Source organism: Paenibacillus sp. FSL R5-0636, from assembly GCF_037974255.1.
Classification (GTDB): domain Bacteria; phylum Bacillota; class Bacilli; order Paenibacillales; family Paenibacillaceae; genus Paenibacillus_AQ; species Paenibacillus_AQ odorifer.
In genome coordinates this window covers 3,344,945-3,402,615 of record NZ_CP150232.1, presented here as the reverse complement: position 1 = coordinate 3,402,615, position 57,671 = coordinate 3,344,945, and the positions used below count along the sequence as shown (strand labels likewise).

The 57,671-nt window shown below is 41.7% G+C and carries 45 protein-coding genes and 1 pseudogene (2 of these 46 running past the window's edge); 10 read left to right on the top strand and 36 right to left on the bottom strand.

What is annotated here, in order from left to right; genetic code table 11:
• Both MKX34_RS15465 and MKX34_RS15460 read right to left on the bottom strand, forming a co-directional pair.
• Nucleotides 1-521, bottom strand: partial view of an aldo/keto reductase gene (locus MKX34_RS15465; RefSeq protein WP_076296700.1) — the 5' portion only. 463 nt of this gene lie to the left of the window's left edge; the window shows 521 of its 984 coding nt (coding positions 1-521); it begins with the start codon at nt 519-521; the stop codon falls past the left edge of the window.
• A gap of 15 nt (nt 522-536) precedes the next feature.
• Entirely contained in the window at nt 537-1,127 is a 591-nt protein-coding gene (locus MKX34_RS15460; RefSeq protein ID WP_036677885.1) for an NAD(P)H-binding protein, read from the bottom strand.
• Between the two features lie 156 nt (nt 1,128-1,283).
• On the opposite strand from MKX34_RS15460, the gene MKX34_RS15455 reads away from it, so the two are divergent.
• Nucleotides 1,284-2,189: an AraC family transcriptional regulator gene (locus MKX34_RS15455; protein ID WP_076296701.1), complete on the top strand. Its 906-nt coding sequence runs from the start codon at nt 1,284-1,286 to the stop codon at nt 2,187-2,189.
• A 446-nt stretch (nt 2,190-2,635) separates the two neighbouring features.
• On the opposite strand, the gene MKX34_RS15450 is transcribed toward MKX34_RS15455, so the two are convergent.
• The gene (locus tag MKX34_RS15450; RefSeq protein WP_076296702.1) at nt 2,636-4,132 is read right to left on the bottom strand and encodes a glycoside hydrolase family 43 protein; all 1,497 of its coding nucleotides are present in this window, start codon (nt 4,130-4,132) and stop codon (nt 2,636-2,638) included.
• Between the two features lie 143 nt (nt 4,133-4,275).
• Between MKX34_RS15450 and MKX34_RS15445 the strand changes: the two genes are divergently transcribed.
• On the top strand, nt 4,276-5,139 hold the full coding sequence (locus MKX34_RS15445) for an AraC family transcriptional regulator (RefSeq protein WP_076296703.1): 864 nt from the start codon (nt 4,276-4,278) through the stop codon (nt 5,137-5,139).
• Nucleotides 5,140-5,856: 717 nt separating this feature from the next.
• Nucleotides 5,857-6,987, top strand: coding sequence for a glycosyltransferase family 61 protein (locus MKX34_RS15440; protein WP_081383908.1), 1,131 nt, complete (start codon nt 5,857-5,859; stop codon nt 6,985-6,987).
• Between the two features lie 76 nt (nt 6,988-7,063).
• On the opposite strand, the gene MKX34_RS15435 is transcribed toward MKX34_RS15440, so the two are convergent.
• Both MKX34_RS15435 and MKX34_RS15430 read right to left on the bottom strand, forming a co-directional pair.
• Nucleotides 7,064-7,630: a RibD family protein gene (locus MKX34_RS15435; RefSeq protein WP_076296705.1), complete on the bottom strand. Its 567-nt coding sequence runs from the start codon at nt 7,628-7,630 to the stop codon at nt 7,064-7,066.
• Nucleotides 7,631-7,677: 47 nt separating this feature from the next.
• Nucleotides 7,678-8,424, bottom strand: a complete 747-nt coding sequence (locus MKX34_RS15430; protein ID WP_076144157.1) for an SDR family oxidoreductase — start codon at nt 8,422-8,424, stop codon at nt 7,678-7,680.
• 168 nt (nt 8,425-8,592) lie between these two features.
• Here MKX34_RS15430 and MKX34_RS15425 point away from each other — a divergent pair, with 168 nt between their 5' ends.
• Nucleotides 8,593-9,138, top strand: a complete 546-nt coding sequence (locus tag MKX34_RS15425; protein ID WP_076105670.1) for a TetR/AcrR family transcriptional regulator — start codon at nt 8,593-8,595, stop codon at nt 9,136-9,138.
• A gap of 238 nt (nt 9,139-9,376) precedes the next feature.
• On the opposite strand, the gene MKX34_RS15420 is transcribed toward MKX34_RS15425, so the two are convergent.
• The 11 genes from MKX34_RS15420 to MKX34_RS15370 form a co-directional block, all read right to left on the bottom strand.
• Nucleotides 9,377-11,242 (bottom strand): ABC transporter ATP-binding protein, encoded by a 1,866-nt coding sequence (locus tag MKX34_RS15420; RefSeq protein ID WP_081383909.1) that lies wholly within the window; start codon nt 11,240-11,242, stop codon nt 9,377-9,379.
• Complete coding sequence (locus MKX34_RS15415; RefSeq protein ID WP_076105669.1) at nt 11,229-12,968, bottom strand: ABC transporter ATP-binding protein; 1,740 nt, start codon at nt 12,966-12,968, stop codon at nt 11,229-11,231. The genes MKX34_RS15420 and MKX34_RS15415 overlap by 14 nt, the downstream gene beginning before the upstream one ends.
• Before the next feature lie 18 nt (nt 12,969-12,986).
• Complete coding sequence (locus MKX34_RS15410) at nt 12,987-13,472, bottom strand: nitroreductase (protein WP_076296706.1); 486 nt, start codon at nt 13,470-13,472, stop codon at nt 12,987-12,989.
• Nucleotides 13,459-13,824, bottom strand: coding sequence for a hypothetical protein (locus tag MKX34_RS15405; protein ID WP_051490998.1), 366 nt, complete (start codon nt 13,822-13,824; stop codon nt 13,459-13,461). The genes MKX34_RS15410 and MKX34_RS15405 overlap by 14 nt, the downstream gene beginning before the upstream one ends.
• A gap of 203 nt (nt 13,825-14,027) precedes the next feature.
• Nucleotides 14,028-15,632, bottom strand: a complete 1,605-nt coding sequence (locus tag MKX34_RS15400) for a response regulator (protein WP_076222530.1) — start codon at nt 15,630-15,632, stop codon at nt 14,028-14,030.
• Complete coding sequence (locus tag MKX34_RS15395) at nt 15,622-17,388, bottom strand: sensor histidine kinase (protein ID WP_076296707.1); 1,767 nt, start codon at nt 17,386-17,388, stop codon at nt 15,622-15,624. The genes MKX34_RS15400 and MKX34_RS15395 overlap by 11 nt, the downstream gene beginning before the upstream one ends.
• 104 nt (nt 17,389-17,492) lie before the next feature.
• On the bottom strand, nt 17,493-18,332 hold the full coding sequence (locus tag MKX34_RS15390) for a carbohydrate ABC transporter permease (protein ID WP_076105666.1): 840 nt from the start codon (nt 18,330-18,332) through the stop codon (nt 17,493-17,495).
• Nucleotides 18,332-19,231: a sugar ABC transporter permease gene (locus tag MKX34_RS15385; protein ID WP_076272537.1), complete on the bottom strand. Its 900-nt coding sequence runs from the start codon at nt 19,229-19,231 to the stop codon at nt 18,332-18,334. The genes MKX34_RS15390 and MKX34_RS15385 overlap by 1 nt, the downstream gene beginning before the upstream one ends.
• Before the next feature lie 58 nt (nt 19,232-19,289).
• Nucleotides 19,290-20,645, bottom strand: coding sequence for an extracellular solute-binding protein (locus MKX34_RS15380; protein WP_076296708.1), 1,356 nt, complete (start codon nt 20,643-20,645; stop codon nt 19,290-19,292).
• 220 nt (nt 20,646-20,865) lie between these two features.
• Nucleotides 20,866-21,207, bottom strand: a complete 342-nt coding sequence (locus MKX34_RS15375; RefSeq protein WP_081383910.1) for a hypothetical protein — start codon at nt 21,205-21,207, stop codon at nt 20,866-20,868.
• Between the two features lie 41 nt (nt 21,208-21,248).
• On the bottom strand, nt 21,249-21,884 hold the full coding sequence (locus MKX34_RS15370) for an SUMF1/EgtB/PvdO family nonheme iron enzyme (RefSeq protein ID WP_179089297.1): 636 nt from the start codon (nt 21,882-21,884) through the stop codon (nt 21,249-21,251).
• A gap of 190 nt (nt 21,885-22,074) precedes the next feature.
• On the opposite strand from MKX34_RS15370, the gene MKX34_RS15365 reads away from it, so the two are divergent.
• Together MKX34_RS15365 and shc are read left to right on the top strand one after the other, a co-directional pair.
• Complete coding sequence (locus MKX34_RS15365; RefSeq protein WP_076272536.1) at nt 22,075-22,521, top strand: OsmC family protein; 447 nt, start codon at nt 22,075-22,077, stop codon at nt 22,519-22,521.
• A 121-nt stretch (nt 22,522-22,642) separates the two neighbouring features.
• Entirely contained in the window at nt 22,643-24,535 is a 1,893-nt protein-coding gene (shc, locus tag MKX34_RS15360; protein WP_076296710.1) for a squalene--hopene cyclase, read from the top strand.
• Between the two features lie 981 nt (nt 24,536-25,516).
• On the opposite strand, the gene spoVB is transcribed toward shc, so the two are convergent.
• Nucleotides 25,517-27,073: a stage V sporulation protein B gene (gene spoVB / locus MKX34_RS15355; RefSeq protein ID WP_076272534.1), complete on the bottom strand. Its 1,557-nt coding sequence runs from the start codon at nt 27,071-27,073 to the stop codon at nt 25,517-25,519.
• A 470-nt stretch (nt 27,074-27,543) separates the two neighbouring features.
• Here spoVB and MKX34_RS15350 point away from each other — a divergent pair, with 470 nt between their 5' ends.
• Complete coding sequence (locus MKX34_RS15350) at nt 27,544-31,023, top strand: glycoside hydrolase family 2 (RefSeq protein WP_076296711.1); 3,480 nt, start codon at nt 27,544-27,546, stop codon at nt 31,021-31,023.
• 89 nt (nt 31,024-31,112) lie between these two features.
• Here MKX34_RS15350 and MKX34_RS15345 read toward each other — a convergent pair whose 3' ends face one another.
• The 8 genes from MKX34_RS15345 to MKX34_RS15310 all read right to left on the bottom strand — a co-directional run bounded on the left by MKX34_RS15345 (nt 31,113) and on the right by MKX34_RS15310 (nt 42,302).
• Nucleotides 31,113-33,902 (bottom strand): glycoside hydrolase family 3 C-terminal domain-containing protein, encoded by a 2,790-nt coding sequence (locus tag MKX34_RS15345; protein WP_076296712.1) that lies wholly within the window; start codon nt 33,900-33,902, stop codon nt 31,113-31,115.
• 180 nt (nt 33,903-34,082) lie between these two features.
• Nucleotides 34,083-35,564 carry an Lsa family ABC-F type ribosomal protection protein gene (locus tag MKX34_RS15340; RefSeq protein ID WP_076296713.1) on the bottom strand — a complete coding sequence of 494 codons (1,482 nt, stop codon included), beginning with the start codon at nt 35,562-35,564 and terminating at the stop codon, nt 34,083-34,085.
• Between the two features lie 300 nt (nt 35,565-35,864).
• Nucleotides 35,865-36,773, bottom strand: coding sequence for an NAD(P)/FAD-dependent oxidoreductase (locus MKX34_RS15335; protein WP_076215312.1), 909 nt, complete (start codon nt 36,771-36,773; stop codon nt 35,865-35,867).
• Nucleotides 36,774-37,052: 279 nt separating this feature from the next.
• A complete protein-coding gene (locus MKX34_RS15330; protein ID WP_076099273.1) occupies nt 37,053-37,565 on the bottom strand; it encodes a DinB family protein in 513 nt (170 codons plus the stop codon).
• Nucleotides 37,566-37,977: 412 nt separating this feature from the next.
• Nucleotides 37,978-38,523, bottom strand: coding sequence for a CueP family metal-binding protein (locus tag MKX34_RS15325; RefSeq protein ID WP_036677924.1), 546 nt, complete (start codon nt 38,521-38,523; stop codon nt 37,978-37,980).
• A 212-nt stretch (nt 38,524-38,735) separates the two neighbouring features.
• The gene (locus MKX34_RS15320; RefSeq protein WP_038570928.1) at nt 38,736-39,602 is read right to left on the bottom strand and encodes an SDR family oxidoreductase; all 867 of its coding nucleotides are present in this window, start codon (nt 39,600-39,602) and stop codon (nt 38,736-38,738) included.
• A 196-nt stretch (nt 39,603-39,798) separates the two neighbouring features.
• Nucleotides 39,799-41,550, bottom strand: a complete 1,752-nt coding sequence (locus MKX34_RS15315) for a HAMP domain-containing sensor histidine kinase (RefSeq protein WP_036677927.1) — start codon at nt 41,548-41,550, stop codon at nt 39,799-39,801.
• Nucleotides 41,547-42,302, bottom strand: a complete 756-nt coding sequence (locus MKX34_RS15310) for a response regulator transcription factor (RefSeq protein ID WP_076272530.1) — start codon at nt 42,300-42,302, stop codon at nt 41,547-41,549. The genes MKX34_RS15315 and MKX34_RS15310 overlap by 4 nt, the downstream gene beginning before the upstream one ends.
• 191 nt (nt 42,303-42,493) lie before the next feature.
• On the opposite strand from MKX34_RS15310, the gene MKX34_RS15305 reads away from it, so the two are divergent.
• Nucleotides 42,494-43,525, top strand: coding sequence for a M23 family metallopeptidase (locus tag MKX34_RS15305; RefSeq protein ID WP_076272529.1), 1,032 nt, complete (start codon nt 42,494-42,496; stop codon nt 43,523-43,525).
• Nucleotides 43,526-43,638: 113 nt separating this feature from the next.
• Nucleotides 43,639-44,244 (top strand): annotated as a pseudogene (locus MKX34_RS15300) (deoxyribonuclease IV).
• 44 nt (nt 44,245-44,288) lie between these two features.
• Here MKX34_RS15300 and MKX34_RS15295 read toward each other — a convergent pair.
• The 10 genes from MKX34_RS15295 to MKX34_RS15250 all read right to left on the bottom strand — a co-directional run bounded on the left by MKX34_RS15295 (nt 44,289) and on the right by MKX34_RS15250 (nt 55,529).
• On the bottom strand, nt 44,289-44,612 hold the full coding sequence (locus MKX34_RS15295) for a hypothetical protein (protein ID WP_036677934.1): 324 nt from the start codon (nt 44,610-44,612) through the stop codon (nt 44,289-44,291).
• Between the two features lie 84 nt (nt 44,613-44,696).
• Nucleotides 44,697-45,917 (bottom strand): GNAT family N-acetyltransferase, encoded by a 1,221-nt coding sequence (locus MKX34_RS15290; RefSeq protein WP_036677937.1) that lies wholly within the window; start codon nt 45,915-45,917, stop codon nt 44,697-44,699.
• 94 nt (nt 45,918-46,011) lie between these two features.
• On the bottom strand, nt 46,012-47,379 hold the full coding sequence (gene nhaC, locus MKX34_RS15285) for a Na+/H+ antiporter NhaC (protein WP_036677940.1): 1,368 nt from the start codon (nt 47,377-47,379) through the stop codon (nt 46,012-46,014).
• 222 nt (nt 47,380-47,601) lie between these two features.
• The gene (locus MKX34_RS15280) at nt 47,602-48,228 is read right to left on the bottom strand and encodes an HAD family hydrolase (RefSeq protein ID WP_076296714.1); all 627 of its coding nucleotides are present in this window, start codon (nt 48,226-48,228) and stop codon (nt 47,602-47,604) included.
• Nucleotides 48,229-48,286: 58 nt separating this feature from the next.
• Nucleotides 48,287-49,768, bottom strand: coding sequence for a DUF4179 domain-containing protein (locus MKX34_RS15275; protein WP_036677943.1), 1,482 nt, complete (start codon nt 49,766-49,768; stop codon nt 48,287-48,289).
• Between the two features lie 17 nt (nt 49,769-49,785).
• A complete protein-coding gene (locus MKX34_RS15270; RefSeq protein WP_036678355.1) occupies nt 49,786-50,283 on the bottom strand; it encodes an RNA polymerase sigma factor in 498 nt (165 codons plus the stop codon).
• Between the two features lie 166 nt (nt 50,284-50,449).
• Nucleotides 50,450-52,834 carry a polyprenyl synthetase family protein gene (locus MKX34_RS15265; RefSeq protein WP_076296715.1) on the bottom strand — a complete coding sequence of 795 codons (2,385 nt, stop codon included), beginning with the start codon at nt 52,832-52,834 and terminating at the stop codon, nt 50,450-50,452.
• Between the two features lie 76 nt (nt 52,835-52,910).
• Entirely contained in the window at nt 52,911-53,681 is a 771-nt protein-coding gene (locus tag MKX34_RS15260) for a flavodoxin family protein (protein WP_076296716.1), read from the bottom strand.
• A gap of 166 nt (nt 53,682-53,847) precedes the next feature.
• Complete coding sequence (cysC, locus tag MKX34_RS15255) at nt 53,848-54,414, bottom strand: adenylyl-sulfate kinase (protein WP_036677951.1); 567 nt, start codon at nt 54,412-54,414, stop codon at nt 53,848-53,850.
• Nucleotides 54,415-54,449: 35 nt separating this feature from the next.
• Nucleotides 54,450-55,529 carry a saccharopine dehydrogenase NADP-binding domain-containing protein gene (locus tag MKX34_RS15250; RefSeq protein ID WP_076296717.1) on the bottom strand — a complete coding sequence of 360 codons (1,080 nt, stop codon included), beginning with the start codon at nt 55,527-55,529 and terminating at the stop codon, nt 54,450-54,452.
• Between the two features lie 128 nt (nt 55,530-55,657).
• Between MKX34_RS15250 and MKX34_RS15245 the strand changes: the two genes are divergently transcribed.
• Nucleotides 55,658-56,743: a helix-turn-helix transcriptional regulator gene (locus tag MKX34_RS15245; RefSeq protein WP_076296718.1), complete on the top strand. Its 1,086-nt coding sequence runs from the start codon at nt 55,658-55,660 to the stop codon at nt 56,741-56,743.
• Between the two features lie 78 nt (nt 56,744-56,821).
• Here MKX34_RS15245 and MKX34_RS15240 read toward each other — a convergent pair whose 3' ends face one another.
• Nucleotides 56,822-57,671, bottom strand: partial view of an MDR family MFS transporter gene (locus tag MKX34_RS15240; protein WP_076296719.1) — the 3' portion only. The gene runs 674 nt beyond the window's last position; 850 of the gene's 1,524 nt are visible here — the last part of the coding sequence; its start codon lies off the right edge, out of view; it ends in the stop codon at nt 56,822-56,824.

The following is a 57,671-nucleotide window of genomic DNA, read 5'->3' as shown; positions in this document are numbered from 1 at the left end:
TCAGCAACAAGCTGTGCCTGCAAGAACTGCCAAGCATACATAGAGGACGCTCCAATATATCTAACTTTACCTGCCTTTACTACGTCATGAAGGGCCTCCATGGTCTCTTCGATAGGGGTGTCATTATCCCAACGATGGATCTGGTATAGGTCCACATAATCTGTGCCCAGCCGTTTTAGACTGTTGTCTATTTCGGTCATAATCGCTTTGCGTGAAAGTCCTGCCCCATTTGGTCCCTGATGCATCCGGAAAAACACCTTTGTCGCAATGACTACCTCATCCCGGCGAGAGAATTCTTTTAAGGCACGTCCGACAATTTCTTCGCTAGTTCCGTCAGAGTATACATTAGCCGTATCAAAGAAGTTGATCCCAAGCTCCAGTGCTCTTTTAATAAAAGGTCTGCTCTGCTCCTCATTCAGCGACCACGGAGCCATTCCACGTTCAGGTACTCCGTAACTCATACAGCCAAGACAAATTCTAGATACGTCCAAACCAGTACGTCCAAGTTTTATATATTCCATTCGCTTGTGCCTCCTTTAGATTTTGGGTTTGTTTACTCCTAAACTGCGGCGAATTTCCATATCTGGTGACTCGGCCAATTTAACAACTAATGCAGCCACACTTTTTCGCGACACTTCTCTCCCTTTAAAAGGTTCACCTTTCTGAGTCGTCTCGTAGTCAATCTCGTCTTTATAGGTAAACCATCCAGGTCTCAAAATCGTATAGTTAAGATTTGAAGCTTCAATGATTTCTACTGATTTACGATATGGATCCAATATACTGCTGTACTTCTCTCCGGGAACTTCATCGTAAATGCCCATTGAGCTGATAAAAATCAAACGTTTAAGACCAGTGGTGTTCATTGCTTCAACAATAGTCTTAGACATTTTCTCCAAATTACCTGCCAGATTAGCATAAACAACATCTTGCCCGATCATCGCTTCTTTTAATTGATCACTATCCATAACGTCCCCTTCAACTACTCGAGCACGGCTGGATGTTATATAGCTTAATCTGTCCGAGTTGCGAAGATATAGAGTTAACTGAGCATCGGTTTCGTTCAAGAATAAATCAATCGCATGACAAGCAATTCCACCGTTAGCGCCTAAGATCAAAACATTGCTCAATTTCAAATCCCCTTTCTTAGTTCTAATTATGCGATGTATGAAGTTGACACCGTTATCTCAATTATCTTAAATGATTGCCTATTCCTCTCACTAGCACTAACACAAAAGATGCTTTTACTTTATAATTGAGTAAGAATAAAACATTAGGAGGAGCACATGTCTGAAGAATTACTAGAGCGGAAAGAAGAACTCGCCAGATTGATTGAACATCATTCGTGCCAGGATGGAGTATATGAGACCGCTATCCCCTCATTGTTTGTGATTCGTAACTCCAACGTGACCGAGCCAGTATACAGAGTATACAAACCTTCTTTATGTTTCATTGCGCAAGGAACAAAGGAGATCATACTGGCCAAGGACCGTTTTGAGTATGGTCCCGCAAATTATCTAATATCATCAATGAATTTACCGGTTATCGGTCAGATTATAAAAGCTTCTCCCAATGCACCCTATTTAAGCTTTAAGCTAGAATTTACGCAGAGTCAGATATTGAAGGTACTAAATGATTCCGAATTTAAACTCGCTCCGAAAGAAAATCCTAAGCGAGCTATGTATGTCGGGCAGATAGAGTTATCACTATTGGATGCGATCCTGAGATTGGTACGTTTGCTGGATGATGCCAAGGACATTCCGTTTTTGGCTCCGATTTATACTGATGAAATTCTATACCGGCTTCTGCAGGGACCATATGGAGTTACACTCGCACAGATTGCGATGGAAGGAAGCAGCACCTACCGCATTCGGGAGTCCATCGAACAGATTATCGAGAACTGTGATAAACCTTTGCGCATTGAAGAGCTTGCTGAAACAGCCAGTATGAGCATTTCTTCGTTCCACAGACACTTCAAAGAGGTAACTGCCATGAGTCCTATACAGTTTCAAAAGCATCTGCGCTTACAGGAAGCTCGCCGCCTTTTATTATCTGAATCAGCGGATGCAGCGGATGTCGCGTTTCGCGTTGGCTATGAAAGTGCATCACAATTCAGCCGCGAATATTCACGGATGTTCGGTTCACCACCTAGAGCAGACATCAAGCGTTTGAAGGAAGATATGCTCATTTGATAAAAGCGTGCTTCATTCACAATATGGAACTATCCGCTAAACACCAACATGTATAGGTAACCTTTGCGCTCACGCTGATTCTATCGGGTTTATCGCTAATGAGCTTATTACTATCGGACCCAGAGGACCTTAAACGCAGTAATATCTCACATTTGGGATGCTAAAGGACCGCATAGCTGCTATTGGCTCAAAAAACGCTCAATCTGAATCGCTTTCGAAGTAATAGCTGCAATGGGGTCCGAAACTAAGCTCAAAAAGGGATAAATACGCAAATAACGTCCTCTGAGTCCTTAAGCCCAAGAGGTTTATAAATACAAGCTGAGGCAAACAACCAACGACAACCAAAAAACACAAAGCAGCGATTCATCCATACTTGGAGAATCACTGCTTTGTGTTTTCCACAAGCTAACACTGCTTTTTCTGACGAACACGTAGCCGACCGCTTTTTATTTCTTTTGATAGCTAAACCAATCATAATAAGCAGTTGTTTGATTAGGAGAGTAGCTATACATACCGAAAAATACTCCAGTAAATCCTCCTGCGACTTCAGTAGAAATCAAGTGTGTCTCGGCTTCGCCAAGCTGATGCCATATTTGATCCACACCTCGATAGTAAAACATATATTTTTCAGGTGATGCCTGGATTCTCAAATCTACCCCTGTACCTTCTAAAGCCGAAGAATATGCCACATCACTAATGCTCCCTACCTGTCTGCGCAGCGCAATAACATTTTTACCTTCCATCTGCGTTAGTCCAATTGCGTAGTGATACTTCTGATCCATAAAAACTACAAGACCAGCTTCGTCACCATCAAGAGGGCTAAATTCCATTTTGGTGGTAATTTCACAATTCAAATGCCGCTGTCTACAACCAATAAAAGCAGGCGTTCCCTTCTCATTTAATCTCACATCTGATCCACGTAAAGCTAGCCACCCTCCCCGTTCCTGCAATGACCAATCCACCTTATTAGCATTACGAATGAAATTCCAGCTCATTCTTAGGTCAGATTGATTAAAATCGTCGGTTTCAGGCTCTTCTTCCCACGGCATTGGTGAAGGCAGGTCAGCTTCCATTTCTAATCCAACCACTCCGTTATCCCCAATCATTGGCCAACCCTCCTCCGTCCACTGAACCGGAGCCAAATATGTCTCTCTACCAAGATGATGACGGTAAGGATAACCTACTGGTCGAATCCCCAGAAATACCGCCCACCAGCTACCATCCTGTGCTTCAACTAAATCGGCATGTCCTGTAGCTTGAATGGGGTAATCTGAACTTCGATGAGTCAAAATCGGATTGTGAGGAGACGATTCATAAGGCCCATATGGCGATTTACTTCTTGCAATAGTCTCCATATGTCCATATTCTGTCCCACCTTCTGCACACATCAAATAATAGTAATCGTTTATTTTGTAAAGATGTGGACCCTCCGGGAATTTCCCTCCGCTGCCAGTCCAGATCAAGCGTGTATCGCTAAGCTTATGGCCCGTTTCAATATCAATCTCACATTGGTAGATCCCCATTCCTTGCTCGGAGCCTGTGCTTGTGAAATAAACCTTTCCATCATCAAAAAACAAGGAGGGATCAATACCTTCCTGCTCCACATAAAGTGGATCCGACCATTCGCCTGCCGGGTCATCCGCCCAAACGTAGAAATGACCTCCGCTATCCTGATTTGTCGTAACCATATAAAAACGACCGTTATAATAACGAAGAGTCGGCGCCCAAACACCTCCGGACACCACTGATTCATCAAATTGAAGCTGATTCTCACGAGTCAAACAATACCCAAGCTGCTTCCAATGCACCAAATCCTTGCTGTGCCAAATAGGTATTCCCGGAGAATAGGCAAATGAACTGTTTACCAGATAATAATCCTCGTCTACTCTGCAAATGCTTGGATCTGGATAAAACCCCGGGATAATCGGATTGGTATATTTCATGTAGTATTCTCCTTCTCTATCTTAATCACTGAAACCTATGTCAAGGATTATACTGCTTCAGCTGGATAGAAAGCCTTGATTATTCGGTCCTAAAATAGCATGATATAGACATTCATCTAGACAAGCTTTTGGAGGGTAACGAGTTGAGTGAATTTTATTTAAAATGGTTTACATCTGATCGTCAATTTCCATTTTTTATTCAATACGGCTATCACGACAAAGACACCGATTTACATAGACATGCGGACTTTTCAGAGCTCGTAATTGTATTGAGTGGCACAGCTACACATATTGTTAATACTGAGGAGTCTTTTATCAAAAAGGGAAATGTGTTTGTAATTAATGGTTCGACCCCGCATGCTTTTAAAGATCCTCAGGATTTTAAGATCTGCAATATTATGTTTCAGCCTGAAATGCTATCGACAGCTGGGCCAGATTTGCGGACATCCAACGGCTTTCAAGCATTATTTGTGTTGGAACCCCTGTATCGTCATAAACATTCCTACACAAGCAAACTCAGCTTGCCGATTCCTAACCTGGAGTATGTCTCTTTTCTCATAGCGGGCATGATTGAAGAATATCACAACAAGCTACAGGCTTATCAGACCATGCTGGGCTCCAAGTTTATGGAACTGGTTGTCTATTTGTCCAGACATTATGACCAACAGGAAAAAGGGATTCAAGGGAACCATCTGATGCATTTGGCGAATGCACTCTCATATATGGAAGATCGTTATCTTGAGCCCTTAACACTGGATCAGATCGCCAAACATTCGGACATTTCAGTCAGACACTTAAACAGGATCTTTCGCTCCTACTATCAGACAACCCCGATCGCTTATCTTCATCGTTTACGTCTGGAACGGGCTTGCGGACTATTAAAGCATTCTAAACTCAGTATTACCCAAATCTCACATGAATGCGGGTTTAGTGATAGCAATTATTTTACCCGCCAATTCACCAAAATCTATGGGATGTCACCCAAGGTCTATAGGAACAAGCTTTGAGGGTAAAAAAAGAACACCAGGCAGCGATTCTCCTATTGTTGGAAAATTACTGTCTGGTGTTTTTGGATTAACCAGCTTACCTGATCAGATTATGGGCAAGTGAATATAAACAAACTAATGGTCCGCATATCGCTTATAGCAAACCTTGGAATGTAACCGATCGGAATGCCCTCTCCGTATTCTCTTAGTTCTGTGTCTTAATCGAATCTGGGAGATAACTGCATTCTATACACTTATTCCGTACGGAAAAGGAACCTTCATACTTTAACTGCATTCTATACAACTAAAAACGATCAAATCCACCTATTGGGTAGAAAATCAAGGAAATAGATGTACGAAGTACACTTATATCCCCGAGCTGAGTGATTTGAAGGAATATAGTTGTACGAAATGCAGTTAAACGTTGGTACACATCGCATCCATCGGCTATCTATTCAGCGTTAGCGTGCTCGTCGCTTATTAGTTAATAAGTTAATTCATACCAACAATGGAACATGTGGCTCTTAAAGAAACGCAATTTCTTCATAGGTTAACGCATATATTTAGATTTTTGGATCTGATCTGTTTCTGAACGATGAGATATTTCTTTCAGCCCAGTCTCACGTAAGTCTTCTTGTTCATCCGCCTCTTTCCGAGTAAGCCTGTGTCCAAAGAATCTTCATTTCATAAAATAGCTTAATAAGGTTTCTGCGCTTCTACTTGGGAATATGAGGTGACATGATGTTATTTTCTGCACAAGGGGTACCACCCCAAGGATATTACCAAAGCATCTGGGACTTTACTTCCCACAACGAAAACAGTACAAAGGAAGCTGGGAATGTCGTTCCTTTTGACTTCGGACGGGCGGCTGAGTTCAGAGCGCCCAAAAGCATTGAAACGAGTATTGCTCCAGCACTAACACCTTATTGTTTAGAGCCCTTTGGCGGATACGTAGCCACCATTTCCAGAGGGAAGGTATGGGGAGAATCTGGTGCCCTTCTAACACCAGAAGGGAAATTGATCTTTGATCTTTCCCAAGAATATGATGCCGAACAATACAGGATGCTTGAAGCAGATGAGCACCCAGTGTTTCACCGGTGGAACGATCCGCAGCTTCAACATTTTGCCGGGACAGCGGCGGTGTTAACATTTTGCGGAGCCCATAACTATTTTCATTGGATGTATGATGTGCTCCCTAGGCTAGCGATGCTTCGATCGAGTGGAATTACTTACTCCTCTATTATCATGAATCCAAATCCGTATGGACCCTTTGTGGAACAAACGTGGGCCATGCTTGGGATATCCGAGTCATTGGTGATCCGGACGAATTCAGAAGCATATGTTCAGGCTGACCAGCTACTTGTCCCTTCCTTAATGATGAATTCACATTATCCTCCTTGGACCACGGATACACTGCGGAGATTTTTGTTACCGCATAGAGAAACAACACTAGTCACTCCAGAACGAATTTATATCTCACGAAAAAAAGCAAGCTCAAGAAGGTTGGTTAATGAAGATGATGTCATCCGCTGCCTAGAGAAATTTAATATCGTACCGATTTGTCTAGAAGACTGGACGGTTGCCCAACAAATCCAATTATTCGCCTCAGCGAAAGTAATCGTAGGTCCGCATGGTGCTGGACTCGCTAATCTGGCTTTTTGCCAGCCTGGAACACAGGTCATTGAAATTTTCCATGCCCAGCATGTTGTTCCAACCTATTGGATGATCAGCAACCATAATAATCTCGAATATTATATGGTGTACGGGCAAGGTGTAGCAAATCCTGCGATTCGTTTTCCAGGACTGGAAGACATCTATGTGAACGTAGATCGTCTGAAACAAACGATGCATCTGGCAGGCTTGGAATGAGAAGCTTGCTTACTACTTACTCGAATTCAAAAAGCGCAAAGCATATTTTGCTTTGCGCTTTTTAAGAAACATAGATTTAATCACGCCGTGTTACATACTTCAACCATAGCCCATCATCCGCAAGTTTTTCTACACTTTTTAAGCTGAAATTTGCTGGGGTCTGTTGTTTCATAGATGCATCCATTTCAAATATGGTCACAGAATTAGAGGCACCATCTACGATGGGAACTATAACCAAGCTCAACTCATCAATTAAATCTTCATTCAGGAAAGAGCCGTTTAAAACGCCCCCACCCTCCAGCATCAATTCATCGATTGAGAATAATTGTTTCAGCTTTCTCACGACTACAGAAAAATTCAATCGTTCTTTTCCACCGAATATATATGAGATTCCTAGATTTTTCAAATAAGCTAGATAAGCATCAGATACCTGTTCTGTAAGCACTTCAATGATATGATGCTCTGTTCTATTGTGACTTCCTTCTGAAATGTAGTTTTTGGTCCAGCCCAGTTTTCCCGAGGGATCTACAGCTACTGCATATGTTGAGGCATCATTTTGAGCGATAAAGTCTGTTCTAGGAATGCTTGAAGTGTTACTCTGCTCTAATTCTAATTTATTGCCTAACGTAAAATTTTCCTCCATGGTACTCCTGCCACATATCCAAGCTTTACATCCATACCGATCCCCTTTTAACCTACTTGAACTGTTGGGCGAATAATCATTTCATTGATAGCCAAATCTGAAGGTTGCTCAATGGCAAATGTGATGGCACGAGCGATGCTGTCTGCATCAATGGCTATTTTGTAAAATTCATTCAAGCCAGCTTTTGACTCTGCATCTGAGGTAGTATCTAACAATTCGCTGCTGACGGCTCCTGGAGAAACATTGGTAACACGAATATTGGTTCCACTCATCGCTTCTTCTTGACGAAGCCCTTCAGAAATTGCTCTAACCGCATGCTTGGTGCCACAATATACTGTACCCCCTGGGTAAATGTTATGGCCAGCAACCGATGATAAGTTAATAATATGACCAGATTTTTGCTCTCTCATTGATGGGAGAACAGCTGCAATCGCATATAAAACCCCTTTGATATTTACGTCAATCATTTGATCCCATTCATCCACCATTTTCTTAAAAAGAAAAGCTTGTGGCATGATTCCCGCATTATTAACTAATACATCAATTTTGCCAAACTCTTTAAGTGCATAAGCTGCCAGTTCTTCCATTTGTGCTTGGGAAGTCACATCTGTCACTTTGTAGATGGCTGTTCCACCACTTTGTTCAATTTCTCCTTGAAGCTTTTGAAGACGTTCCTCACGACGAGCGGCTAGAACAAGCTTAGCACCTTTAGAGGCTAGTTCTTTCGCGGCGGCTTCCCCAATCCCACTAGAAGCACCTGTAATAATTACGACTTTATCTTTGATATTTGACATGTAAAAAAACACCCTTTCGATATTGTATATTGATTTATTAATAGACTATAATCTATTATTATAAACAGTTACAGAATACATTCAATTGTACGATGAGTCTGTTTTGTTCAATACTAAACAGATCCTATAAATGTGTTTATTATTTTTAGAAAGTAAGGTGAGCCCCGAATGTCTAAAGTGGATAGAAGAATACTCAAATCTCAAGATGCGCTTAAAAAGGCCGTCATTGAACTGATGACTAAGAAAAATTTTGACGACATTACCATACAGGATCTCTCCGACACAGCAAATGTAAGCCGGGGAACGATCTACCTTCATTATCTGGATAAATATGATTTGTTAGATAAACTTATCGAAGAACATATAGAGGTCCTAAGAGCACTTTGTGAATCGGCGTCTGAATTGGATTTTATCGAGGCAACGTTGATCTGGACGGAATACTTCGATAAAAATTATTCTTTCTTCTCTATGATGTTAGCGAGTAAAGGTGCTCCTTATTTTCGAAATCGTTTCTTAAGCTTTCTTCTCGATGAGTTTCGGCATGAAGTAAATGTCACCGCAGGAATAAACCAAGGGTTAAATGAAGAGGTTATTATTAGTTTTGTTGCATCGGCTTATGCAGGGGTAGTGGAATGGTGGTTCAAGAATGAAAGACCTGTAGCACATCAAGTCTTGGCTGAACAACTCGGAACGTTATTAGAGAGGAATTTATAAAAAGAGCGGCGATTCTCCTATAATAGGTGAATCGTCGCTCTTTTTTATCGGGCATTAATTACGCAATAGATTACACATCTTTTTAAGGACTTCGGACCCTGGGATGCTATTCCTTCACCCCAATAGCTGCAGTGGGGTCCTTTAACATTCTGAAAATCAGAAAATCTCGCCTTTAAGGTCAGATGAGTCCGATAAAAGCATCTACTTACAAATGTTATCGGTTCAAGTAAAGATTCTTTTAAATCGCTCGTTTGAACTGGGTATTGTACAGCTCGTAATAAACACCTTGCAGCGCAAGAAGCTCTTTATGACTGCCTTGCTCGGCAATTCCGCCACCCTGAATAACGAGTATACGATCAGCATCCTGGATGGTACTAAGCCTATGGGCGATCACAAAGCTTGTTCGTCCCTTCATTAGCTTTTCCATCGCCTGGTGAATATGCATTTCCGTACGCGTATCCACACTGCTGGTTGCCTCATCTAGGATCAAAATAGCTGGATCAGCTAGAATGGCGCGGGCAATCGTTAAAAGCTGGCGCTGGCCGTGGCTCAAATTACTGCCTTCCGCATGGAGAATAGTCTCATATCCATGCGGCAGTCTATTGATAAAGGCATCTGCATTGGCCAATCTTGCCGCTTCCTCTACCTCTTGGTCTGTCGCATCAAGACGGCCAAAACGAATATTTTCCCGAATCGTACCCGAGAATACATGCGCGTCTTGCAATACCATTCCCAATTGACTACGAAGTGCGTTTTTATCCAGCTCTCCAATCTCGCGTCCATCAATGAATATGGAGCCGCCGCTCAAATCGTAGAATCTGATCAGCAAGTTGACAATGGTCGTTTTTCCAGCACCCGTTGGGCCAACAAGCGCAATTTTCTCTCCGGGTTTTGCTTCAAACGTAACCTCACTCAGAATTGGTGAATCCGGCTTGTAAGCAAATGAAACGTCTTTGAAAACAACATTCCCTTTTAACCTCGGCAGATCGTCACTTTGTTCATCACCGTCACCGTATTCGGATGGCATATCCATGACTTCAAACACTCGCTCCGCACCAGCAATTGCCGACTGAATTAGATTGTACTGGTTAGCAAGATCGGAGATCGGTCGTCCGAACTGTTTGGAATACGTAAGGAAGCTAACGATTACACCAACCGTAGCCATGTTATGAAAAGCCATCCAGCCACCCACCCCGGCAATGATTGCAAATCCAAGGTTATTAATCATGTTCATAACCGGTCCCACTAATCCGGAAACAATTTGTGCCTTAACGCCGACTTTATTCAGCTCTCCGCTGATTTTGCGGAACCGTTTCACTTCTGTCTCTTCCCTGCTGTATTGTTTGACCACTTTTTGTCCGCTGATGGTTTCTTCGATAAATCCACCCAACTCACCTAAATGGCGTTGCTGATTTTTAAAATAAGTTCGACTTAAACCTATGATTTTACGGCTGGACAATAACACAAGAGGGATCGTTATCAGTGAAACTACGGTCAACGGAACGTTCATCATTAACATGATCACTAGTGAACCGCTTAGTGTGATCAAACTGTTTAATAACTGGGTCACACTCTGATTAAGTGTACTGGATACGCTCTCTATGTCGTTGGTTGCCCGGCTCATTAGTTCTCCGTTAGCTTGCGTGTCAAAAAACTTAATCGGTAGCTGTTGATATTTGCTGAACAAATCACGACGCAGCTCGAATACGGTATTTTGTGAAACGGAGGTCATAACATAGGCTTGCACCCAAGCAACCACACTGCTTAGCCCATAAATACCTATTAGGAGTAGACAAAAGCTAATAAGACCCTGATAATCGTGAGGAATTACGGCAGTATCAATCGCTTTACCGATTAGATAAGGCCCAATCAACGAAAGGATTGCATTCAACACTGTAAATACATATACAATGATTAACCCGAACCGCTGGCGGTTCAAATAAGTCCAGATGCGTTTGAGTGTGCTCGCTTGATTCTTAGCACGTACGATTGGCACAGCTCCGCCGCGTCCGGGACCAGATCCCTGTCCAGATCCAGGTCCCGGTCCGAATCCGCCTGATCGATTAAAAGGAGTGGTGTTCATGCCGTTATTAAGCTTTGACATAAGGCACCTCCTCTCCCTTCATCTGTGATCTCCAAATATCTCTGTATATTTCACTGCTGTTCATCAGCCCCTCATGTGTACCTTGTACAGCAATTCGGCCGTTTTCTAATACCAGAATGCGATCAGCGTCAATTACAGAGGTGACACGCTGAGCTATCAAAATATTCGTGCTGCTGCGCAGCCGTGTTTTTAACATCTGCCGGATTCGTGACTCTGTCGCTGCATCGAGCGCACTAGTGCTGTCATCCATAATGAGGATTGTTGGCTGAATTAAAAGTGCCCGTGCAATCGAAAGCCGCTGCTTTTGCCCACCGGACAGGTTAATGCCACGCTGGCCGAGCTCTGTATCGTAACCCTGTGGAAGTTCTAAAATGAAATTGTGAGCTTCGGCGGCTATTGCTGCTTCTTCCACTTCCTCATCTGTGGCATCCGGTCTGCCATATCGGATATTATCGCGGATAGTACCGCTGAACAGAATAGCCTGCTGCATAACATATCCGATTCTGCTGCGCAAATCTTCCAGAGCAATCATACGAGTGTCGGAGCCATCAATTGTGATGGATCCAGAGGACACTTCGTAAAACCGGGGAATGAGGCTGACCAATGATGATTTACCAGTACCGGTGGCACCAAGAATGGCGACTGTTTCTCCTGGCTCCGCAGTGAAATTAATACCGTCTAACACTAGATTTTCATCCGTAGGATCATAAGCAAAGGATACATTGTCAAATACGATCCGACCGTTGTGTATGGCATCTTTTTTAGCGTTGGCAACTTCTGTAATCTCACTAATGGTGGAAAATACTTCATTCTCCCGATCGGCAGAAACCTTGGCTCGTGAGAAGAAGGTCAACATATTGCTTAACATCAGCATTGACATCAACAATTGGGTTATATAGTTAATAAAAGCGATCAGCTGACCAACTGGCAGCCCACCGTTCCAGCTTTGCACTCCCCCAAACCATAGTACAGCAACAATACTGGCATTGAGTACAAGCATCATTAGCGGCATATTTAATGACATTAACCGTACCGCTTTTATCGCAATTTCTGTATAATCCTTGTTAGCTGTATTAAAGCGTTTCTGTTCATGATTAGCGCGGACGAATGCTTTGACTACACGGATGCCGGATAAATTTTCCTGCAACACTGTGTTCACACCGTCTAATTTGACCTGCATTTTTTGAAACAAAGGAAAAGAAAGTCGGATTAACCCATACAATATTAAACTCAAGAGTGGCACGGCAACGGCTAGGATGAGGGTCAGCATAGGACTAATCCGGATGGCCATCACCAAGCTTCCGACTAATAGCAATGGAGATCGAATACTCCGCAAAATCATTTGCACGAAGGTTTGCAGCTGCACCACATCATTTGTTAATCGCGTAATCAGTGAGCCCGTCTTCAATTGATCCAGGTTCTTGTTAGAAAATTTCTGAATATGTTCAAACAAGCTAATCCGCAAATCATTACCGAAGTTTTGAGAAGCAATACTCGAAAAAATAGTGCAGCCCACCCCACCAATTAGACCGATAAACGCTACACCAAGCATAATCAGTCCGGTCGAGAAAATATGAGACAAATCTTTTGTCATAACACCCTTATCCACAATGCTCGCCATGAGCGTGGGCTGCAGTAAATCCATAGTCACTTCGACCAGCATCAGCAATGGTGCCAACACACACCACACCCAATATGGCCTCAAATAATGCTTAAGCTTCCACATTCCGCCACCTTCAATTGTTTAAGATAAATACGTGATTTTAGAACTAATCGGTGTTCTGGGTTTCGCATTCGGCACTTCCTCCGGATACCCCATTCCAAATATCCCAATAACATCGTAATTTTCTTGAACACTAAGAAGCTCACGATTATGAGGCAAAGCCCCCAGCGAAGCCCAATACGTACCTACACCTGCTTCATGTGCAGCTAATAGGAAATTTTGTACGAAACAAGCAGCAGCCATAACATTCTCATCGCGTTCAAACGCAGTTGCGGCAGGCTTAGACAGAACTGCAAAAACAACAGGTGCGTTGCCAAAATCCGTCTTATGTTTTAATTTCGCTCTAGTATTGGGTCCGATGAAAAGAAGCTCCCAAGGTTCGGTCATACGATGATTAGGAGCGTAACTTGCAGCCTCCAGCCATGAATGTAACTCCTCTTCACGAATTGGAGTCTGTTTGAATTGTTTTGTACTTCTGCGGGTTTTAATGAGCTCAGTTATTTTCATCTTTTTCTTTACTCTCCTCTTTTTTAACATTTGATGTTGTATCTTCTGGAGCGATCTCATGAATCTGAAAGATTTGTTTAAACTCTTCAATGATCGCTTCCGTTGCTTTTAATTCACCGCTAACCACTTGTTTAATCGATTCAAGCTCAGGCTGATTTAACTGCCGCTGTAATGTAGCCCGGTTAACCATAAGCTTATCTAAAAAAGCGATGGCTCTGCCACGGCGAAAAGTTTGAGCACTTTTAGGATGTTGATCCATTTGTTCTGTCATCCCATGTTTCATAAAGCCACGATCTCTGTGTTCTCCGTGCTCCCTATGACCGCCACGTTTGCCGATATGTCCTTCACGCATTTTATTTCCTCCTTTTGCAGTAGTGTATACATTTGTATACGCGTTCTTCATGTATACAAATGTATACGATAGAAACCATTTCTGTCAAGATCATTTTTCCATTTTGTAACATCATAATTGCTCATTTTATATCTGAAAAAACAATAAAAACCCGCATAAAGTGCGGGCTTAAAGAGAAAAATTATCAAATTCAACGGAGTGATTTATAGGGAAAAACTATTTTTCTTATACTCCTGAACGGATACTCCCATTACTTTTTTAAAACAGTTACTGAAGTAAAATGGATCTTTAATGCCTACCTTTTCAGCAATTTGATAAGCTTTCCAATCCGTTTCATTCAGAAGCTTCACCGCTTTTTCCATTCTGCACTTGAGAAGATAATCCGTAAAGCTAATCCCTATGTCCTGCTTAAAGATCCGGCTAAAGTAACTGGAATTCATGTGGAATTTATTCGATACATAGGATAAAGACATCTCCGGAATGTGCATCTCCTGTTGAATAAATTCTTTAACTTCATGGATAATATTATTGGTTTTTTTGCTACGTGCCCGGGTTACTTGAGAGGTTACCTTCTCTGTGAGTTCAAGTAATGTCTGTTGCATGTCTGGCAGGCTATCGAGCTCAAAAATCCTTTTATATGGCGAAATATCGAAAGAAAGATTATTATCTATTATAACTCCCATTTCAGCGAGTGAATTGATTAATGTGGAGACAAATTGGGCGGAAACCAACCTAGCTCGTTCCACAGAAAAAGCCTTGGACTTCTCCAAATCCTGAAACATTTTCTCGATGGATTGCATAGCCTTGTCTAAGACACCAGCTTTTACAAAAAACAAAATTTCCTCAATTTCATTCGTCTTAACTTCCCAGGATCGGCCCCCGAAATGAATTTCATCATTAAAAAAATAGATGGCGTTACTGCCCTTTAACTTACCATATCTAACTGCCTCCAGCGCCTCTTTATAGGATTCTTTGATCCTATTGAAATCCGTACAGGTACTACCTACGCCAATGCAAGCTTTGCATTCAAGCTTTTCATGGAGCGATTGGGCCAGCCACTCTCCAATCTTCGTAAGATTCTGATTATCTTTTCTATTAAGAAGGACAATGCGTTGACTGTTATCAAAAAAAACTTCGATTCCCTCATACTCTTCAAGCGCGTAATCAATAAACCTCTTACAACGCAAAGACTGCAGGATTCGTTGTTCCTCCCCTTCTTCTAAGGAGATTTGAAGTTCAATGAGCATGATTGAAAACAGGCTGTTCGCTGAGTCAGGAAAAAAGTAATGGAACCGGCTGTCCAGCTGATCGGGGTCCCAGAGGCCTGATAGCAAATCATTTAGAAATTTTTCTTTTAGTTGAACGGCGTTTTCTTTTAACTGTCGATTCAGTTCCTGATATTCGTTCCACCGCTCTGTCTCTTCCCGGATTTTCCCATGAAGATCTACCGCAACTCTTCGTACTTCCTCGGATTGAAGCGGCTTCAAGATAAAATTTTGTACTCCAATGTCCAGGCTTCTCTTTGCATATTCGAATTCGGGATGTGCAGTGATGATCACAATTTTGACTAGCGGATACCTTTCTTTTATCAACCGGCTTAATTCCAGTCCATCCATAAAAGGCATACTGATATCTGTAAATACTACATCCGGTTTCATCGTTTCGATCAGATCTAACGCTTCGCTTCCATTCGAGGCCTCACCTACGAATCTGTAACCAACCGCTTGCCAATCTATAATGATGGGAACAATTTTTCTCGCATTAATTTCATCATCCACAATAATGGCTCTGAGCAGTTCAAGCTCCATGACTATTCCCCTCCTCAAGCGGTAGTTCCAATTCAATCCGAGTTCCTTCTCCCGGTGCACTGACCAAACTACAATTCATATCCGCCCCATAGTACAGCTTCAGACGCATCAAAGTACCGCGCAACCCAAAACTGGACTCATTTTGCCCATAGGGCTCAGCTTGCATTTCCCGACGTTTGTCTTCATTCATGCCCACACCATCGTCTTCCACGATTAACTTCAGTCGATTCCCCTGAATTCGGGCAAGGATGCGAATCTTACCACACTCCCCTAAAGGGCGAATACCATGATAAAGCGCATTTTCTACAAGCGGCTGAAGCGTCAATTTGGGTATCCGAACATACTCAGCTTCTTCCGGCACCTCAATTTCACTGGTGAAAATTTCTGGATAGCGAATATTTTGTATACTCAAATAACTTTTAGTGATCTCTACTTCTTCTCTTAACGTTACTACATCACTGCCCTTACTAAGACTCTGACGATAGAAGGCTGCAAGCTCAGAAATAATCTGGTACGCCTCATTATTATTTCCTGACAAAGTTAAATAGCCAGCTGATTCTAACGTGTTATATAAAAAATGTGGTTTAATTTGCTGCTGCAAAATATCCAATTCGAGTTTCCGAATCAATTTCTGTTCTTCTTTCTCCCGCTTCAGCGCTTGCTCAATGGTCATAATCATATTGTTATACCTATCTTTCAACTGGTTCAGTTCATCAGTTCTCGCCTCGTACCGAACCAAACTGAACTCTCCAATCTCCACTTTTTTCATGGATCGCAGCATATGTAAAATAGGTGTTGTAATGAATCTAGAAATCCAGACGGAACCTAAAAATATAGAAATGAAATTAAACAGCATAATCATTAACAGCATTAGATTAAATTGACGATAGGGGCTTTCCCATTCCCCCAGAGGCTGAGCGCTAGTAAACTTCCAACCACGATCCATTGAAACCAGAGAAGAGATCAGATAATTATGATCTTTGATCTTTACGATTTTGCTACTGCCGAGCGGCACATCAAGCATAGAAGAGTTTGTATAAGTCGATAATTCAGGTTTTGTAAAATCAAGGAGTGTCTCATATCCAGTTTCGATCATTAAATCAGGTTTATTATCGTTGATCGAACGTTCATAGCTTTTTTTCAGCTCCTGAACCGTAATGTTCACGACTAATACTCCTATTTTCTTGGAAGTGTTCATGTCGTTTACGATACGAATCAGAGAAATATATTGTGGATCCTGCTGGGGTTCCTTCGTCTCAAAATTGAAGATACCTCCGGCATTTTTCCTCCAAATTGCTTTTCCGTCCAAGGCGACCGCCTCGGAATACCATTCCGCTGACTCGATCCCATCCGTTCTGATCGGTTTTGCAGACTGCAAATCAATCGCAAACTTACGTCCTGCATTATCGAATAGATAGACAGAAGAGATAGAGGGCTCTGCGAGCATAAAATCTGACAGAGCCACCTCTAGCTTGTAAGTTAAAATTCCGATGTCGTTACCCGCCAGATCACTGCCCAGAACTTCCTGAACTGTATTGTTCGACACGATCATCTTGGAATAATTATTCGTGCTGTCAAGAAGTGATTCGATTCCGGAATTCATGGCGTTTAAGGTTTGAAGCGATACCTCACCTACCTTTTCCTCGGTGAATTTCTCATTGATTCGTTGGTACATAATACCGCTTGCAATCATGGAAACCACTAATAAGGCCAAGTAGTAAAAAACGATTTGTGATCGGATACGTGCAAACCTCATCGGTAACCTCCTGGCCGACAATTAAGCGAATACGGACCTTTATTTATAGCTACTTCAATACGATACTAGTATAGCATTTTTCGAAGGATTCCTATCCCATTGCTTTAGCCCTTAACTGCCCCGGCAATAATGCTTTTTTGGACTTGGTTACTTAGGAACAAGTAGATAATGATCATGGGTAGTGTAGCCACAACCATTCCAGCGAACATAGGTCCGAATTCTGTGGCATAGGCACTTTTAAACGAATTGATGGCGACGGTAATTGTTGCTAAGTCAGGATCATTAATGAACGTATTAGCAAACATCAGTTCGTTCCAAGCGGATAAAAAAGTAAAGATGGAAGTGGTTACGATAGCCGGCTTTACAAGCGGAAGCATAATACGGAAAAAAACCTGATAAATATTGCAGCCGTCTACAACGCTGGCTTCTTCCAACTCCCCTGGCAGCGCTCTAAAAAAACCAATCATGATAAAGATTGTAGTAGGAAGTGCACTAACGGTATAAGGAATGATTAAAGCCCACGGTGTATTCAGCAAACTTGTCATTTTTAACATCTGAAAGACAGGTAGCAGCGTAGCATGTACGGGGATCATCAATCCCAGCATAAAGAAAGTAAGCACCACATTATTAAGCTTCCACTTCATTCTTGCGACAGCAAAAGAAACCATTGCCGATAACAGAGCAGAAATAATGACAGTTACCGTTGTATACATAAGGCTGTTCAAAAAGTTACGTGCGATATTCGCCTTAAAAAGTGCGTAGTCGTAATTCGCCCACCGCCACTCATTAGGCAAGCCCATCACATTTGAGCCTGTAATTTCTATGTTTGTTTTAAAGGATGAAAATACAAGCCACACGAGCGGATACAATTGAATAACGGCGAAGATTAGAAACGCAAGCTGCAAAACAACCTTTGGCCAGCGGCGGTTATGTGTTGTTGTCATTAGCTCTCCTCCTTATCATCGTAGGTTCTGATCAGTTTTTGTAGAATTAAGTAGAAAAAGAGACATTCCACAACCATAAACACGGCCATCGCGCTGCCGTACCCATACATATTGCGATTAAAAATCGATGAATACATCAATGTACTTGGAACACTAGTTTCCGGTGTAGGGTAGCCATTGGTCATAATGAAGACTAAATCGAAAAACTTTAATGATCCCAAAACAGCAAATATGACGCATACCTTCAGGATCGGTGAGATAAGTGGAATGGTAATAGAGAAGGCGGTTCTTATACTTGATGCTCCGTCAATTTTTGCAGCCTCGTACAAATCTTCAGGTATCCCTTTGATGGCAGCGTACATTAGAAGCATATGGTAGCCGATATATTGCCAAACGATTGGAATCATAACACTTATTAGTGCTGTTCCGCTTTCCGTTAACCAATCATGTGTCCAGGAGGACAAGCCTAGTTGATTGAGTATCGTATTCAGCAAGCCATATTCAGGCTGATAGATTTTCAGAAACATAACGCCGATGACAGAGGAGGATACCAAGACTGGAATGAAATACAAAGTACGATACAGCTTTTCACCCCACACCCCTCTGGCAAGAACCAGAGCGAGCACCAGAGCTATCGGAAGTTGCATGAAAACAGAAAGAACTGCCAGATACAACGTATTAAGTATCGAATGATTAAAATCCATGCCGTACGTATCTGTAAAAAATAAATCCTTATAAGAAGCTAAACCGATAAATTTAGCCGGTTGAATCCCATCCCAGTCCAGCAGACTGTAATACATGGACTGAAGGATCGGGAAAAAACCAACAAGAATGTATAAAATCAAAGCAGGAACAACAAATACGGCGATAGCCTTTTTGTTTCCGAATACTTGATGCATGCTTCACTCCACCTTTAAATCGATCAGGCGGCGAACAATTCTCGCCGCCTGACGCAGATTATTGTCCTTGATTGACCTTGCTCTGTAATTCTTTCGTGTAGTCTTCAGGTGTTGTTTTTCCGGCAACGAATTTCATCAGCGAGCCGAACATAGATTCAGTGTCATTACCATTCAGCATTTGATCCCACCAGTAGGAGAAACCTGTTGCTGAAGAAGACAATTCACCAATTTGCAGAGCCAGTGGATTCATTTGAGAAGTGTCACCTACATCAACTTTCCATGCTGAGGAGCCTGAACCAGCCAGAAATACTTCTTTAGACATGGTCTCAATAAAGAACTTGTATACTTCCCATATTCTTTCCTTGTTTTTCAGATCGGCATTGAGCACGAATGTTTCACCCGAACCTCCGAACCACTCGTCAGCATTTCCTTTCCCCCCTGGAATGGTTGGGAATTTAATCGGTACCACTTTACCTTTGACCAGAGAGTTATCATCTTCAATCTGTCCGTTGACCCAAGCACCCATGAACATCATAGCTGCTTTGCCTGATAGGAACATATTTGTCGCGTCATCATAAGAAGTTCCAACAAAATGTTTGCCGAAGGAGTCCGCATCAATCAATTGTTTGTATTTCGCAGCAGCTTCTGTGAATTCAGGTGTGTCGAATGATCCTGTTTTCGTTAAAGCGGCATTTACAGCATCCACGCCTGCCATCCGGATGGCTAGAATCGCGTTCCATTGCATGGCTGGCCATCTGTCTTTAGCTCCAAGTGCAATCGGCTGAATACCTTTTGCTTTTAGTGCTTCAATCGCAGCAACAAGCTCATCCCATGTTTCCGGAATTTTTGCTCCTGCTTGCTCAAATAGTTCTTTATTAACGTACATTTGAGCAGTAGCTATATTGATCGGCAGACCGTAAAGCTTGCTATCGAAGACGAAATTGTCTGTCGTACCTGGTACGATTTGGTCCAGCGTTCCATCTTTTGCGAGATCATCAATGGACAGAATCCGGTTCCCCGCTATAAATGGCTCAGAGAATCCGCCACCCCAGGTGTAAAAAATGTCGGGCAGTTCATTGGCTGCTGAAGCCGCTTTCACTTTTGTTTTATAAGATTCGCCCCCAACACCTACATGCTCGATTTCTACATTAGGGAATTTAGCCTTGGTTGCCTCAAGTGCTTTATAAAAACCAACAAACCCACCATCTTTAGAATTTGGATCCGCGAATTGAGACCACATGGTAATCTTGAGCTTCTCTTCCGCCGCAGTTGTTTTTCCCGTATTGCCTGCGTTTGCATTAGCCTCGGAATTCACGTTATTCCCGTTGTTCCCACCACAAGCAGTGATAAGCATGGACATAGCCATCAACACTGTTAGAGTTAGGTTCATCCTTGTTTTGTTGACTTTTTTCATTCTTTTTCGCCCCCCATTTTTATATTGCTTACAGGACTAATTATATAAATCAATTTATCAAGTGAACATGAAAGCGTTTTACTTTATGATGTATTCTCTTTACATTAGACATTTTTCTTTATTAACTACACATAAAGAAGACCTCTGATTTCTTCAGAAGTCTTCTTTTTTCATTCATATCAAAACCTAGGGCATGAACACCTCTATATAGCTGAGTGGCTTAGGTTCTATCCAAATTAAAGTTTTCTCTTTTATCAGAAGTTATCTCATGAATCTGAAACATATGTATGAACTCATCGATGATCGCTTCCGTAGCTTTTAGTTCACCACTAATGACTTGTTTTGTCGTTTCAATCTCTGACTCTTTTAGCTGCTGCTGCAACGCCGAACGATTAATCATTAGCTTGTCCAAAAATGCGATAGCCCTAGCACGACGAAAGGTCTGAGCGCTTTTGTGAGGATGCTCCGAACCCACCTTGACTCCATTTATATTCATTTCTCCATGCTCTCCGTATTCTCGATGCTCGTTATAACCATGCTTATCTATGTGTCCTTCGCGCATGTTATTTCCTCCTCTAACTCTGATTACAAATGTATGGCCCATTAATAAGACCGGGCAAGACGGAAGCCAAGATCTTCTACGCTAAATGTTGGATGACTACGACGGCGGCATGTGGCTCCACATCCTCTGTCCTCTTCTGCCCAGCTGCCTCCCCGAAAAATTCGATAGGAGCCATACACTTGTTCATCATATAAATCCCAGCACCATTCCCATACATTTCCTAACATATCATAAAGTCCCCAAGCATTGGGTTCCTTTTGTCCTATTTCGTGGAGTTCGCCACCTGAATTTTCATTATACCAAGCAATTTTATCCAGTTCTCCATATTGATAACCGGAAGTTCCTGCTTTACATGCATATTGCCACTCTGCTTCTGTTGAAAGTCGATATCCGTTTGTTTCCTTATCCCAAGTAATGAGTTTACCATCTTCACCTATAGTATAAGCTTCTATAAATCCAGCTTTCTGGGAAAGCAGATTGCAAAAAGAGATGGCTTCAAACCATGAAATATTCACAACCGGTTTTAGATCTCCATGAGATGAGTTATTAATTATAGCATTGTATAGATCCACAGTTACAGGATAAGGTGCAAGAAGAAACGGTTTGATTTCTGCTTTCCATCTACGCTTTATCCGATCGTCTCTTAATTCTATTTCTCCCCCTGGAATTGCAACCATAGGATAGTCCAAATAGCTCTCAATTTCGATTGACACTCTAGCTGCCTCCTATCTATTATTTTAATCATGTATTGACGGGTATACAGAATAGAACTATAATCTATACATTTCCTAGTTAATTACTCAGGATTACAAACAATAAGAAACATTAAATCATACTTGGTTTATCCAGAAGAAGGAGTGTAAACACATGCCAAATGTTCAAACTTTCAAAGCAACTGCTCATTTGCAAGACGGCGTTAGGGTCGTTACTAATGTAAGACAATTCGAGCTGGTCATCGACGAACCGACAAGTCTAGGGGGTACGGATACAGGAATGAATCCTGTTGAAGCTTTGCTCGCTTCTTTGGGTGCCTGCCAATCCATTGTAGCTCGGGTCTACGCCTCTAAATTTGAGGTGGAGCTTGAAGATTTCAGAGTAGATGTGGAAGGTGACTTGGATCTCGACGGATTCTTCAACCGCTCTGAAGTACGTCCTGGCTATTCCGATATTCGGTATACATTCTACATAAAGACTCCATCCCCTGCTGAGAAGGTCGAACAGTTCGTACAATTTCTGGAGAGTAAATGCCCTGTAGGTGACACCATTGCTGCTCCGGTTAATCTCAAGCTAAATCGTATTGTGATTGAAAATTAACCGTTTTATAATGCTAAGAGAGCTGCAAAGTTGCGTAAAAGCGACTTTGCAGCTCTTTTTCATGACCTGTTCTCCGACTTCATATAATGTTAAAAATGATGCCTTCGGAGGAACCCAAAAAATGACGGATATACTAAGAAAAGTAGATGAAGAAATCGAACGTTTGACAACGTTTTTGCTACAACAGCAGAAGGATGACGGCTCATGGCATTTTTGTTTTGAGAACGGGATTGTGATCGATGCTTATATGATCATTCTCTTTAGGGTGTTGAACCTACAGAATGAAACCCTCATTCGGCAGCTACATGACCGCATTCTTGACGCACAACAGCGAGAGGGTTGCTGGCAGTTATATAAGGACGAAAAAGCTGGGAACTTATCCACATCGGTCGAAGCTTATTATGCCCTGCTCTACTCTGGGTACAGTAAGATAACAGACGAGCCAATACAGCGTGCTAAGCGTTATATACTGTCTAAAGGTGGATTAGGCAAAGTCACAAGTATCTTAACTAGAGTCATTCTCGCCGCAACGGGTCAAAGCAAGTGGCCTTTAGCAATTTCTTCGATTCCACTGGAGGTGCTTTTGTTTCCGTCTTACTTCCCTATTAACTATTTCGAATTCTCTGGCTACTCTAGGGTACACCTCACTCCTATGCTCATTATGGCCGATCGGCGATTTTCGATCACTACAGCCCATGCTCCTGATCTGTCAGATCTTATGGAGACACGATTGGATGCAGATGAATCGCCTACCCGTGGATATCAGGAGCTGCAGGATGTTATTCAAATGGGTTTGAGCAGATTACTCGGGAGTCCACACTACATACATGAAGCTGCCAAAAACAAAGCAGAGCAATATATGCTCCAGCGAATCGAATCCGACGGTACCTTTTACAGCTATGCCAGCAGTACAATTCTTATGGTTTTTGCCCTGCTTGCTCTCGATTATGATCGGCAGCATCCAATAATTACAAAGGCCATTCAAGGTCTCACCGCGCTGCAATGCCAATCAGATCATAAAACTACAATTCAAAACTCTCCATCTACAATATGGGATACAGCGTTAATCTCCTATGCTTTACAAGAGGCTCAAATTCCGGTTGATCACAAAGGAATAAAACACGCTGCAGCTTATCTTCTGGATAAACAGCATCATCAAACTGCTGATTGGAGCATCCATAATCCGGATACAGTTCCCGGTGGATGGGGATTCTCTGAGTCCAATACAATCAATCCGGACGTAGATGATACAACGGCAGCCTTGCGAGCCATCCGAAGCTTATCAACAATTCACCCTTCATATCTGGAATCATGGAATCGTGGACTGAATTGGGTCCTATCGATGCAAAATAACGACGGCGGCTGGCCGGCATTCGAAAAAAACACCAATAAAGAAATGCTCACATGGCTCGCTATCGATGGTGCTAAATCTGCAGCCATTGATCCTTCGGAAGCAGATCTTACCGGACGAACTTTGGAGTTTCTCGGAAACTTCGCTGGTTTAAATACACAACACGAGTTCATTAAACGGGGTACGAAATGGCTGATTCAACATCAGGAGAAGGATGGTTCGTGGTATGGAAGATGGGGTGTTTGTTATATTTATGGCACTTGGGCATCATTAACAGGCCTGCAGGCTGTTGGGCTCCCTATAAATCATGAAACGTTGCAAAAAGGAGTGAAGTGGCTCCTAAGCATTCAGAACTCGGACGGCGGCTGGGGGGAGTCTTGTCACAGCGACCGGCTTCTACAATATGTTCCTTTAGGAGAAAGCACACCTTCTCAAACCGCCTGGGCACTTGATGCGATTATTGCCGTTCAGCCAGAGCCAACAGCTGCGGTGGAAAAAGGGATTCAAAGACTAATCACGTCTATTCATGAAGAGGATTGGAAAACTTCTTATCCCACTGGCGCTGGACTCCCCGGTAATTTCTATTCCAATTATCATAGTTACCGCTATATCTGGCCACTACTCACATTGAGTCATTACAGAAAAAAATACGGTCAAGGATAATACTCGGTAATACTCGGTAATAACTAGCGTTGTCCTGCTCCACTTCTTAACTGTCTCGAAAAAGCTTGGATCGCCAGAGCAGCAATCGTCCGTTACTGGAGAATCTCGTTGCTCTGATGTTATGAATCGAGAGATGAATGCTTTTGTCCGTTGCACCTACCTAAATCACCCAGTCTTGAACAAGCATAGAGCTTTTCGGACCCAGAAGACGCTATTTGCTTGTTTTTAGGCTTTTGAGTTAAGTTACGGACTCCAGTGAAACTATTCCTTAAAAAGAGAGTCATTTCGGGTGTTTTTCATAGTAATAACTGCGATAGTGTCCGTTAAAATTCCAATTGTAAGCTAAATCTGCTCTTAAGGTCAGCTGAGTCCGATAGCAAATACGTGTGCGCAAAATGTTACCTATCAAGCCAACTTGCCATTTGGATCAGCCCTATAGGAATTACTTAAATTACTTAAATTACTTAAATTACTTAAATTACTTATGAGCTAGCTCCATTTTTGCATTTGAGTCAATCGAGCATAGTTAGCATAAAGCTAATTAGAATCAGGCAGCGATCTCCGATAATCAAGGATCGCTGCCTGATATTTTGGGTCACTGGCGTTTTGCCTGAGCAATTATGACTGTAACGTCTGATATCCCCACTCCGTATATTTGTAGCGCAAGATTTTCACGCAATTTAATGAAATAACTGCATTTTATACACTTAATCCATATTGCTAGGGAATAACTTCGACTTTAACTGCATTCTATACAATTAAAATCAAGAGAAATCACCTAGAAGCCTTAATCTCATGTGAATAGATGTAAGAAATACAGCTATTTTCAATGCGCAACTGTTTTGAACGATTATAGCTGTACAAAATACAGTTAAACACATTGCTGCTTCCCATTTCCTTCATCCGCCTCCATACTGGCACACAGAGGTATGCATCATTGCTCGATTTACTTTTTGGAGCACGGTACCGAAAGATCACCATTCAAGAAACAGGCGTAATCGTTGGTGGTTTCGGTGCTCTTTCCCAAGCACGGGTTACCTGCAATGTTGCTGCATAGGTAATTAACGAAACGAGCAACGCTCCGAACAGTTCAATGATCTGCCCCAGGTGCAATCGTTCCAGAATTCCGTGAGCCGCCAACCCGCTAAGCACCATGACAATTCCTCCTGCTCCCACCTTGAATACAATACGAAAGTCAAAATAAAACCCGATCGTTCCTGCCACAGATAAAAAATTCAACAGTGTCAGCAGCAAGAGTCCCAGTCCGAATCCCATGGCCACCCCTTCGATTCCAATATTAGAACCAAGAACAAAGATCGCAATCACTTCGAAAATATTCGTAAGAATATGGTTCCACATAACGGTTGATGCTTTCCCCAAACCAAGCAAAATTGCTTGCAGTGGCGCTCCAAAATAATAAAGAAAAAATAAGGGTGCAATTAACCTTAGCAGCTCGCCCGCTTCTGGCGAATGGTAGATCATAGTCGTTAAGGGTACAGCCCATAAGTACAGGATGATTGTACATGGAAAACCTACTATAAGCGCGGATCGCATAGCCATATCCATCCGACTATGCATAAGCTTGCTATTGTTGCTCACACTTGCTTCGCTGATCGCCGGAATTAATGCAGTCGACAACGATTGTGTGAAGAAGCTGGGGAGAAACAACATGGGGAGAGCATAACCTGCCAGAAGTCCGAATTGCTTGGTTGCCATCTCAACACCTACACCAAACAGTACTAGACTTTTCGTAATCAGCAGTGGTAAAAAGGCATGATAGAGAGAATGAATAAAACCGCTGCCTGTCATCGGTAAGCCGATGCGCAGCAAATCTCTCAACGTACTGTCTCCTTTAAGTGAAATTCTTGACGTATGTGGTGGAGAGGTTTTGATCTTACCTCGATTTGCCCATTTGAAGACAGCGAACAAATAGAGCAAACCAAAACCTTCTCCAACAACGGAGGCAGCCATCGCGCCAGCAGCCGCATAGGCAATACCGTAGGGCAGCAAAACGTTGACAACACCGATAATGACAATGATTTGCGCCAGATTCTCAATAATATCGGAAAAGGCAAGTGGGTTCATGTTCTGTTTTCCACGAAAATAACCTTTCAGTACAGCAGACATCGCAATAATTGGAATGATCGGCGTAATAGCAACCATAGCATAATACGCCCGCTGATCGGCCAAAAAAATCGATGCGATCCATTTGGAGCCAAATAGAGCCACTAAAGTTAATATAATACTCAACGTACCCGTAATGCTTAAGGATACAGTGAGAATACGCTTTACTCGCGCTTCATCCTGCTTAACCTCAGCTTCCGATACAAGCTTTGAAATCGCAACAGGAAGCCCCAGCTCTGTCAGCGTAATAAATAAGGGAAGCAGTGGATGAGCAATCATAAGCAGTCCTACTCCCTCTGCTCCCAAAAAACGTGCCAGCAAGACTCCGTTCAAAAAACCAAGCCCTTTTGTGAAAAATGACGACACGGTTAATATGAACGTGCCACGAATAAAACTTTGTTTACGCATCCCCATTTATACACATCTCCACCTATGGTTTGTCCTGTCCTTCTTTCTAACTTATTCGAACAAACACAAGTACATGCAGACAAGTATTTGTAAAGTATTTAATCAGCAATAAGCCGCCACATCTTAGTTGGTATACCAGGCAATTTCCCTCACTTTCATTATCTTCTGTAGCAAAAACATTTTTCATAGAGCAGAGATACTCCTCTGTATCGCTCATTAGTACTGTTTTTGTATAAATTTCATCCTCCGCAATAAAAGATATATTAAGAAATAAATAGATAATTTACCAATGGCATGTTATCATTTTGAATGCGATTTCAATAGCTTTGTTATAACGGTTTTTTTACTCTTCTTCGTGAATGTCTTTTTGCAAAATCTTTGATATGATAAAAAAGAATAGAAAAGGCTTTACGGAAATCATTCACATCGATAATAACCACTTCTAAATTTTTCAAAGATAAAGGAGAACTTCATTCATGAGTCAGAAAACAAGATTAAATAATGACTGGTTATTCAGCAAACAGCCGCTTAAGTCTACTTTAGAATCAGTGATAGCAGCTGATTCGGAGTGGATCGACGTAACCTTACCCCATGACTGGCTAATTTTTGATACACATAATCTATATGAAAGCGGAGAAGGCTGGTACCGTAAAAGCATAGTTATAGATGAGCACGTGCCAAATAGCCGTGTGTCGCTTCGTTTTGAAGGCGTATACATGGACTCCACTCTCTATGTGAACGGCCATATCGCAGGCGTCTGGAAAAATGGATACTCCACTTTTGAATTAGATATCACGCCATACATTATTGAAGGTATCAACGAAATCTATGTTCAAGTGGTTCATGAGTCTCCTAACTCACGCTGGTATTCTGGTGCGGGCATCTATCGGAGTGTATGGCTGAAGACGTATCCAGGGACACATATTGTGCCTGATGGTATTTATATCTCTACTCGCAAAAAAGAGGATGCCTGGAATGTTGAGGTAGATACCGAAGTATTGTGCAATGATCTATTGCAAAGCGCAAAGCACTACATAATTCGTCACAGTATACTAGATGCTTCAGGAACTTGTATCTCTCATGTAGAAAATGAAATTCCAGTACAAGTCGGGTCTGCTGTATCCAGCTCTGCCCTCTTATCCATCAATAATCCAATGCTCTGGGATATTAACCAGCCTTACTGTTATAACCTAAAAACGGAGCTGTTAGAGAACGAACAAGTGATCGAGGAAGAAGTCCAAACCTTCGGATTCCGTACGATGGAGTTTGACAGCCAACAAGGTTTCTTTTTGAATGGCCGAAAGGTGAAGATTCATGGCGTATGCCAACATCATGATTTGGGATGTTTGGGGGCTGCGGTGAATAAGGTAGCTCTAAAAAGACAGATTATCCTCCTGCAGGAGATGGGCGTAAACGCTATTCGTACGGCCCACAATATGCCAGCCGTTGAATTGATGGAACTAGCCGATGAGATGGGCGTGCTCATAGTTTCCGAAGCATTCGATATGTGGGAACGCAGTAAAACTCCTTTTGACTACGCCAGATTTTATCCGGATTGGTGGAAACAAGATATTGCCAGTTGGGTACGCCGGGATAGAAATCGCCCCTCCATGCTCATGTGGAGTATCGGAAATGAAATATACGACACCCATGCCGATGAACGCGGCCAAGAGTTAACCATAGAATTACGAGATCTGGTGCAGGTTCATGACCCTAAAGGAAATGCAGTGGTTACTATCGGTTCCAACTATATGCCTTGGGAGAATGCACAGAAATGCGCAGATCTAGTGAAGTTCGCAGGGTATAACTATGCCGAAAAATACTATGATCAGCATCATGAGGAACATCCAGACTGGATTATTTATGGCAGTGAAACATCGTCTACTGTACAGAGCAGAGGCATCTATCACTTCCCTTTTGCTCAGTCTGTATTGTCTGACGATGATGAACAATGCTCAGCTTTAGGAAATAGCTCCACTAGCTGGGGTGCCAAGAACACAGAAGCTTGCATCATTGCAGATCGTGATGCGACCTACTCACCGGGACAATTTATTTGGACTGGATTTGACTATATCGGGGAGCCGACCCCGTACTTCACTAAAAACTCGTATTTCGGTCAACTGGATACCGCGGGATTCAAAAAGGATTCCTATTATATTTATCAAGCAGAATGGACGGATTACAAGGTCGCCCCGATGATTCATATTTTTCCATACTGGGATTTCTCTGAAGGGCAGCTTATTGATGTGCGAGTATGCTCCAACGCACCACAAATCGAATTGTTCTTTAATGATCAATCCATGGGCACTTTTAACATTGACCATAAACATGGTAAAAAGCTGCTTGGGGAATGGCAGCTCCCATTTAGCGAAGGTACTCTACGAGCAGTCGCTTATGATGAACACGGAGTACAGATCGCTGAAGATACGGTAACTTCTTTCGGAGATTCAACTACTGTGGTCATGAAGCCTGATAAAACTCAGATCACTGCTGACGGATCGGACTTGGTATTTGTTGAGATCTCGACCCTCGATCAAGAAGGACGTCCCGTGGAGAACGCCAATAATCGTATCCAAATCTCTGTAGAAGGACCGGGGCGTCTTGTTGGTTTGGATAATGGTGACAGCACTGACTACGATTCATATAAAGGAACAAGTCGCCGGATGTTCAGTGGAAAATTGCTTGCAGTCATTGCCTCTTCATTGGAGCCAGGTAAAATCGTTGTACGTGCATCTTCCCAAGGCTTACAGTCCGCTGAGCTTACACTGACTGCCGAAGCACGAGAGCTAGATCATTCTAAGGACGAAGAGCTTGTACTTTATCAGCATTCGTCACAATCACTATCGGATGTGAGCGAGTTATCCCAAGACTATTTATCAGATGAAATTCCCGTTCGCAAGCTGGAAATCATATGCCCACAAGGAAATCAACTAACGAAGGACACCCGAGCACTTCCGGTTCGTGTGCAAATTCATCCAGAGAACGCAACCTATCAGGAAATTGAATGGCGAGTTACGAATACTGCCGGCATTGACGCCAATATAGCCGTTCTTGAGGCAAATGGGCATGAAGCAGTAATATCGGCTTTGGGAGACGGAGACGTCTATGTACGGTGTGCAACGAAAAACGGTGCAGATCAAGTGCGCCTGTACTCGCTTATGGAATTCCATATTCGAGATATGGGAGCTGCCTTTTTGAATCCTTATGAGTTTGTTTCCGCTGGTTATCATAGCAATACGAGCCGGAACTTAACAAATGGGAATGAACGCGGAGTGGCTACTGCAAGAGAAGGAGAAAGCTGGATCTGTTTCGACAACATCGATTTCGGTGATTATGGAGCTACTGAACTTACCCTTCCTATCTTCGCGCTAGATAACGATAAATATACGATTGATATATGGAAAGGTACTCCGGATGCTCCAAACGCAGCTCTGCTGACACAGGTAACCTATCAAAAACCTTCTATATGGAATGTATATCAAGAGGAAACCTACTCATTACCTGAGCGAATAAAAGGTGTCACCACCCTTTGTTTTGTTCTTCATAAAAAGATTCATCTCAAGGGCTTTCAGTTTAACAAACCTTTAAAAGCGTACGAACAACTTAACGTTCTGGAATACAATCAGATTTATGGAGATTCCTTTACACTGGCAGATGGACAAATCAAAAATATTGGTAACAACGTCTCTCTCATCTTTAAAGATATGGACTTCGGTGATACTGGAAGCACTAAACTAACCTTATGCGGGCATTCGCCTATCGATAAAAATACTCTGCATATTCTATTTAGCGGACCAGAGGGTGAAAAGAGACAGCTTGTGGAGTTTACACAGTCAAGTGATTATTGCGAAAGAGAATTTGTGTTGGAGCGCGTAACCGGTCCACAAACCGTCACCTTTATATTTCTACCGGGGAGCCAGTTTGACTTTAAGTGGTTCCAGTTCCAAGCAGAATAAGGTAGTTTCAACTTTAAACTAATCGCTTACCAAAAGAAAACCCTGCGCATTAGCACAGGGTTTTTCCTTTAACTTATATTTAGAGCTACTTAGTCAACTCTATTAAATTCGATCCAGTCGATCTGTAAACCTGGTTTAATGAATTCCAGTTTCATTTCATAAAGACCTGCTTCGAGTTCTACTTTCACAAGCTTTTGTCTAATCCATTGACCTTCTGTCCCGTTGGTTTGAATGGTTGTCATCAATTGATCATTCAAATTAACATTGCATGCACTTTGAGCCAGCTCAGGCTCTGTTGACATGATATGCACGAGGATCCGATATTGACCAGCTTGGCCAACTTCAAAGAAAGTCGATCCTTCAACGGCTGGCTTAACCTGTGGATTTTGAGATAAAGATTGTACTTGTTCTGCAGTAAGTGAAGGATTGGCCTTAAAGGACTCAACCGTTTCAATAATTTGCTGTTTTCTCGAGAATACTGGAGCATGCATGATGAACTCACAAATATTCATTGCAGAACGTTGCAGCTCTCCTCTAGTCAAAGATCCATTTTCCAAGGATTCAATGGTGTTGTCATTCCATCCATTAATTTCGGCGCCATAGTTAGCTACAACCATGTACAGATCATTTTGTGCACGGACCATCCAATTTGTAAATTTCCGGTCTGCAGCTCCACCATTAACGACATCATTCATGATGGCCCACCAGTCTGTCATGACAATACCTTTGAAGCCCCATTCTCCGCGGAGAATTGTAGTGTTCAAATCGTAATTTGAAGCGGCCCAATGTCCATTAACAGGGTTATAAGAGGTCATAATTGAATTTGCCCCACCCTGCTTCACAGCAATTTCGAAACCTTTCAAATAAATCTCGCGAAGCGCACGTTCCGACACAACAGCGTCAACCTTACTGCGATGTTTCTCCTGATTATTGCAGGCAAAATGCTTCAGTGTGGCATTAGAGCCACCTTTCATAATCCCACGTGTACATGCAGCGGCAAACACCCCAGAGATCAAAGGATCTTCAGAAAAATATTCAAAGTTGCGGCCATTAAGCGGGCTGCGACGAATATTCAGACCTGGTCCAAGCAAGGTGTCTATGTTGTTTCTTACCAACTCTTGTCCTTCTAACACATACAGCTCTTCGACTAATTCGGCATTCCAAGTAGCTGCAAGAAGCGTTCCGATCGCAACCTGAGTCGCTTTTGCTCCACTATCCATACGAATTCCTGAAGGACCATCTGCCGTACATGCAACAGGGATTCCTAAGTTATATAGACTATCACTTACTCCTCCAAATGCAGAAGCTGTACCCGGTGTAACTAAAGGACTGCTCATGCCTTCACCCCGGACAATGGCAGCCAAGTCATCGTCACTAAGCTGGGCAATAAAAGCTTCCATACTAACTTTTTGTTCAAATACATCTCTTAATTTATGCCCTTGATTGCCTGTCTGGGAGATCGTTGTTGGTAGATTGCTCTCGATCCGTTCTGCTAACGAAATCTTGCGTGTTGGAACCTCTACATACAGAAGTTCATACGAACCGTCTGCATTTTGAACGCCAGGTTGCATTCTTGTAAAGCTTTGCGTTGGTGCAAGAGCTTCTTGTAACTGTTCCACAACTTGAAGAGTTTCCACGACATAGCCGCTATTCCCTTCAACCTTGACTTCCTCCACTTTTTTAACACTCGTTCCCGCAAACACGCGGTACGTGCCTTCTTCTAGCACATAAGCAGAAGCATGCCCTGTCACACCAGCGTCATCATAGGAAGCCATAGAATGAACAGGAAAACTCACAGTAAGACGTTGAGCTTCGCCTGGCTGAAGGACTTTTGTTTTTGCGAATGCTGCCAAAGCTTTAGCAGGCTGTCCCAATTTTCCTTGTGGAGCTTCATAATAGACCTGAACGACCTCTTTTCCAGCAAAGGTAGTTCCTATATTGGTTACGGTTACGCCGACTTCAACATTTAGTTCGCCAGCTTTGTTAATAAGTTTTGCTTCTTCTGGCTCGAGCTTAAACTTGGTATACGATATTCCATAACCAAACTCATATTGAACCTTTTCTGGGCAAAATGTCTCGAAATAGCGATAACCAACATAGATATCTTCCTGATAAAGGTTTGTAAATTCATTGCCGTAGTTATGTGTTGACGGGTAATCGTTGATGGAATATGCGATCGTGTCTGTTAATTTACCGCTTGGAGTCACTTCTCCGGCCAGCACGTCCGCAATTGCATTACCACCTTCCATTCCCCCCTGCCAAGAGTAGATGACAGACGAAATCGGATTTTTATAGCTTTCATCGTTCAGCCAGCTCATATCAATAATATTAGAGACGTTCAGTACAACAATCGTTTGCTCAAAATATGTAGTTACCTGCTTCAGCATCGCCTTTTCATCAGCTGTTAGTTGGTAGCTCCCTGAACCATCGACATTATCCTGATCTTCTCCTGCTGTACGTCCGATTACAATGATTGCTTTGTTCGATTTTCTTCTAGCCTCTGCTACCAATTCGTCGGATAAAAGCATTTCCTTCTGGTTCCATGGCTCTGCAGCCCAAACGCCGCCACCATTATCAAATGGATTTTGCGCAATCCACTTCTCATATACTGCTGCCAAATCTTCGTTGACCGTAAGGTTCTTTTTACTGCGAAGACCGCCTAGCAGGTTGGTCGTATAAGTAACATGAACACTACCGCCCGAACCAGTACCACTGCGATAATAATTCACTTGAGTTCTGCCAAATACAGCAACATTATCATTTTCACCAAGCGGAAGCACCTGATGATCATTCTTCAACAGTACCGCACCTTCAGCGGCTACCGTTCGGCTAAATTCTGCAAAACCTTCTAATGGAATTCCCACACTCTGTGTACTCAACTTGTTTCCTCCTGTTGTTCAATTCTATAGGTTGTTTCTTTAGGCATCAATTACATATCATAAAGTTTAACTATACCATTATAGTACATTGGATAACTGTAATATATATAATAATTATCTTTATTAATATAATAATATTGGTCTGTTAGAGTTGGAAATTTTCAATCGATGTTAAAAATATCAGCTAAGTTCAATGATCTTCGTGGCAACATTATGGCAAAATTCGCGATCATGCTCCACAAAAACGAGTGTTGGTGTATATTCAAGCAATAGCTCTTCAATTTGCATACGTGAAATAACATCAATAAAATTAAGCGGTTCATCCCAAATATACAAATGAGCTTTTTCACTAAGACTTTTGGCGATCAGGACTTTTTTCTTTTGGCCGCCACTGTATGTGGAAATATCCTTATCAAATTGAATTCTGGAGAAATCAAGCTTTCGCAGAATAGATTTAAAAAGACTTTCATCTATCCCATTCTCTCTAGCATAATCTGTTAAATCGCCCCGTAGATCAGAAGTGTCTTGCGATACGTAGGAAATGATAAGCTGGCTATCCTTAGTGAAGGTGCCGGTATAATCTATATCCTCGCCGCAGATCAATTTGATGATACTTGATTTCCCGGAACCATTTTTACCCGAGAGTGTTATTCTCTCCCCCTGCTCAATGGTAAAGCTTACTTCTGAACATACCCTTTTCTCTCCGTAAAAAACCGAAACATTGTCCAGCTCCGCAAGATGACGTTTATGATAAGCAAGCTGCGTAATCTCTAAGTTCTCAGAATTTTCAATATTTTTAAGAAGCTTAGACTTTTCGTTGATGGCAGATTGCTGTCTTTGCTCGATGGCTTTAGAGCGTTTCATCATTTTAGCGGCCTTGTGCCCAACATAACCTTTATCTAACTTAGATCCAGAATTTCTAGTTCCGTTTTTAGTTTTTTCCACCTCATGTGACCAGTTACCTGTCCGTTTAGATGATGCTGACAAGCGTTTGATATCTCTTCTAAGTTTTTCGTCTTCTGCTAACTCAAAGTTATCTTGTCTGACTTTATTCTCCCACCAGCTAGAAAAATTGCCCTTTTGAATCTCTATATTAGTTTTATTAATCGATAAGATGTGATCCACACAATTATCTAGAAAGGCTCTGTCGTGAGAGACCAGAATATATCCACTTTTTGAATTGAGGTAATCACTGACAAGCTTTCTTGCCGTCATATCCAAATGATTTGTAGGTTCATCAATCAACAGGAAGCTATTTTCCTTAATGAATAATGTGGCTAACAGCACTTTCGTCTGCTCTCCGTTAGACAATGAATCAAAGGGACGATATAACACATCCTCAGAAACCTTTAGCAAAGAAAGCTCACGCATTAACTTCCAATGAATATAATCCGGAAAAATCTCGCTGATCACATCTATGGTGTTAAGCTCCTTGTTATTCACCTGAAAAGGGAAATATTCAAAGCTGACATGAGCAGAAATATTACCGCTGTATTCATGCTTTCCAAGCAATAAGCTAAGAAATGTAGTCTTTCCTCGACCATTTCTCCCTGTGAAACCTAATTTCCAATCGGTATCGATTTGAAAGTTTACGTTCTCAAATATGTTATCGTAGCTGCCTTCATAGGCAAAGGTTAGATTTGTGACATTTATTAATGACATAAAATAATCCTCCTGTATTTTAAAAAATAAAAGCCACAAGAAAGTTACTTTCTTGTGACTCAAATAAATACAGCAAATCCAGCCCCAAATGGAGTTAGATATGGATATATTTTCGAGTGAAAAGAAGTAGTAACTTTCTTGCATACAAAGAATAAAACAAACGAAATAAACCATTGTTGTTGTTTTATTCATCATAGGACGCAAGAATAATTACTACACTATACTTTTCAACTCCGATCATTAATTTGTAATTATGTTATCATGCATACTTATTATTTTCAACTTCCTACCCATAATTCGTTAAAAAAGTTCAAATTCTTCTTCTGTAAGATCCATATTTACACTCATAGCTGTCCGACTCCCGTCAGCCGCGGCAAACACTAGCTGAGAAGGCATAAAATAAGAAACATCTCCAGCCGAATATAATCCTGGAATCGAGGTTCTCCCCGCACCATCTGTGCTAAACCCACCAGAATCATTCCGCTCTACAGCCAAATGATCTACGATTGATGCCGTTTGGATCAAATTCGGAGCAATAAACCCTCCCGTTCTTATGATCTCAGTACCATCCGCAAAACGAACCGCCTGAAGTTGCCCGTCATGACCCATAAAAGAGGAAACTAATGATTCTTTGACTACAACCCCCTTGGCCTCAAGACTTTTTTTCTGTTCATCTGAAAGGAATGTCTGGCCGTTCGTGCAGATAACCAAATCTTTACTCCAATTGAGCAGCATTTTTGCCATATGAAAAACATGTGGATTTTCGGAAACAACGACAAGGGGTTGATCTCGTAATTCCCAGCCGTCACAATACGGGCAATTAAACAGACTTTTTCCGTATAATGGACGTAGGCCCTCTATCTCAGGAAGGACCTCCTTTAACCCAGTCGCCAAAATCAATCTGCGAGCTTCAATGTGACGACCAAACGAATCAAGTACTGCAAATCCAGAATCATTTTTGTTAATCGAAATAATCTCAGTCTGGATATGCTCAACTGACGGATAACGTAGTACCTCCTCATACGCAATACGACGAAACTCGGCTGGTGTAACCCCGTCTCTTGTAATAAAACCATGTGACGCATGGGTAACAGCATTTCTTGGCTGATTATTATCAATTAAAGCTACTTTTCGTCTTGCCCTACCAAGAACAAGGGCTGCGTTCAAGCCTGCGGGTCCACCACCAACAATAATGCAATCGTAAATCATATGAATCATCTCCTATATGCAGATATTAAAGACTCTTTTTATCTATTATTAAATCAAAAAAATATCTGTTACATCATAGATTTAATGAATCTATAATATCTCCAAATTAACTAAAGTGTCAACCCAAACCTCCCGATCCTCCATGAGTTTTATTTAGTGTAGTGCTAGAAAAAAGCAAATAAGCCCATTACCGTATGTTTGGAAGTAACTTAATACTCCAATATATAAGGTAAGAGCTATATCTTGAACTTACTTGGCAGTGTAGGGCTTCCTCACTAATCAAACTTCCCCGTTTGCTAATTCTAATTCATCAGCCGAGGGTCCATAAAGACCAGGTACCGGCACGTCAAGCAGCCGCAAATATACTCCAAGCTGTGCCCGGTGGTGAACCATGTGATTCAATCCGATGGTACGAAGCGCAGCAGCCCGGGTCTGACGACGGATGATCTGCTCCCCGTTCCGCAAGGTCCACTCGGCGCCGAGCATCTCCACATTGCTTGCAGTAATTAATTCCTCAATTTCACGAGCTTTCAGGTCGAACTCTTGTAGAACCGCATCGGGACTCTCCAGTGCTTCTCGTCGGTATGCCACGGATGCCAAATCAAACTCCGAGTAAAGAAGAATTGCGGATTGCCAGCTCAGAAGGTTAACGAGATGTGTGGCCAGCCCACCCAGGCTCATTGACTTAGAGTGTGGTTTCCATGTCATATGCTCCTGAGGCAGCTTCTCCAGTATCCGACGCGTACCAGCCAACTCCTGCAAAACATCCCCAATGATCAGCTCTTTAACCATTCATCTCTCTCCTCTCTTCTGTAAAGCAATTTCTTTTGATCATTCGTGTGATACTTTTGTTCCTTTTCCCAAACAGTTTCTAACTCTCCGCTGGATCGGACCGTGAGGCTCTTATTTCGAAGATTTATGGCATTTCACCAGGTTATCGGACCCAGATGCAGCTATTTCCCTAAAAACACTCCGATTCTGTGCCATTACAACCCAATAAGAGCTATGCAGTCCGATAAGCTTGAAAAATGCTGCGAAAATCTAAAATAGCTGCAATGGAGTCCGATACGATGGACATTTGGCGAAAGTCCGACACAGAATACATCAGAAGGAAGATCAGATTGGACTATGAATAACGAATTCGACATCGCTTAAGAAACATCCTCCTGAGCATTCGCTTTCCAAGTCTTCTCTCTACAACTTTTTAGATACTTTCTGCCAATTGCATAGTGGTAACACATGTATTATCACTCTTAAAAGTGGAAAGTTCAGATTTTGCTGCTTTTCCGTCCTGCTCAATGGTTACGTTATATTTTTTGTCCCGGGGCAACCAAAGATCAATAAATCCGTTAGATAGCGATTTCATTTCTTTATCCACAATCACATTGCCTTCGCTGTCTTCGATATATACTTTAAACTCATCATCCGTTAATTCCCCTTGGCAGCCGGTCAAGCTATGTGTAGCGCAAGGATGCGTATTCTCCACATATGGAGCTATAGAAACAAAAAACTCATCTTTAGGCAAGTCGTAAGTTTTCTCTTTATTGTTACTATCGGTTACAATAAGTTGCTCAGAAGTGATAGAAGCGGACAGGTTTTCCATACTGCTTGAACTATATTCTTGCACTAATTGCTTAATGTCGGTTGTATCTTGTGCTGAGGGCGTATCCTTGTCGATACCTCCCAATAACAAATACGCACCTAATGCAACAACCGCCGCTCCAGATACCAGCAAGATATTTCTTTTCATTTGTAATCATCTCCTTCGCTTATTCGCCAGATTATGTACTCTCTCAGAGTATCTTCCATTTCTTTTAGTATAACTAGTTAAACTAAACTAACACAATTATGAACAAGGCAAAATAGTGAAAAGTTATGTATTTGATTCATCCTCTATCAACACAAAAAAAGGCCTCCTCACTGGTTTTTCAACCTCGAGGAAGCCTTTTATCTTTTATATTATTATGCTTGTAAATTACCGACCATAACACGAATGACATCCGCAAGAGGAGTAGCTGAACGTTTCAGCAGTTTCTCTAATTCGCTACTTTCAATATTAAGCCAACCTTCACGAATACCACGTTGTATAGCTACAACTATTGGAAGCGCAGCTTCTGGGACACCCACCTCCGACATGGTCTTGGCATAAGCCTCGTCGTCAACCTGGATTACTTTGATTTCTTTACCGATTACAGTGCCTATGATCTCAGTCAATTCCTCTTGTGTTAAAGGTTTGCCAGACAATTCATACACTGTGTTCTCATGTCCGTCACCTGTCAGTACATTAGCTGCAGCTTCTGCATAATCTCCGCGTGTAGCCCAGCCAACTTTACCGTTCCCTGCTGAAGTCACCCATGGGGCACCTGCTAGAGCGCCTTGAATGGAGCCGATCTCATTCTCCAAATACCAGTTATTACGGAGGAAGCTGTAAGGAATGCCTGTTGCGCGAATAGCTTCTTCGGTGATGCGGTGAACTTCAGCAAGAAATAGTTCACTCTTGTCTGCTTGTCCTACACTTGTGTAGGCAATGAAGCCAACGCCTGCTTTTTCCGCAGCAACAACAGCTGCTTTATGTTGACGAATCCGGGTTTCATTATCACCATCTGCGGATACAATTAATAGTCGATCCACACCGGCAAATGCTGATTCCAGCGTCTCAGGTTGATCAAAATCACCATGACGGACTTCTACTCCACGCGCCTGAAGATCACTTGCTTTTTCTGGGTTCCGCACACTAACTACAAGATCACCTGCGGGTACAGTTTTAAGTAAAGCTTCTATCACCAATGATCCGAATTGACCTGTTGCTCCTGTTATTGCTATTTTCATTTTTACTTCCTCCTCAAATTAGGATGATAAATTTATTTTTAATCACTACCTGTAACTATTGTAGTTACAATCAGTTTAGATGTCAACTTATTTATGATCCCAACTCTGGCTGGATAATAAACAGAAGAATTAAAAAACTATATTCACAACAAAAAAACCACCGTCATTTCCGTTAGGAAAAACGCTGGTTCTATGATCAGCTCCATATCAACTTAATAATGGTCCCTTGTCCAGGGCTACTCTCAACAGCAATCCTGCCCTCCATACATTCGATTAATCCCTTGGAGATCGCCATGCCAAGGCCGGATCCGTTGGAGCTAGATACGGTGTCCGTTCCTCGATAATAACGTTCAAATAGACGGTTAAGTGTGACTTCATCCATTCCATCGCCATCATCGGAAAATTGAATAGTAAATCCACTGTCCTCATCATTCATAGTAAGCGAAACCGTTAAAATCGTATCTGAGGGGTTATGAAGTAAAGCATTCGCAGTCAAATTGTTGACCACCCGCTCTAGCCATGGAGTATACAATCGAGCTCTCACTTCGTTTGGTGCCGGCACAAATATAATTCGTTGCTTCCCGTATTCGGGATTTGCAGCAGCTTGATCAAGGGCTTGATGTAGCCAAAAGTTCAATTCCACCTCCATCAGCTCTGGTGGCTTGATCCCTGTTTTTAGCCGATAGGTCATGGCAAGATCACTAATAAGCATGTCCATATGGGCTGATTTATCCAGCATAGTCCTTGTAAACTTGCGAACTTCCTCTTTCGACCAATCATACGAAGGCTCCGCCAGTAAATGGGCATAACCAGTTATAGAAGATAAAGGAGTTTTTAAATCATGTGTAACACCTGCGATCCATTCTTCCCTCAAATTCTCTGTTTGTTGCCGCAACGCTTGATCTCTCTGCAAATTAGCAGATAATTTCTCTATGGATACCATAACATCAGAAAAAACCCGGTATCTCCGTCTCCATTTACCTACGTGTGTTCGACTACGACGATTTCCTTTACGGTCCATAGGCTCTGTATATATGGCATTTCCAATGGAATCGAGCCATACAAGCATATGCAGCATTGGCGCTCCAAACCTATGAGCTTGCCATAAAGAAAGCAATATAAATGCAAGCAATAAAGCCGCGAGCATTGCTAATGAGCCTTTAATAACAATTTTAACCTCTTCAGGTACCCATACCTTTTGGCCTATATCTGCTCCCTTTACGTTTGGTTGTCCAACGATCCATGTTTGGCCGGTTTGTTTATCAAAAGAAGATCGGACATGATAGCCGTAACGTTCACTGTAGAGAGTGCGTAGTGCTAGCTCTGGCACTGAGTACTTGGTGGGAATCATCTTTGGCCTATTATAGGAGAGCAGCTCCGTACCCGATGAATCAATGAGTTGAACAAAAGCCTGTGATGATTTAATTTCTCTTTCAATCGAATCAGGCAGAACCAGATCTCCATCTACTGCATCAAATGTACCTTCGCTCATTTTTTTTAACAGAGGATCTAGTATATTTGGCGCGCCATAAAGAAGCGTGAATTGTCTCCCATTTTTCTCTTGAATCCATACAGCCAGAGTATACGGAAAAGGCTGAGTCCCTGTCCAATAGGCGACTACTTCACCCGGTCCATATTGAATTGGGACATCTTTTGGAGTGTTGTAGGCACTTTCAACTTTTCCATTTTCATCGATGTTTTGCAGCCAGCCCTTATTCTTCTTCACTTGCTCCAGCAAGCTCGGGGAAAATTGAATGCCCTTCTCATCAATTTTGGAGGATTCAACCAGTTGCTCTAAGCCAACATTAGCAAAATCACGCGTAATACTGATATCGAGAAAACGCAACAGCATCCAAGTAAACGTTACTGCTGCAATAGCGAGAACAACCATTCCCGTAATAGCTAGCTGTAGAACGAACCTTAACGTTAACCGGCGTTTGATATTCATGGCATGGACAACTCCTGGCGGTCTACCTTCACCAGCTTATAACCAAGGCCCCTAACGTTAACAATAAATTTTGGATCGGACGGGTCTGCTTCGATACGTTCTCTAATTCGATGAATATGAACCATGACCGTATTATCATCACTCAGTGCTTCATCGCCCCATACTTTCTCATATAACTCACTTTTGCTGAAAATCTGATTGGGATGTTTGCATAGGAAGACCAGCAGTTGAAATACAAGTGCCGGACAAGCAACAGACTGACCCTCTACCAGGAGTTCTCCCGCTGTCTCATCTAGCTTAAACCTTCCGTAATCATATACATTTGCAGATTTATGGGGGACTATTTCTACACTCTTGCCAGTAGCCTGTTGGTTAGCAGAAGCAAAATATCTCCGCAGCTGTGCTCTTATACGAGCCACCACTTCAAGCGGGTTAAAGGGCTTAGTGATATAATCATCTCCACCTATAGCAAAGCCCGTTAATTTATCGAAATCAGACGTCCGAGCAGTCAGAAAAAGAATAGGAGCATCCGTCGTCTGCCGGATAAAAGGGCAGATTTCGACGCCACTTCGTCCGGGCAGCATTACATCCAGCACAATTAAATCATATTTTTTGGATTCACAGGCACTTACTGCTTCTTCACCTGTTTGCACTGTATCTATATTGACGTAGCCTTCCTTACGCAGCACTGTCTCCATAATGTCTAAAAGTGATACCTCATCATCAACCAATAAAATTGAAGCCTCATTCATATAAATTTTCCCTTTCACAATAGACGTTTTTATCATCATAGCATGATTTTTTTGGCTAGCAATCTTACTAATCTTAACGGAAGCTTAATTCGTATTCATTAAATAGCTAGTAAATTATGTAAGTGTTAATATAGAATTTCAGAAGAGCTAAGGCTAGACTGCTACAATCGTAATACTGGGAGGCGATATATATGAACAAAAAACCTGAAAAAATCATTCATAAAGTTATTTTGAATACAAGAACTGTCTTGGCTGTAGGGTCATTGTCTTTATTAATGGCTGCCTGTGGAGGAGAGAATGCTGATGTGCCGACTACTGAAAAGGCGGAGCAGACAACAAACCCGGCCACAGCTGCCATTCTGAGTGGATTTGCTCCAGATGAACTATCAAAGATTCTACTGGACGGGAAGTACAAGGAGTTGTATGCCCGCTTTAACCAGCCTTTAAAAGATGAAATAAGTGAAACAGAATTAACAGAGACAGGAAAAGAATTCACAAAGGGTATCCATACATTGGAAAAGGCATCGACCATGCAGCTTAATGGATTTGATCGACGCACATGGGTTAGTGATGCTGGCAATAAGGGGCTCGTCGGGATGTTTGATCCGGATGGGATGATTACATTAATTCAAGTTCAAGAGCTTACCCCTTCTCCTGAAACCGACAATGTACTAAGTAAACATGAATACGCGCTGCCGTTTGAGGGGGATTGGTATGTGTTTTGGGGTGGCGAGAATGTGCTTGTGAATTATCATTATGAGTTAGAAATCCAGCGTTACGCTTACGATTTTATCCAAACCAAAGATAACTATTCCTATAAAGGAGACCCACTAAGAAATGAAAGCTATTATGCTTTTGGCAAAAACATTCTCGCTCCAGCGGACGGCACCGTTGTATCGGTTGTGAATGACATTAAAGACAATGAGCCAGTTGGGGTCATGAATCCGAATCAAGCTACCGGAAATATCGTTGTCATTGATCATGGCGGGGAATATAGTCATTTGGCGCATCTCAAACAAGGGTCAGTTACTGTAAAACCGGGGGATAAAGTCGAAAAAGGGGAGGTTATTGGCTTAACAGGTAATTCTGGTAATACGAGCGAGGCCCATCTACACTTCCAAATCTCAGATGGAGCTGATCTATTCACTTCCCGGGCAATCAGAGTTAAATGGGAGCAAGATTTAAAACCAATTCAAGGCGAGACTATTTTCGCCGCTAATTAGCGCTAAATTCCGGGTCGCTAAGGTTGTCTCTCATAAATAATAGATCAGATGAGACAACCTTGATCTTCCCTAAAAAACTTCCTGTATTCTGAGGAAAGGAAGTGTCAACCCCGATGTCTTTACTCCTAGGCTCTCATGTGTCTATGACCGGAACAAAAATGCTCCTTCGAGCTAGTGAAGAGGCAGCTTCTTATGGAGCGACCACCTTCCTTTTTTATACCGGAGCCCCACAAAATACACGCCGCAAACCCATTGAAGCTTTGAATATTGAAGCGGGACATGCTCATATGAGAGATTACGGTATTTCTAATATTATTGTACACGCTCCATTTATTGTTAACTTAGGAAATACACTTTCGGCACAGGTCTTTGAGCATAGTATAGAGTTTCTTCAATCAGAAATCATAAGAACAGAAGCTTTGGGTTCAACCCAAATCGTCCTACATCCTGGCTCCCATGTTGGTGCTGGCTCTCAAGCCGGAATCTCTCGGATCGTGGAAGGCTTAAACGAAGTGCTAACAGATAAACGAAATGTTCAGGTTTCATTAGAAACTATGGCTGGAAAAGGTAGTGAATGTGGAGTCTCTTTTGAATAACTTCCAGATATTCCCAAACTCTTAGAGACTCCCTCCATCGGTGAAAAGAAATATGTAAACGCACCCTATAAGCATGAGATTTCCTTGTTAAGGGGAGATACAGATGAGCTGGTAAAAAAATAAAAACCGCCAGTTACGCGGTTTTTTATCTGTGCAACCATCATCGATTATCCTTTTGTGGAATCAATTGTAGTAGGCGCGGTTCCATTTACCTGGAGTTTTTTTAACGAGTTTTTCTTTGCTGTTAATTCTTTGGAAAGATCAGCTTGCAGGCGATTCATGTTTTTAATTTCATCGTTAAGCTTTTTGATTCGCGTCATTTTACTGCTCAAATCTGTGTGAGACTTGCTAAATTTCATATCCTGTTCTAATTGATTAATTTTGAATTTGGATTTTTCCTTTTTGTTCTTCACGTTTTTGAGCTTGCTCTCTACCTCTATGATTTCTTGTTCTAACCTTTGGATCATTGGTTTGGTGAAATTAATCGCCATTCTTACACCCCATATCATTTAGTGTTGCCGAGAATCAATTCTACTATAAAAGAACAAAAAAGCACACTCATTAGAGTATGCTTTTTAAAAATAATCAGAGAAATAAGGATGTTCTGGCCTGATTAACCCTTCCAAGAACTGAACTGTTGCTTCATCTGCCTGGATCCGACCGATCCTAGCCAAATAGGTAGGTCGCTTATAGCCCATTAACATCGTGGTTAAAGTAGGAATGTCAATCAACAAGGAAGGGTTAGTCCCTCCTGCGTGCAAAACACCTGTTCCATCTTTATCCACATTAAGTGTAAATGTACCCCGGTTCCATTCCAGCATCGGATCACTCAAGGTGAAGATAAGGCAACCCTCTTTATCCTGTTTTTTAAACGGATACTGTTCGATAAATAATTGCACATCCACTATCCGGGCCATAAAATAAGGAGCAATGGTTTCCTTGATGTCACCATCATCTAAAACGAAGGAAAGCGGCTCCCCTTTATAAATATCCCCTTTGACAAGAGTAATCATCGAAAAATGTGCACTTATAAAGTTCCATAATCCCACCCGAGCTTCTTCGTTGATATAAACCATTTCTTTGATATAAAAGATCTCCTCAGCAACCCAATACAACAGATACCCTGTGGGCAAATCATCATTGTTATAATAGATGCCTACCGTCATTTCATCCAGATCCCAGCGTAAATATTCTTCCCAAGCCAACTTATTTCGAAGCATAGCTCCATGATGCTGCATGGAGAACTGATCATATATCTCCTTGATATCCGGATGTTCAATAGTTACCCGCTCCACGTTCCCAGGAACTTTTTTAGTTTTCGGCAGCTGGGTATCCGGAACTTCAAATGAGATTTTATCGGTAATGATCTCCCAGCCTTTCCGCCTATAATATGGAATGGAATACGGAAATAGATAAGAAATTGATTGCTTGCGGCCCCGCATTTTAGTTAATGCATGCAGCATCAGCTTATTCATTAAACCTAAATTAGCATATTCGGGATAGGTTCCAACACCCGTCAGGCCACCCATCTCATAAATTCGCCCAAAAATATTTACTTGAAATGGGTATACTGCTAACTGTGAAATCAATTTATCACCATCAAACCAACCGACTACATCAGCATACTTTAGAACTGGCAGCTTCGCTTGGGTGATTTCACGATTTTCCCAACCAAAGATTTGTAAATCACGATTCGTCACTTGAAATACATAACGTAATAAATTATTAAATTGCTCTGCATGTTTAGTCTCGACATTTGCTAACCTGATTCTATCCTGCAACTTATTGCGACTCACTATCAATACCCCCGCTGAATTACCCAGATATAAATCAGAAATCACTCTTATTATTCTTTATATCCGTTCAATAAATACATTCTTTCAGAGAAGGTTAGCCTAACGAGTTCTTTTGCAGCTTCGGGATCAAAGCATACGCAAACGTGATGAATGGGCTTAACCACAGAAGGGTGGCATAAGGTATATATTCAATTACCGGTACACCTAGTGTAGCAGCGAAAAAAGCACCGCTAACTCCCCAAGGAATTAAAGGATTAACAAGGGTTCCACAATCCTCTAACGTACGGGATAGTGTCTTTGCTGGAATGCCTCGGCGATTATATTCATCTTTGAACATTTGACCGGGCAACAAAATAGAAAGATACTGTTCACCAGTCATCCCATTAACCGCAATGGATGATGCGCCGCTCATAAGCACGATACTGCTTTTACGTTTGAGGGGTTGAATGATTTTGCGAAAAAAAGCCTCTATGACACCACAATGTTGTATTAGTCCGCCTAATGATAAAGCAATCAAGATAAGTGAAACGGAACTCATCATTGATTGCATTCCACCTCGGTTAACGATAGAAGCAACGGTTTCATTGGCAATAGTACTTTCGTATCCATTCTGCATCACACTGAACCAGACACCGATTTCTGCCTGCTGCTGAATAATAGCGGTCACCAGAAGACCAGTGACAATGCCAACCATCAGTGTAGGAAGGATTGGGATTCGTTTGATTGAGCAAATAATAACGGCAAGTGGTGAGATCAACGTTAACCAGTGAATACTAAATCCATCCTGTAGAGCAAACTTAATCCCCTGAATCGACGATAAATCAATCGCATCGGCTTTTGGTGCGAACAAGAAAAAGACAGTAGTTATAATAAGCGCTGGAATCGTTGTGTACATCATATTACGAATATGTGTGAACAAGGATATACCTACCACTGCAGGTGCGAAATTTGTAGTATCAGATAAAGGTGACATTTTATCACCAAAACAAGCTCCACAAATAATCGCTCCAGCAGCAAGTGTTGGAGAAATCCCTGTCGTCAAAGCAATACCCATCAAAGCTACACCAATCGTGCTAACGGTGGTGAATGAGCTTCCAGTAAACATAGAGACGACAATTGTGACATATAACGCGCTTACTGCAAAGTAGTTCGGATTAATATAATCCATACCATAAAATAAAAGTGTAGGCACCGTACCACTCATCATCCATACAGCGATCAATATTCCGATTAGCATGAGAATAAGAATGGGCATTATAGCTGTTTGTATGCCTTTGATGATAGCTGCCTCAATATCTTTCCATGACACACCAAATAAACCCAATAAGACTGCTGTGCCAACTGTGGTTGCGAGAAGCGGGATATGAGGTTCTGCTTTTAATAGGAAAATAGATACAAAAAGAAATGCAAGAATAAAGGCGATGATAATCATACTTTTTGAAAAACTAAGCTGACGGTCCATAACGATAGTGCTCCTTAACATTGTGATTGGGATAAAATCCGAAGAATGCGGCGCTTCCTTACTTTTAAGCTTTTAAGCTTTTAGGCTTTTGGGCAATGAAGCACAGAGGTAATATTAACGATAAGATAGAGAAGAGTCAATGTTAAGAACATACAATGAAGGTTTTTCCATTAAAAAACAGAGGGCAAAATGCCGCTCTGCTTTATATTCATCCTATTCACTTTACAATTGCAGCTTTAAAATATCCTGCGGAGTTTCAAATTTATATTTCGCGGGAATATGCTCATGCTGCTTGCATCCCCATAAAGCTAATCCAAAATCGACACCAGCATCTCGTGCACATTCATAATCATAAATCGTGTCCCCTATGTAAATAGATGATTCAGGGTTTGCTTTTGATACTCTAATAAATTCTAGCAAGGGGTCTGGATGTGGCTTATGCTTTGCTGTATCTTCTGCGATAACGGTATATGATAAATATTTAGTTAAGCCAAATGGAACGAAATCGTCATTTAGCTCATCTCTTGTCTTGGAAGTCACAATTCCTTGAACGATCTCTTTTGACTGTAATGAACTCATTACATCTACAATTCCGTCAAAGATGTTAATAGTATCATAGAAATGTTTCATGAAAACATTCCATCTCTCATTGCCCTCATGTATATCTTCGATCCCAAGTTGCGGTAATGAAGCTGAACCTGGAATACCTAACACAAAATTAAGCTCTGACAATTCATACTCTTTGTTGTGATCCACCTTTAACATCTTTTGCAGAGAACTCAAAACAGCAATTTCTGTATCAATTAAGGTTCCATCCACATCAAAGATTACAGTGTTATATTTACGCATAACTACCTCCTATAGGATTACAACAAATACAAGATTATTAATCGTTAAGCTTAATCTATTACTTAGAAAATAACTCTACGGCTTGCGTATCCATAATCGGATTGATATATTTCTCTAGCGTAATCGTTAGTGGTTGAGGATAATCTTTCGCTCCCTTTCCAAAAGTATAACGCATTTCATCCACGGCTGTACCATCCTTTGAAGTCATGTAGCCACCGAAGTTTCCTGCCGAAGTTGTTTTGATTGCTCTTTTATGCACATTTCCTTCCGCATCAGTAAAAGTCTCAGCAAGTCTAGTGTAGTATTTTAAATATTCGGCATCAGTAATTGTATGCCGCAACAAGATCTCTCCTTCATCTGCATAATTCTCTTGCGTTGGAGCAACAAGCTCAAGGCCGCTTCCCGGTGCTTCAATGATTTGCTGCTTATTGAGATCGACAACAATTTTCATTTTATTTTTTTCGACTGCCGAGATACCAAAGGTTTTTAATGAAACGGTGTCTGGCTGATGCTTTAGGCCGCTCTGGCTGTTCCTGAACACCAGCGTAAACTTGGTGTTGTCCGAATAGACTTCAGAATTGTCAGAGTTGACGATGTCGGGGTAAAATAATTTTTCGGTAGCACCCCCATTTGTACTAATCAGAACTGGATTAATCAATTGGAAAATTTGTTTATCATTGTTCAGATCATACTCCAAATCTGCATAGGTACTAAGCGGTGTATATTGCACTAGATTCACTTTAATCTTTTGCCCGTCAACTGTCAGCGTTTTATCCGTTTTTAGAATTCTTTCCTGTGCTTTGAGCATATCAGGATTAAGTTCGAAAGCAACATCCAGATTAGTCCGGTATTTATTACTACTGGATTGTAGCGCCTTATCTGAAGTTTCAGTGAGAATGACATTATAGTTTACTTCCTTTGGATATTTAATCGTTGGTGAAAGACTAGTGGTGTATATAAAATCCTTAGACTGGCCTGGTTGAATTCGGTTATCGCTGGCAAGCATACTTAGTGCAGCACCTTTATGTAGATTCGACTCCTGTATGCCTTCATATTGAAGCGCAAAATCCGCATGTATAACTTCTTTGTCTGTATTGTTCTGAACACTGTATAGAATATACACCTTCCTTCCATCTGTTACTGCACCAGTTACATCCACTCGGTACCCCTTGTTTTCCGCACTCTGACCCACCGGCATCACGAGATTCTGTTCCAGAGCACTTGCAAGTGCTGGTTCTAACCTTGAAAATGAGCGATAAGCTGCAAAATCATCTGTATTTTTAGGGCTGGCGGTTTGAACTGAAGGTTGGGCCACTTCCTTGGCCGGTAATCCGATTGAAGAGTATGTAAATAATAGGGCTACGGCTGCAGCTGCAATCACTCCCAAACCTGCGGTATAAACACGGCGTTTCTCACGTTTTTTTCCTTCCATAATTCCCTTTCGCATCGCGTTATAAATTTTCATTTCCTGTAAAGTCTCAGTATTCTGATTCATTTCATCAACATTTTTCTGCAAAATACGATCTTCTTTATCTGTCACTCTGTTCACCTCCCATATCACTTCAGCACATTACGAAGCTGTTTAAGTCCCTCACGTAACCAGGTTTTGATTGTACCTTCTGGTTTTTTTAGCACTTTTGCGATTTCGATTGTAGTCATGTCATTGTAATATTTAAGAAGTACCACATGCCGATATTTGGGCTTTAACCTGTTCATAGCGCGTTCCAGATCAATCCGGTCGTTGCTTTTCATTTCCTGAGTGGCAACCTCTGCTAGCTTCTCCGTAGGAATCACTCGTTTTTTTCGTCGTAGTTCATCCATACAGCAATTGATCGTAATTCGAATCAACCAAGGTGTAAATGACTGTTCATCTTTAAGCTTCTTACGTTTCATCCAGGCCCGACATGAAGCCTCTTGTACAACTTCTAACGCGTCCGCTTCTGTTCGTAGATAACTATAAGCGACGGTGTACATTTTCCGATGCTCCACATACAGGCGTTTAAAGAAAACTTCCTCATCCATACGGGCAAAATCAACCATTCTGACCTCGTCCATCGTCCTATCCACCACTCACTACACCCCCTCTTTTTTTGTCAGTGTCGGTATTAGGATAAAGTCATCGTTCTGATGTTCTTATAAGTAAGACGGAGCTGAACGTAAAAACGATTGATTTTTTTCATAAAAAAGTGCTGGCAAAGATGCCAACACTCCATTTTCATATTTATCGATCACGATTAACCATATAATTCAATAGATGTTTTAAAAAATTGATATTGCGGGGGATCTCTTTTAACGCCTCCATGGCAAGACAATAGTGCTCCCACATCTCTTTTCTAGCACCTTCTGAACCCAGAATGGAGACAAACGTTGCATTGTTATTCTCAACATCCTGCCCTGTCGGCTTACCTAGTAATTGTAAATCCCCTTCCAAGTCGAGTAAATCATCTTTAATCTGAAAAGCAATCCCCGCATGATAAGCGAATTTCTTCAAAGCTTCTATTTCTGTCTCCTTAACCTGTGCAAGAATCGCTGGCATAACTAGTGAAGCTTCGAACGCAATGCCCGTCTTATAGAAACAAATCATATTTAATTGCTCTAGCGTCAATGCTTTTCCTTTAGAATTCAAATCCATCGCTTGCCCCATGCAGGTATCTTCCGCCTTTTGAGCTGAATATTGCATTAAAGCAATTACGGATTTAGCATCGAATGTATGAAGGGATGCCTGTTCCTCAATCGACTTCTGAATTAGAAAGAGTCCTGTCAATTCCGCCGTAGCGCTATTATACACCTCATGTAGAGTTGAACGGCCTCTTCGAGTGGGGGCATTATCCTGAGAGGGCAGATCATCGAAAATTAAGGATGCAGTATGCATATATTCCAAAGACCTCAAAAGCGGCACAATTGCTGCGCTGTTTAATCCGTATTCGTTCACACCCATAATCCAAGTCAGGATAGGTCGTATTCGCTTGCCATCACCCTCTAAACTATAATTGGCTGCATCAATTAACATTTCTTTCATAGCTGGTGTCCCAACAGGTTTATTAATCGGCAATTGATTGTTGATTTCACCACGAACCTTTTGAATCGTATTGTGAAAATCCACCTTTTCCTGCTTGTTGTTTTTTAAATTCGTAAGCAGTTGATCTCTTAGTAGTTTGTCAAAAAAATCCACATCATCAGCTTTCAACACCATTTGCTGCACGAGACGATTAAATTCGGGTTGACCCGAAGCAAAGATCTCCATAATCTCTTTATACTTTTCAGTACCCACACGTTCTTTACAACGCTTCAAACCGTTAATTGCTCGATCTAGAATCACTTCACGGGTTTTGGCATCGGAGTGATATACGGTATGGATTAGATGAGAGATGACGGTCCAGTATAATTCAAAAGGGTTTATCAAATCTGAACGTTGATCACGGTATTTCAGAAAATAGGTATACGGCGTTACCGCTCCCTCTTTCATATCGTCAAACATATCCGCAAAATCATCAGCCAGTTGATTGTAAAGACCATAATAAAAAGTACGTTGATCAAATCCATCATCTGTAGGAGCACTAATAACGGATCGGACAATTAAACGGGAAGAAGAGGATTTTAAGATAATGGGGATATAAAGCTCTTCATTGGTGTATTTAGCGTTGGAGAGTTCCTTAACACGGTCCAGCTCCTGAGATTGAAAAAACACAAAGGATTGCTCGAAAAATATGTTCTGCATTTCTGGACGTTGATAGCTTTTAATATATTGGAAAGCTTCACTAAGCTCCGAATGTACGTATCGAATGAATTCCATGTTCTCTCCGGACCATTCTCCAAGCTCAGGCACAGATCTAGTAAGGATAGCGTCGCGTAACATGAGGGAATATTGCTCTTTTTCTTGAAGCGTTAAGACACTGGAATCGAGAAGATCATCAATAAAAGGGTAAGTCAGCCCATAAGAATAGCCAAGTCTAATGGCTTCACTAAGCTTCTTAGAACGTTCCAAAGGTGGGGTACTCTCCCCCATTTCCTCCATTACATGCAGAATGACCCCGATAATGATCTTAATTAACTTACGCTGCGCTTGTTCGGCATTCATTTCCTGCGGAATATGGGTTGATACGTTCTTTAGCTTGTCGATCACCCAGATGGTGGCGGTCTCGACGCCTTCTTTTTGCGCCCAGCGATATACTCCTGCCAAGCTCATAAATTCCGATTGTTCTCTTATCATTGTTGAACCGTCTGGGATCAATTGAGATCTAATGTCAGCAACCATTCGCTTAATCCTGTTTTGTGTGTCAGGAGAATCCAAGGCTTTGCCCAGATCTCTCATATATAAATAGGAAACGCTGCGATCTAAATAATCATCAAATTTACCGGAAAGATTCAGCCACCCTATATACTTATGATAATCCTGAGAATCAGGTTTCCTCTTCCCTCTAGAGAAAAAGGACAACCATGAGCGGCGATGAATATGATGTTTTTTCCATAATTGAATATCTTCAGTCAGAGTAGATACATACGTTTTTTCTTTGAACTGCATATGCAGTGAAACAAAATACTGAGCCGCCCTCTGCTCGGCTAGCGAATAGGCTGAATCGGCATGATCGGTTAAATTTACATTCATAGGTGGATTACCTCAACTTCTCTTTTGGTTAATTGTCGGTCATGTTCATATCTTATACGGGGAAGTGTCTTTATGGTTACGAATTCTTCGCCATACGTTTCCCAATAAAGTCAAAGATCAGACCCGCTGTCCTTTTTATAAGACCCAATGAAACAGGATAATAATAACCAGACTCAAACCAGCCTTGTTCTTTGTAATACCGGTAATCCCTGGAATGATCATCAAGCATTGTTTTTATACTTGTACGTGACATTCGAAACAGCATTAACCTGAAAAATGAAGGAACCGGAGTCTTAGGTGACATGAGGTCCTTATAGAATCTTTCGGAGGCTTTCTTAATTTCTCTCGTCTTTTTTTTCTGCGCAACTTCTGTTCTTGGTTCCAAAGTAGTCAAGACACAGCCTTTTCTGACTTGAAATCCGAAATTCTCGCCCATATTACTAAGATATTTTTCAATTTTGTTGCCTCCAAAGATCCCCTGATTGACAATAGCCGTGAAGGTTTTTCCGAAGAAACGAGGTCTATGAAATACAAAGGCAAGCCGATCCAAGAGGTTCTTCATCGGTGCCGATACATGAAATGCATAATTAGGGGTAGCGAAAATAACCCCGTCAGAATGAATCATTTTCTCCATCAATACATCGCGTTCATCCTTTAAAGGACAATATTCCTCACCTTTATTGAAACACAGCTTACAGCCCCGGCAATATTCAAGCCGATAATCTTTTAAAAAAATATACTCAAATTCAATATCACCATATGCCTTTAAATTATTACCAAATTCACAAACCGCTTCGAAGGTCGCATGCTTTTGCTGATTCCCAATAAATGCAGTAACTTTTTTCATTTGGACTCCTCCATATATCGCATATTTTGAATAATCCCGATAAATATGAATGAATTTATTTTTGTTCATTCATATTGTAGCACCTTGATTCCCTTTATGCGATAAAATTCCATTTGAGAATGCAAAAAAAGAAGCCCTACTTAATTAGGCTTCTGTTAACTTCCCACTATATCTTTTTAGCGTAATTATGTGTAACAAAATCAACTAGCAGATTCACACTGCTTTCCATATCGTAAATCTCTGTGTCAACTGTCAATTCGGCATGTTTAGGGGGTTCATAAATAGCATCAATACCTGTAAACTCACGAATTTCACCTTTTCTAGCTTTCTTATACAACCCTTTAGGATCACGTTGTTCGCAGGTTTCTAATGAACATTGCACATAAATCTCTGCAAACTCGCCAGACTGAAAACGATATCTAATCGCTTCTCTAGCAGCTGAAGAAGGTGAAATCATCGGGACAAGCACTATAAAGCCAAGGTCCAAAAACATAGACGCTACTTCGGCCGCGCGCCGCATATTTTCTTTACGATCCTCTTCTGAAAAACCTAAATCGATATTTAAACCTTTTCTTAGCTGGTCGCCGTCGATCACAGCACATCGGATGCCTTGCTTAAACAATTCTTTTTCAGCTTGTTGTGCTAGTGTACTTTTTCCTGAACCTGATAATCCTGTGAACCAAAACACGCCCGCTTTATGACCGTTCAACAGCTCCCAATCTTTTCTATTCATTCTAAGACGCCCCTTTCTATATGATTAATATTATACTAGTTTACCGCAGTCTTGAGAGAAATGGCTGATCCTAATTCCTTCTGTATATACGTCATATCAGTCATCTGCTCAATATGGTAAACTCCGCCTGGGGGTGGTGAATCATATAGATGTTTTGCTACTGCCGCTGTTACTTTTGCCGTAATGATAGATTGATTCTTTCCTTGTAATAAAAAATCCGCATGAAGTAATTTACCTTCTGAATTTCTTCCACGTGCCTCAACCTTAATAGCGAACCCATCATCCCCCAAATGCAGCCGCCCCATAACACGAACAATTGAATTCTTCAGCCAGCCTATTTGCAGTAAGCGAACGGCTCCAGTTCTTTTCGTTATTGCCAGTATTTTAGTAACTACAGCTGAATCAAGACAAAATCGTGTAGAGATAGACGATGATTTCAGTGTTCTGCTAAGTGTCTGTTGATCTGAGAATGGAAAACGGTAAGCATATCGGTTACCCATCTCATCACCAAAATGATACAACCTTCTGTCTGTAAAGCTCTCCACCTCAACCTGTTGATTATCCTGCTTCACTTCGAACTTAGCTGCTAAACTGTCGACTGTCCATTCTAGCGCCGCTTTGCCATGAGAATCACCTAATCCGAGCATAATGGCAATTTCTATCTCCTCGATCTGATCCATCTGCCGCTCTGCTTCAAGGGCCAGGAGATTAGTGATGCCGGGAGCAAGTCCTACACTTAAGACAGCACTTGACCCATTGTCTTCAGCCTCTCTCTTGAATTTCTCAATTTCATTCAAAAACAAACCGTTCGCAGATACATCCACATAATGAATACCGCTTCGAAACACAGCTCTTATAAAATCCGTATCCGTTTGATCTAAGCACATAATGATTAATTTCACTCGTTCTAACTTATCAGTAGGTAAAGGTTTATTAATATCCAACTGCATCGGCTTAATTTTCCCATCAGTTGCTTGACTGAATTGCTTTGCTTTTACAAGGCTTCGCCCTGCAGCATATACTTTTCCAGGATATTTTTTCTCTAAGATTTCACAAATGGTACGCCCTACATGGCCATATCCGCCGACGACTACAATATCTTCTTTTCTCTGCATTTTATCACCGCATCCTATATAATAGAAATAATTAAGAACCATTCTCAATTATACGGATATGGTTTACATTCACTATCCCATAAATGTGGGATACCTGTTTTTATACTCCATGACTAGAGGGCTGACCTATGAAAACCATAAGACAACTTAATCATATTAAACAACAAATCATAAGGTTAGGTGCTGTTTCTGATTCTTCACATAGCTACCGTACTTCATTACTGTCGATTTTACGCGATACTGTACCCTTTGATGCTGCCTGCTGTACCCATGTTGATCCACGTACACTACTCTCGACAGGTGCAGTTACAGAAGATAACGTGGAATCCATTCACCATCACTTGTTCCAGATCGAATACGGTGAAGACGATATTAATCCCTATGAGCAAATGGTTCATAGTAAAATGCACGTAGCTACTTTATATGAAGCAACCGAAGGGCAGCCAGATTTGAGTGCTCGCTATCAAAAGGTACTATCTCCGGCAGGATTTGAGGATGAATTACGCGCTGTACTTGTTCATGGAGATGCGTGTTGGGGGTATCTGACACTTTACAGAAAGTCGGGTCAGCCTGTATTTTCGCGGGAGGATTGTGAGTGGATAGCCTTAATGCTTCCTGAGATTGCCGCAAGAATGCGGGCTTTCAGTCTTGAGTTGCCTGAGAGAAATCAGACTTGGCTGGAAGAAGATTACGGTTCCGGAATTGCTGTCCTTTCTGATCAACTAGTGCTCCTCTCCTCCAATCCTACAGCAGACCGCTGGTTAGAGAAACTTCGTTCATTAGAAAAAATTGATCACCATATCCTGCCACGTCCAATTCGGGCGGTGAGCACACAAGCAATCAATAGTCCCTCTGAATCTTCGGGGATGGCTAAGTCCTGTATCCGGATGTCAGAAGGACCTTATCTAGTGATCCGGGCTAGCCGGCTTCATGCATACGACGGTCAGACGCAAATCGCTATTTCATTCGAGCCTGCACGTCCAGCAGATATGCTTCCTATCATTGCAGAAGCGTATGATCTGACGAAACGGGAACAGCATTTACTTGAAGGAGTAATTCGTGGATTATCTACTAAAGAATTGGCTGCTGAGTTACATATTTCTGCTTACACGGTTCAGGATCATTTAAAATCCATTTTCGCTAAAGCAGGTGTCAGCAGCCGTAGAGAGCTTATCTGGCATTTACATTCTCGATATAGCATTTCAGAGAAATAGGATCGCCGAGCTTCTTATCAAAAAAGCCCAAGCCTTTATTAACAAAGGACTTAGGCTTTTATTTTATCTTTTATTTCCTTAATGCGATGCCGTAAATTCTTCCAGCTCAGAAGCAGGATCAAACTTCTCCCTGCTCATCACAAATGCTGCCATTAGAGCTATAACTGATGGAATAATCGCCCAAGCAAAGGTATGAACAAGAGAAGAAGATAATCCTTCGGTGATTTTATCAAGAACCTCAGAGGGAATTTTGGCCCGTGTGTCGGGAGTCAAAATTGTACTTGGATCACTTAGATTAACACCTTCTGGTGCCGCGCCTCCTTTACTGAACATGGAAGTTAATTTATTCGAAAAAATGTGACTTTGAATAATACCAAATACCGTAATACCAAGTGTCATTCCCAGCTCCCGTGTGAAGCTAAGTGTCGAACTTGCAGAACCCCGTTGTCTTGCTGTAAATCCATGAATCGCTGCATTGCTTAGAACAGAAAATGATGAACCTATGCCAAGACCCACCAGAAACATAAAAATAGTGACCATAAACCGGGAGGAGTCTGGTGTTAGTGTGGTAAGCAGAGCAATACCTGCAACAAGGAGTACTAACGTAGAAATCATGATCGTGCGATAATTAAATTTAGAGAGCAAGAATCCTCCGCCAGCAGCAGTGATAACAGAACCAATCATCATCGGAAGTAGAACAAGCCCCGAATTTGTGGCAGACCCGCCAAGAACCCCTTGAATATAAATTGGAATGTACACCGAGGCTGTAATAAATGCCGCTCCGCTAAATATCGCCATAACATTACTCGTAGAATAGAGACGATTCTTGAACATGCCAAAGGTAATGATAGGCTCTTCTGCACGACGTTCGATAACAATAAAACCAATTAAAAACACAACAAAAGCCATAAACAATCCCAGAATCATT

Coding starts and splice junctions, on each gene's coding strand:
- MKX34_RS15455 (WP_076296701.1), top strand. CDS start 1,284: ATGTCTGAAGAATTACTAGAGCGGAAAGAAGAACTCGCCAGATTGATT.
- MKX34_RS15450 (WP_076296702.1), bottom strand. CDS start 4,132: ATGAAATATACCAATCCGATTATCCCGGGGTTTTATCCAGATCCAAGC.
- MKX34_RS15440 (WP_081383908.1), top strand. CDS start 5,857: ATGATGTTATTTTCTGCACAAGGGGTACCACCCCAAGGATATTACCAA.
- MKX34_RS15435 (WP_076296705.1), bottom strand. CDS start 7,630: ATGGAGGAAAATTTTACGTTAGGCAATAAATTAGAATTAGAGCAGAGT.
- MKX34_RS15430 (WP_076144157.1), bottom strand. CDS start 8,424: ATGTCAAATATCAAAGATAAAGTCGTAATTATTACAGGTGCTTCTAGT.
- MKX34_RS15425 (WP_076105670.1), top strand. CDS start 8,593: ATGTCTAAAGTGGATAGAAGAATACTCAAATCTCAAGATGCGCTTAAA.
- MKX34_RS15420 (WP_081383909.1), bottom strand. CDS start 11,242: ATGTCAAAGCTTAATAACGGCATGAACACCACTCCTTTTAATCGATCA.
- MKX34_RS15415 (WP_076105669.1), bottom strand. CDS start 12,968: ATGTGGAAGCTTAAGCATTATTTGAGGCCATATTGGGTGTGGTGTGTG.
- MKX34_RS15410 (WP_076296706.1), bottom strand. CDS start 13,472: ATGAAAATAACTGAGCTCATTAAAACCCGCAGAAGTACAAAACAATTC.
- MKX34_RS15405 (WP_051490998.1), bottom strand. CDS start 13,824: ATGCGTGAAGGACATATCGGCAAACGTGGCGGTCATAGGGAGCACGGA.
- MKX34_RS15400 (WP_076222530.1), bottom strand. CDS start 15,632: ATGGAGCTTGAACTGCTCAGAGCCATTATTGTGGATGATGAAATTAAT.
- MKX34_RS15395 (WP_076296707.1), bottom strand. CDS start 17,388: ATGAGGTTTGCACGTATCCGATCACAAATCGTTTTTTACTACTTGGCC.
- MKX34_RS15390 (WP_076105666.1), bottom strand. CDS start 18,332: ATGACAACAACACATAACCGCCGCTGGCCAAAGGTTGTTTTGCAGCTT.
- MKX34_RS15385 (WP_076272537.1), bottom strand. CDS start 19,231: ATGCATCAAGTATTCGGAAACAAAAAGGCTATCGCCGTATTTGTTGTT.
- MKX34_RS15380 (WP_076296708.1), bottom strand. CDS start 20,645: ATGAAAAAAGTCAACAAAACAAGGATGAACCTAACTCTAACAGTGTTG.
- MKX34_RS15375 (WP_081383910.1), bottom strand. CDS start 21,207: ATGCGCGAAGGACACATAGATAAGCATGGTTATAACGAGCATCGAGAA.
- MKX34_RS15370 (WP_179089297.1), bottom strand. CDS start 21,884: ATGGTTGCAATTCCAGGGGGAGAAATAGAATTAAGAGACGATCGGATA.
- MKX34_RS15365 (WP_076272536.1), top strand. CDS start 22,075: ATGCCAAATGTTCAAACTTTCAAAGCAACTGCTCATTTGCAAGACGGC.
- shc (WP_076296710.1), top strand. CDS start 22,643: ATGACGGATATACTAAGAAAAGTAGATGAAGAAATCGAACGTTTGACA.
- spoVB (WP_076272534.1), bottom strand. CDS start 27,073: ATGGGGATGCGTAAACAAAGTTTTATTCGTGGCACGTTCATATTAACC.
- MKX34_RS15350 (WP_076296711.1), top strand. CDS start 27,544: ATGAGTCAGAAAACAAGATTAAATAATGACTGGTTATTCAGCAAACAG.
- MKX34_RS15340 (WP_076296713.1), bottom strand. CDS start 35,564: ATGTCATTAATAAATGTCACAAATCTAACCTTTGCCTATGAAGGCAGC.
- MKX34_RS15335 (WP_076215312.1), bottom strand. CDS start 36,773: ATGATTTACGATTGCATTATTGTTGGTGGTGGACCCGCAGGCTTGAAC.
- MKX34_RS15330 (WP_076099273.1), bottom strand. CDS start 37,565: ATGGTTAAAGAGCTGATCATTGGGGATGTTTTGCAGGAGTTGGCTGGT.
- MKX34_RS15325 (WP_036677924.1), bottom strand. CDS start 38,523: ATGAAAAGAAATATCTTGCTGGTATCTGGAGCGGCGGTTGTTGCATTA.
- MKX34_RS15320 (WP_038570928.1), bottom strand. CDS start 39,602: ATGAAAATAGCAATAACAGGAGCAACAGGTCAATTCGGATCATTGGTG.
- MKX34_RS15315 (WP_036677927.1), bottom strand. CDS start 41,550: ATGAATATCAAACGCCGGTTAACGTTAAGGTTCGTTCTACAGCTAGCT.
- MKX34_RS15310 (WP_076272530.1), bottom strand. CDS start 42,302: ATGAATGAGGCTTCAATTTTATTGGTTGATGATGAGGTATCACTTTTA.
- MKX34_RS15305 (WP_076272529.1), top strand. CDS start 42,494: ATGAACAAAAAACCTGAAAAAATCATTCATAAAGTTATTTTGAATACA.
- MKX34_RS15295 (WP_036677934.1), bottom strand. CDS start 44,612: ATGGCGATTAATTTCACCAAACCAATGATCCAAAGGTTAGAACAAGAA.
- nhaC (WP_036677940.1), bottom strand. CDS start 47,379: ATGGACCGTCAGCTTAGTTTTTCAAAAAGTATGATTATCATCGCCTTT.
- MKX34_RS15280 (WP_076296714.1), bottom strand. CDS start 48,228: ATGCGTAAATATAACACTGTAATCTTTGATGTGGATGGAACCTTAATT.
- MKX34_RS15270 (WP_036678355.1), bottom strand. CDS start 50,283: ATGGACGAGGTCAGAATGGTTGATTTTGCCCGTATGGATGAGGAAGTT.
- MKX34_RS15265 (WP_076296715.1), bottom strand. CDS start 52,834: ATGAATGTAAATTTAACCGATCATGCCGATTCAGCCTATTCGCTAGCC.
- MKX34_RS15260 (WP_076296716.1), bottom strand. CDS start 53,681: ATGAAAAAAGTTACTGCATTTATTGGGAATCAGCAAAAGCATGCGACC.
- cysC (WP_036677951.1), bottom strand. CDS start 54,414: ATGAATAGAAAAGATTGGGAGCTGTTGAACGGTCATAAAGCGGGCGTG.
- MKX34_RS15250 (WP_076296717.1), bottom strand. CDS start 55,529: ATGCAGAGAAAAGAAGATATTGTAGTCGTCGGCGGATATGGCCATGTA.
- MKX34_RS15245 (WP_076296718.1), top strand. CDS start 55,658: ATGAAAACCATAAGACAACTTAATCATATTAAACAACAAATCATAAGG.